This is a genomic window from Pseudomonas sp. NPDC089396, from assembly GCF_044749545.1.
Lineage (GTDB): Bacteria > Pseudomonadota > Gammaproteobacteria > Pseudomonadales > Pseudomonadaceae > Aquipseudomonas.
Window position 1 is genome coordinate 283,180 of sequence record NZ_JBIVIC010000005.1, and the last position, 56,706, is coordinate 339,885.

52 protein-coding genes and 1 riboswitch (2 of these 53 cut by a window edge) are annotated in these 56,706 nt (G+C 63.7%); of the genes, 38 read left to right on the forward strand and 14 right to left on the reverse strand.

The window, feature by feature from the left end; translation table 11 throughout:
- From ACIPZB_RS11570 to ACIPZB_RS11600, 7 genes are all read left to right on the forward strand, one after another.
- A protein-coding gene (locus tag ACIPZB_RS11570) for a carbamoyltransferase (RefSeq protein ID WP_008095081.1) crosses the window boundary here: on the forward strand, positions 1 to 148 show its 3' end. 1,610 nt of this gene lie to the left of the window's left edge; 148 of the gene's 1,758 nt are visible here — the last part of the coding sequence; the start codon falls outside the window, past its left edge; its stop codon occupies positions 146 to 148.
- Positions 132 to 1,262, forward strand: a complete 1,131-nt coding sequence (locus tag ACIPZB_RS11575) for a glycosyltransferase (protein WP_400640294.1) — start codon at positions 132 to 134, stop codon at positions 1,260 to 1,262. The genes ACIPZB_RS11570 and ACIPZB_RS11575 overlap by 17 nt, the downstream gene beginning before the upstream one ends.
- Positions 1,262 to 2,158 carry an antimicrobial resistance protein Mig-14 gene (locus ACIPZB_RS11580; RefSeq protein WP_400640295.1) on the forward strand — a complete coding sequence of 299 codons (897 nt, stop codon included), beginning with the start codon at positions 1,262 to 1,264 and terminating at the stop codon, positions 2,156 to 2,158. Before ACIPZB_RS11575 ends, ACIPZB_RS11580 begins: the two co-directional genes overlap by 1 nt.
- On the forward strand, positions 2,155 to 3,558 hold the full coding sequence (locus tag ACIPZB_RS11585) for a PIG-L deacetylase family protein (RefSeq protein ID WP_400640296.1): 1,404 nt from the start codon (positions 2,155 to 2,157) through the stop codon (positions 3,556 to 3,558). Before ACIPZB_RS11580 ends, ACIPZB_RS11585 begins: the two co-directional genes overlap by 4 nt.
- Before the next feature lie 47 nt (positions 3,559 to 3,605).
- Complete coding sequence (locus ACIPZB_RS11590) at positions 3,606 to 4,562, forward strand: glycosyltransferase (protein WP_400640297.1); 957 nt, start codon at positions 3,606 to 3,608, stop codon at positions 4,560 to 4,562.
- Positions 4,563 to 4,629: 67 nt separating this feature from the next.
- Positions 4,630 to 5,403, forward strand: coding sequence for a glycosyltransferase family 2 protein (locus ACIPZB_RS11595; RefSeq protein ID WP_400640298.1), 774 nt, complete (start codon positions 4,630 to 4,632; stop codon positions 5,401 to 5,403).
- 45 nt (positions 5,404 to 5,448) lie between these two features.
- The gene (locus ACIPZB_RS11600; RefSeq protein ID WP_400640299.1) at positions 5,449 to 6,540 is read left to right on the forward strand and encodes a glycosyltransferase; all 1,092 of its coding nucleotides are present in this window, start codon (positions 5,449 to 5,451) and stop codon (positions 6,538 to 6,540) included.
- Positions 6,541 to 6,543: 3 nt separating this feature from the next.
- On the opposite strand, the gene ACIPZB_RS11605 is transcribed toward ACIPZB_RS11600, so the two are convergent.
- Positions 6,544 to 7,149 (reverse strand): toluene tolerance protein, encoded by a 606-nt coding sequence (locus ACIPZB_RS11605; protein ID WP_400640300.1) that lies wholly within the window; start codon positions 7,147 to 7,149, stop codon positions 6,544 to 6,546.
- Positions 7,150 to 7,247: 98 nt separating this feature from the next.
- Between ACIPZB_RS11605 and ACIPZB_RS11610 the strand changes: the two genes are divergently transcribed.
- The 3 genes from ACIPZB_RS11610 to hldE all read left to right on the forward strand — a co-directional run bounded on the left by ACIPZB_RS11610 (position 7,248) and on the right by hldE (position 11,798).
- A complete protein-coding gene (locus ACIPZB_RS11610; protein ID WP_400640301.1) occupies positions 7,248 to 8,423 on the forward strand; it encodes an O-antigen ligase family protein in 1,176 nt (391 codons plus the stop codon).
- Positions 8,424 to 8,438: 15 nt separating this feature from the next.
- Positions 8,439 to 10,247 (forward strand): lipid A export permease/ATP-binding protein MsbA, encoded by a 1,809-nt coding sequence (msbA, locus tag ACIPZB_RS11615; protein ID WP_400640302.1) that lies wholly within the window; start codon positions 8,439 to 8,441, stop codon positions 10,245 to 10,247.
- 129 nt (positions 10,248 to 10,376) lie between these two features.
- On the forward strand, positions 10,377 to 11,798 hold the full coding sequence (hldE, locus tag ACIPZB_RS11620) for a bifunctional D-glycero-beta-D-manno-heptose-7-phosphate kinase/D-glycero-beta-D-manno-heptose 1-phosphate adenylyltransferase HldE (RefSeq protein ID WP_008095061.1): 1,422 nt from the start codon (positions 10,377 to 10,379) through the stop codon (positions 11,796 to 11,798).
- Between the two features lie 120 nt (positions 11,799 to 11,918).
- On the opposite strand, the gene ACIPZB_RS11625 is transcribed toward hldE, so the two are convergent.
- The 4 genes from ACIPZB_RS11625 to ACIPZB_RS11640 form a co-directional block, all read right to left on the reverse strand.
- The gene (locus ACIPZB_RS11625) at positions 11,919 to 12,887 is read right to left on the reverse strand and encodes a metal ABC transporter ATPase (protein ID WP_400640303.1); all 969 of its coding nucleotides are present in this window, start codon (positions 12,885 to 12,887) and stop codon (positions 11,919 to 11,921) included.
- Positions 12,888 to 12,939: 52 nt separating this feature from the next.
- The gene (locus ACIPZB_RS11630) at positions 12,940 to 13,752 is read right to left on the reverse strand and encodes an aldo/keto reductase (protein WP_008095059.1); all 813 of its coding nucleotides are present in this window, start codon (positions 13,750 to 13,752) and stop codon (positions 12,940 to 12,942) included.
- A complete protein-coding gene (locus tag ACIPZB_RS11635) occupies positions 13,749 to 14,924 on the reverse strand; it encodes an NAD(P)/FAD-dependent oxidoreductase (RefSeq protein WP_400640304.1) in 1,176 nt (391 codons plus the stop codon). Before ACIPZB_RS11635 ends, ACIPZB_RS11630 begins: the two co-directional genes overlap by 4 nt.
- A 145-nt stretch (positions 14,925 to 15,069) precedes the next feature.
- Positions 15,070 to 15,402, reverse strand: a complete 333-nt coding sequence (locus tag ACIPZB_RS11640) for a multidrug efflux SMR transporter (protein ID WP_008095055.1) — start codon at positions 15,400 to 15,402, stop codon at positions 15,070 to 15,072.
- 86 nt (positions 15,403 to 15,488) lie between these two features.
- Between ACIPZB_RS11640 and ACIPZB_RS11645 the strand changes: the two genes are divergently transcribed.
- Together ACIPZB_RS11645 and waaA are read left to right on the forward strand one after the other, a co-directional pair.
- Positions 15,489 to 16,379, forward strand: coding sequence for a LysR family transcriptional regulator (locus ACIPZB_RS11645; protein ID WP_400640305.1), 891 nt, complete (start codon positions 15,489 to 15,491; stop codon positions 16,377 to 16,379).
- 11 nt (positions 16,380 to 16,390) lie between these two features.
- Positions 16,391 to 17,662: a lipid IV(A) 3-deoxy-D-manno-octulosonic acid transferase gene (gene waaA, locus ACIPZB_RS11650; RefSeq protein WP_400640306.1), complete on the forward strand. Its 1,272-nt coding sequence runs from the start codon at positions 16,391 to 16,393 to the stop codon at positions 17,660 to 17,662.
- Between the two features lie 150 nt (positions 17,663 to 17,812).
- Here the strand turns inward: waaA and ACIPZB_RS11655 are convergent, their stop codons facing one another.
- A complete protein-coding gene (locus ACIPZB_RS11655) occupies positions 17,813 to 19,249 on the reverse strand; it encodes a TolC family outer membrane protein (protein ID WP_400640307.1) in 1,437 nt (478 codons plus the stop codon).
- Between the two features lie 162 nt (positions 19,250 to 19,411).
- Positions 19,412 to 19,518: riboswitch (TPP riboswitch) on the forward strand.
- 156 nt (positions 19,519 to 19,674) lie between these two features.
- Here ACIPZB_RS11655 and thiC point away from each other — a divergent pair.
- Positions 19,675 to 21,561: a phosphomethylpyrimidine synthase ThiC gene (thiC, locus tag ACIPZB_RS11660; protein ID WP_400640308.1), complete on the forward strand. Its 1,887-nt coding sequence runs from the start codon at positions 19,675 to 19,677 to the stop codon at positions 21,559 to 21,561.
- A gap of 140 nt (positions 21,562 to 21,701) precedes the next feature.
- Entirely contained in the window at positions 21,702 to 22,985 is a 1,284-nt protein-coding gene (gene cytX, locus ACIPZB_RS11665; RefSeq protein ID WP_400640309.1) for a putative hydroxymethylpyrimidine transporter CytX, read from the forward strand.
- Here cytX and ACIPZB_RS11670 read toward each other — a convergent pair.
- Positions 22,954 to 23,700 (reverse strand): RsiV family protein, encoded by a 747-nt coding sequence (locus ACIPZB_RS11670; RefSeq protein ID WP_400640310.1) that lies wholly within the window; start codon positions 23,698 to 23,700, stop codon positions 22,954 to 22,956. The genes cytX and ACIPZB_RS11670 overlap by 32 nt on opposite strands.
- A gap of 185 nt (positions 23,701 to 23,885) precedes the next feature.
- On the opposite strand from ACIPZB_RS11670, the gene ACIPZB_RS11675 reads away from it, so the two are divergent.
- From ACIPZB_RS11675 to ACIPZB_RS11715, 9 genes are all read left to right on the forward strand, one after another.
- Positions 23,886 to 24,503: an NUDIX domain-containing protein gene (locus ACIPZB_RS11675; protein ID WP_400640311.1), complete on the forward strand. Its 618-nt coding sequence runs from the start codon at positions 23,886 to 23,888 to the stop codon at positions 24,501 to 24,503.
- On the forward strand, positions 24,494 to 24,946 hold the full coding sequence (locus ACIPZB_RS11680; RefSeq protein ID WP_043273633.1) for a DUF1249 domain-containing protein: 453 nt from the start codon (positions 24,494 to 24,496) through the stop codon (positions 24,944 to 24,946). Before ACIPZB_RS11675 ends, ACIPZB_RS11680 begins: the two co-directional genes overlap by 10 nt.
- Before the next feature lie 85 nt (positions 24,947 to 25,031).
- Positions 25,032 to 25,835 carry a 3',5'-cyclic-AMP phosphodiesterase gene (gene cpdA / locus ACIPZB_RS11685; RefSeq protein WP_400640312.1) on the forward strand — a complete coding sequence of 268 codons (804 nt, stop codon included), beginning with the start codon at positions 25,032 to 25,034 and terminating at the stop codon, positions 25,833 to 25,835.
- A 195-nt stretch (positions 25,836 to 26,030) separates the two neighbouring features.
- Positions 26,031 to 26,639 carry a YqiA/YcfP family alpha/beta fold hydrolase gene (locus tag ACIPZB_RS11690; protein WP_400640313.1) on the forward strand — a complete coding sequence of 203 codons (609 nt, stop codon included), beginning with the start codon at positions 26,031 to 26,033 and terminating at the stop codon, positions 26,637 to 26,639.
- A gap of 35 nt (positions 26,640 to 26,674) precedes the next feature.
- Positions 26,675 to 28,579: a DNA topoisomerase IV subunit B gene (gene parE, locus ACIPZB_RS11695; RefSeq protein ID WP_008095035.1), complete on the forward strand. Its 1,905-nt coding sequence runs from the start codon at positions 26,675 to 26,677 to the stop codon at positions 28,577 to 28,579.
- A complete protein-coding gene (locus tag ACIPZB_RS11700; RefSeq protein ID WP_400640314.1) occupies positions 28,576 to 29,562 on the forward strand; it encodes an esterase-like activity of phytase family protein in 987 nt (328 codons plus the stop codon). The genes parE and ACIPZB_RS11700 overlap by 4 nt, the downstream gene beginning before the upstream one ends.
- Positions 29,559 to 30,077, forward strand: a complete 519-nt coding sequence (locus tag ACIPZB_RS11705; RefSeq protein ID WP_400640315.1) for a TIGR02281 family clan AA aspartic protease — start codon at positions 29,559 to 29,561, stop codon at positions 30,075 to 30,077. Before ACIPZB_RS11700 ends, ACIPZB_RS11705 begins: the two co-directional genes overlap by 4 nt.
- Before the next feature lie 10 nt (positions 30,078 to 30,087).
- Positions 30,088 to 32,346 carry a DNA topoisomerase IV subunit A gene (gene parC, locus ACIPZB_RS11710; RefSeq protein WP_008095032.1) on the forward strand — a complete coding sequence of 753 codons (2,259 nt, stop codon included), beginning with the start codon at positions 30,088 to 30,090 and terminating at the stop codon, positions 32,344 to 32,346.
- Positions 32,347 to 32,521: 175 nt separating this feature from the next.
- On the forward strand, positions 32,522 to 33,232 hold the full coding sequence (locus tag ACIPZB_RS11715) for a membrane integrity-associated transporter subunit PqiC (protein ID WP_400640316.1): 711 nt from the start codon (positions 32,522 to 32,524) through the stop codon (positions 33,230 to 33,232).
- A 204-nt stretch (positions 33,233 to 33,436) separates the two neighbouring features.
- Here the strand turns inward: ACIPZB_RS11715 and ACIPZB_RS11720 are convergent, their stop codons facing one another.
- Positions 33,437 to 34,900 (reverse strand): histidine kinase, encoded by a 1,464-nt coding sequence (locus ACIPZB_RS11720; protein ID WP_400640317.1) that lies wholly within the window; start codon positions 34,898 to 34,900, stop codon positions 33,437 to 33,439.
- Positions 34,901 to 35,035: 135 nt separating this feature from the next.
- Between ACIPZB_RS11720 and serB the strand changes: the two genes are divergently transcribed.
- Entirely contained in the window at positions 35,036 to 36,250 is a 1,215-nt protein-coding gene (gene serB / locus ACIPZB_RS11725) for a phosphoserine phosphatase SerB (protein WP_008095384.1), read from the forward strand.
- A 133-nt stretch (positions 36,251 to 36,383) separates the two neighbouring features.
- On the opposite strand, the gene asd is transcribed toward serB, so the two are convergent.
- The 3 genes from asd to ACIPZB_RS11740 are packed head-to-tail and all read right to left on the reverse strand — an operon-like array spanning position 36,384 to position 39,647.
- Entirely contained in the window at positions 36,384 to 37,247 is an 864-nt protein-coding gene (gene asd / locus ACIPZB_RS11730; protein WP_400640318.1) for an archaetidylserine decarboxylase, read from the reverse strand.
- Positions 37,248 to 37,256: 9 nt separating this feature from the next.
- Entirely contained in the window at positions 37,257 to 38,066 is an 810-nt protein-coding gene (locus ACIPZB_RS11735) for a rhodanese-like domain-containing protein (RefSeq protein WP_400640319.1), read from the reverse strand.
- A gap of 45 nt (positions 38,067 to 38,111) precedes the next feature.
- Positions 38,112 to 39,647 (reverse strand): HDOD domain-containing protein, encoded by a 1,536-nt coding sequence (locus ACIPZB_RS11740; RefSeq protein ID WP_400640320.1) that lies wholly within the window; start codon positions 39,645 to 39,647, stop codon positions 38,112 to 38,114.
- 130 nt (positions 39,648 to 39,777) lie between these two features.
- Here ACIPZB_RS11740 and motA point away from each other — a divergent pair, with 130 nt between their 5' ends.
- Complete coding sequence (gene motA, locus ACIPZB_RS11745; protein WP_008095392.1) at positions 39,778 to 40,629, forward strand: flagellar motor stator protein MotA; 852 nt, start codon at positions 39,778 to 39,780, stop codon at positions 40,627 to 40,629.
- Positions 40,630 to 40,632: 3 nt separating this feature from the next.
- Positions 40,633 to 41,646, forward strand: coding sequence for a flagellar motor protein MotB (gene motB / locus ACIPZB_RS11750; protein ID WP_400640321.1), 1,014 nt, complete (start codon positions 40,633 to 40,635; stop codon positions 41,644 to 41,646).
- Between the two features lie 120 nt (positions 41,647 to 41,766).
- Here motB and ACIPZB_RS11755 read toward each other — a convergent pair whose 3' ends face one another.
- Both ACIPZB_RS11755 and rsgA read right to left on the reverse strand, forming a co-directional pair.
- Positions 41,767 to 42,246, reverse strand: a complete 480-nt coding sequence (locus ACIPZB_RS11755) for a molecular chaperone Tir (protein ID WP_400640322.1) — start codon at positions 42,244 to 42,246, stop codon at positions 41,767 to 41,769.
- Positions 42,247 to 42,359: 113 nt separating this feature from the next.
- The gene (rsgA, locus tag ACIPZB_RS11760; RefSeq protein WP_400640323.1) at positions 42,360 to 43,391 is read right to left on the reverse strand and encodes a small ribosomal subunit biogenesis GTPase RsgA; all 1,032 of its coding nucleotides are present in this window, start codon (positions 43,389 to 43,391) and stop codon (positions 42,360 to 42,362) included.
- A 139-nt stretch (positions 43,392 to 43,530) separates the two neighbouring features.
- Between rsgA and orn the strand changes: the two genes are divergently transcribed.
- Complete coding sequence (gene orn, locus ACIPZB_RS11765; protein WP_008095399.1) at positions 43,531 to 44,073, forward strand: oligoribonuclease; 543 nt, start codon at positions 43,531 to 43,533, stop codon at positions 44,071 to 44,073.
- Positions 44,074 to 44,164: 91 nt separating this feature from the next.
- Entirely contained in the window at positions 44,165 to 44,776 is a 612-nt protein-coding gene (locus ACIPZB_RS11770) for a trimeric intracellular cation channel family protein (protein WP_400640324.1), read from the forward strand.
- Positions 44,777 to 44,894: 118 nt separating this feature from the next.
- On the opposite strand, the gene queG is transcribed toward ACIPZB_RS11770, so the two are convergent.
- The gene (gene queG / locus ACIPZB_RS11775) at positions 44,895 to 45,959 is read right to left on the reverse strand and encodes a tRNA epoxyqueuosine(34) reductase QueG (RefSeq protein ID WP_400640325.1); all 1,065 of its coding nucleotides are present in this window, start codon (positions 45,957 to 45,959) and stop codon (positions 44,895 to 44,897) included.
- 65 nt (positions 45,960 to 46,024) lie between these two features.
- Here queG and ACIPZB_RS11780 point away from each other — a divergent pair, with 65 nt between their 5' ends.
- The 10 genes from ACIPZB_RS11780 to ACIPZB_RS11825 all read left to right on the forward strand — a co-directional run.
- Positions 46,025 to 46,885 (forward strand): NAD(P)H-hydrate dehydratase, encoded by an 861-nt coding sequence (locus tag ACIPZB_RS11780; protein WP_400640326.1) that lies wholly within the window; start codon positions 46,025 to 46,027, stop codon positions 46,883 to 46,885.
- On the forward strand, positions 46,873 to 47,346 hold the full coding sequence (gene tsaE, locus ACIPZB_RS11785) for a tRNA (adenosine(37)-N6)-threonylcarbamoyltransferase complex ATPase subunit type 1 TsaE (RefSeq protein WP_400640327.1): 474 nt from the start codon (positions 46,873 to 46,875) through the stop codon (positions 47,344 to 47,346). Before ACIPZB_RS11780 ends, tsaE begins: the two co-directional genes overlap by 13 nt.
- Positions 47,347 to 47,357: 11 nt before the next feature.
- Entirely contained in the window at positions 47,358 to 48,791 is a 1,434-nt protein-coding gene (locus ACIPZB_RS11790; RefSeq protein WP_400640328.1) for an N-acetylmuramoyl-L-alanine amidase, read from the forward strand.
- Positions 48,788 to 50,686 (forward strand): DNA mismatch repair endonuclease MutL, encoded by a 1,899-nt coding sequence (gene mutL / locus ACIPZB_RS11795; RefSeq protein WP_400640329.1) that lies wholly within the window; start codon positions 48,788 to 48,790, stop codon positions 50,684 to 50,686. The genes ACIPZB_RS11790 and mutL overlap by 4 nt, the downstream gene beginning before the upstream one ends.
- Before the next feature lies 1 nt (position 50,687).
- The gene (miaA, locus tag ACIPZB_RS11800; protein ID WP_400640330.1) at positions 50,688 to 51,659 is read left to right on the forward strand and encodes a tRNA (adenosine(37)-N6)-dimethylallyltransferase MiaA; all 972 of its coding nucleotides are present in this window, start codon (positions 50,688 to 50,690) and stop codon (positions 51,657 to 51,659) included.
- Positions 51,660 to 51,753: 94 nt separating this feature from the next.
- Positions 51,754 to 52,014, forward strand: a complete 261-nt coding sequence (gene hfq / locus ACIPZB_RS11805) for an RNA chaperone Hfq (RefSeq protein WP_003258160.1) — start codon at positions 51,754 to 51,756, stop codon at positions 52,012 to 52,014.
- 12 nt (positions 52,015 to 52,026) lie between these two features.
- Positions 52,027 to 53,328 carry a ribosome rescue GTPase HflX gene (gene hflX, locus ACIPZB_RS11810; protein ID WP_008095415.1) on the forward strand — a complete coding sequence of 434 codons (1,302 nt, stop codon included), beginning with the start codon at positions 52,027 to 52,029 and terminating at the stop codon, positions 53,326 to 53,328.
- A gap of 96 nt (positions 53,329 to 53,424) precedes the next feature.
- Positions 53,425 to 54,600: an FtsH protease activity modulator HflK gene (gene hflK / locus ACIPZB_RS11815; RefSeq protein WP_400640331.1), complete on the forward strand. Its 1,176-nt coding sequence runs from the start codon at positions 53,425 to 53,427 to the stop codon at positions 54,598 to 54,600.
- Positions 54,600 to 55,469, forward strand: coding sequence for a protease modulator HflC (gene hflC / locus ACIPZB_RS11820; protein ID WP_008095419.1), 870 nt, complete (start codon positions 54,600 to 54,602; stop codon positions 55,467 to 55,469). The genes hflK and hflC overlap by 1 nt, the downstream gene beginning before the upstream one ends.
- Before the next feature lie 290 nt (positions 55,470 to 55,759).
- Positions 55,760 to 56,706, forward strand: partial view of an ATP phosphoribosyltransferase regulatory subunit gene (locus ACIPZB_RS11825; protein ID WP_008095421.1) — the 5' portion only. 241 nt of this gene lie beyond the right edge of the window; 947 of the gene's 1,188 nt are visible here — the first part of the coding sequence; its start codon is at positions 55,760 to 55,762; its stop codon lies off the right edge, out of view.

The window sequence follows — 56,706 nt, forward strand, 5'->3', positions numbered from 1 at the left end:
CACCTCGCTCAACCGTCGTGGCGAGCCGATGATCTGCTCGCCGACCGATGCCTTGAACATGTTCTTCGGCTCGGACCTGCAGTACCTGATCATGGAAGACATCCTGGTCGTGAAGGACGGCGCCGCCGCGTATGACCAGCCGCTCTGAACAGCGTGTCCTGCAGTTCTGCCATGGCTATGACGGGCCGTTCCTCGACTGTGCCCGTCAGTACGCCAGCCTGTTTCAGGGTAGTGGCTACAAGGTCACCACGGTCTTTCTCACCGGCGCCAGCGACCCGCAGGTCGCGGCCGGCTGCGCGTCGGACGAGGTGCTGTTCCTGGAGTTCAGCTCCAAGGCTGTGCGCGGCCTGAAACTGGGTGCCATCCGCGCGATGCGTCGGATCGCGGCCGAGCGCCATTTCAGTTTCTGCATCGCTCACCGGTTCAAGCCGATCTATGTGGCCTTGCTGGGCACCAACCTGCCGGTCATTGGTGTGCACCATGCCTTTGGTGACTACCAGCGCAAGGGGCGGCGGCTGTTCGCCAGCCTGTTCAGCAAACGATTGAGCCTGCTCGGCGTGTCCGATGCGGTGCGTGACGACATGCGCCGTTGCTTGCCGCAGTGGCCCGCCGAACGTATCCAGACCCTGTACAACCGCATCGACATCGAGGCGCTGCAAGCAGCGTTGGTGCCTCGTGCCGAAGCGCGTCAGGCCCTGGGGCTGGACGCACAGGCCTGGGTCGTCGGCAACGTCGGACGCCTGCATCCAGACAAGGACCAGGCCACCTTGCTGCGTGGCTTTGCCCAGGCCCTGCCAACGCTGCCTGCCGGCGCACGCCTGGCGATCCTTGGCAAAGGGCGTCTGGAAGACAAGCTCAAGGCGCAGGCCGCAGAGCTGGGCATCGCCGGGCAGGTCGACTTCCTTGGCCAGGTGCCCGATGCCCGACGCTACTTCCAGGCATTCGACGTGTTTGCCCTGAGCTCCGACCATGAGCCGTTCGGCATGGTCCTGCTCGAAGCCATGGTCGCTGGCGTGCCGCTGCTGGCCACTGCCTGCGGCGGTGCCCGCGAAGTGGTCGAGGGTGTCGGCATGCTGTTCCCGCTCGGTGATGCCGGGCAGCTGGCGCAGGGCCTTGAACACATGGGCGAGCTGGATGCGCAGCAGCGCAAGGCGTGTGCCACGCACATGCTGCAGCGCCTGCACCAGCGGTTTTCCGACCAGGCAGTACGCGAGGCCTTCTGGCAGCTGCCACAAGTTCGCGCGTTGGTGGCGCAGGCGTGATGCTCAATCCTATTCAGGCCTTCCGCGAACGCGGTTGGCAGGTCATCGATGCAGCCGCCTATGCCGAGGCCTGGGCGCGCTTTGGTGGCAGTGTTGCGACGCATCCTTTGGTGATCGAACAACTGGCCGATCTTGCGCAGATCCCCGTGCGCTACCTGGGCTGGCATCAGTCGGGTGAACTGAAGGCTGTCGTTCCTGCCTGGGGGCGTCATCTGGCGCTGTCCAAGGAAGTGCTCAAGCGCGCCGGCAAGAAAGGGCTGTTCGATCTGGGCAATGCCGAGATCATTCTGCCTGCCGCCGCCGATGCCGCTGCCCCCTTGCGCCATGCCGGGCGCTACCTGTCCGAACTGAACCAGGGGCGCTTCACCGGCCTCAAGGTGCAGAAAGAACAGTTGGCCATGGCCAGGGCGCACGAAGACTTGTCGAAAAAATTCCGCTACAACCAGCGCCGCGAATTGCGCCTGCTGGAAGAGGCGGGCGGCGTGGTGCGCCCGATCAGCGACTTCAATAGCAGCGAAATCGCAGCGATGTACTGCGACCTGTTCCAGCGCCGCTGGGGGTTTCCCGCTACCGGTGCGGAGCGTATGGCCGATGTGCTCGAGCGCCTGCGTGAACTGTTGATCGGCTCGGTGCTGCTGCTGGACGACAAACCCATCGCCATTCAGTTGGTGTATCGGGTCGAAGCACCAGAGTGGATCAGCGTTGAATACGTCAACGGCGGCGTCGACCCTGAAACCAAAGCCTTCAGTCCCGGCAGCGTGCTGAGCTTCCTCAATACCCAGGCTGCCTGGGAGGACGCCCGCGCGCGCAACAAGCCACTGCGGTTCTCGTTCGGTCGAGCCGATCGCGAGTACAAGGACCGTTGGTGCAACCCTGTGCCGGTGTTCCAGGCGTGAGTCGCAAGCAGCAGTTGCTCAAGCGCCACCGGCGCAACAAGCGCCTGGGCCTGCTTGCAGGTCTGGTCGCACTGGTCTGCCTCGGGGTATTTGCCTGGTGGTGGCTGCCGCTGTTGCTGCTGCCGTTGCTCTGGGCCGCGCACGAGGCCTGGTTCGCCGATCACCTGTTCTATGCGCCGAATGAAGACTACGCCTATCGCTTTGGCGAGCAGACCCGTGAGGGTGCAGTCAGCTGGCGTGACGGGCAGCTCAAGGCCGACGCCCTGCTGCAAGGGAATGAAACACTGATTCTCGAAGTGCGGGTGAAAAGCGGGTGGCTGGGGCGGTTCCTGGACCCTTGTGTGCAGCTGCTGGCCGACTCGCTCAGCGATCGCCAGACGTTCGAGCGTGGCGTCGACGGGGTGCGCTTTCTCAACCTGACCGGCCTGGCCGCGCCGCTGCAGGCAGGTACGTTGCGCGTGCGTGGGCGCCACTGCCGGTTGCTGGGTGAGCCGCGTCTGTGGATCACACCCAGCGTCGAGTTGCGGCGTCGCCGCGTGATGGTCATCGCCCCCCATGCCGATGATGCCGAACTGGCTGCCTACGGCTTGTACAGCCAGGCTGACGAGACTTGGGTGGTGACCCTGACCGCTGGCGAAATCGAGGCCGAGCACTATCAGCAGATGGGGCTGGGCAAGGCCGAGGCTGCACGCCTGAAAGGCCGCCTACGCGCCTGGGACAGCATTGCCGTACCACGTTGGGCCGGCGTGCCGGAGGCGCGTTGTCTGCAGTTGGGCTATTTCTGTCTGCAACTGCCGGCCATGCAGGCTGCGCCGGATCTACCTGCGGCCTCCCGCGAAGCCGACATGGCCGATATCCGCCCATTCCGTCAGTTCAATCCGTTCACGCTGCCGGGCGATAGCGATGGTGCGCCGACCTGGCACAACCTGCTGGCCGACCTCCGTGCGCTGCTGACATTGGCCAAGCCAGAGGTGCTGGTCATGCCGCACCCGCAACTCGACCCACACCCTGACCATATCTGTGCCCAGGCAGCCGTGCTCGAGGCCTTGCAGGGCCTGGAATGGCAGCCGCAAACGCTCCTGTGCTACGCCAACCACTTGCATGACAACGACCGCTGGCCGATGGGTGACAGCGGTGATGGCGTGGCCCTGCCGCCGCAGATGACGGCCGACCAGGCCTGGGCACCATGCGCGCTGGTGCTGGACCTGCCAACCCAGCGCGACAAGGCCATGGCCTTGGGCATGATGCACGACCTGCAGCCTCCGGCACCGTTCAAGCGCCGTTTGCGTCGCCTGCTGCAGCGCTGGCTGGCCGGGCGGCGGCCGTCGCCTTACGGGGAGAACGAGTTCTTCCGCAAGGCCGTGCGCCGCCATGAACTGTTCTGGCGCCGTGAGCTGTAACAATGCCCATGGTTGACCGCGATGGCGCAGAGCGCCCAAGGAAAGCAATGAAAGTCCTATTTCTGGTGCAGAAGGAACAGCGGGCGATCCTCGATCGCCTGTACGACGGCGTCGCGGCCAACTGCGAATGTGACTTGCGCTGGTTGACCAGCGAAGACCAACGCAATCTGCGCCGCTACTTCAAGCGCGAAGTGCAGGTCGAGCGCTATGACCGCATCGTCTTCTTCCTGCGCTTCAAGCAGGAAATCCGTCAGGTCGCGTTCATCCGCACGGTGCCGAACCTGGTCATCCTCGAGCACGACGCGTACCAGAACTACATCCCTTGCAAATACACCGGCAAGTTCAGCGCCCACTACCGCAAACTGCCGTGGGCGCGGGTTATCAGCTCCGGCTACATGGTCAGCGAGCGCTTGCGTCAGGAAGGTTTCGACGCAGTATTCGTGCCCAAGGGCTACGATGAACAACTGCTCACCGACCAAGGCCGCGAGCGTGATATCGAGTTGGCCTTCGTCGGCAGTACCAACAGTGTCGCCTATAGCGGGCGCAAGGCGCTGCTGGACGAACTGGGGCGGGTGGAGGACCTGGTGGTTACCCGCACCAAGTCGGGTGAGGACTACTGCAACACCCTCAACCGCATTCGATTTTTCGTCAGTGCCGATGTCGGCATGGGCGAGTACATGATCAAGAACTTCGAAGCCATGGCCTGCGGCTGTGTGCTGCTGGCGTTCGACCAGGGCGAAGAGGAAAATCGCGCCCTGGGCCTGCAGGACATGCACAACGTGGTGTTCTACGACAGCATTCCTGCATTGCAGGCGAAGCTGAAAACCTTGCGAGGCGATCCTGCGTTGGCACGACAAATTGCTGAAAACGGGCGCCACTTGGCAGTTTCTCGTTTCAGTTTTGCCGAAGTTGGCCGTAGCATCGTCGACCACATGCGCCCGGCACTGAGGCCGCATCCACCCCTGTCTGCATGGCAGCGGTTGCGGTTGAAGTTGGGTTTATAACCAACAGAACTTTCGTGCTCACGGACCGGGAACGGGAAGTCGATTGTCGCAACGCGGAGGGAGTCCGGTGCGCTTTTCTGAAGAAAGTGATGTCACGCTTGTCGTGACCAGCTGCGGTCGATTCGACCTGCTCAAGGATACCCTTGAGAGTTTCGATCGCTTTAACACCGCGCCGATACGTGAAGTGTTCATTACCGAAGACTCGGGTGACGATGCCGTGCACGGTGCCGTGCCTGAGCATTGGAAGCCGTATTGCACGGTATTCGTCAACCGCCCCAAGCTCGGGCAGTTGGCGTCCATCGACCTGGCCTACAGCCGGGTCAAGACGCCCTATATCTTTCATTGCGAAGATGACTGGCAATTCTACCGCCAGGCATTCGTGGAGGACTCCCGGGCGGTCCTGCAGGAGCGGCCCGAACTGCTGCAAGTCTGGCTGCGCAGCTACGCCCACGACTTGGCCATCCACAGTCCCTACATTCACTTGGGCGATCGCCAGGTGGTGGCGGGGGTGCCTTGCTACCCGCTGCTTTCGGAAAAAGCCGAGTGGCAGGCGTTTTCGCTCAATCCAGGCTTGCGTCGCCTCAGTGATTATCAGCGTTGTGCGCCTTTTGCCGCCTATGCTGGTGAAAAGGCGCTTTCCCGTCGCTATGCTGAGTTAAATCTTACAGCCGTGACGCTGGAAGGTGATGCAGTGTTGCACACGGGTTTTGGCAGCCACGTAACCTTGCCTGAAGAGGTTCAACGCAAGGCCAAACGGCGCCAAAGGGATCGGGTAAAGCTGGCATTGACGCTGCTTATGGGGGCCTTGGTAGGCATGGGAATATCACTTTTTGTTCACTGAATTCACTGTCCCACCTGGCTTGAGCGGGAGAGGGGCGCTATCCCCATGAACATCGTCAACATGATGTGGGCTGGCGGTTCGCCATATATGTCCATCCATCAGGTTCACCGGCAGGTACTGTCGCACGCTGGCGCAGATGCCCGCATTAGTAACTGGCTGCTACTGGGCAGTGGCTTGTGCTGTGGGCTTGGCTCCACGCGTGAATGGCACATGCCGCAGCGGGCGCTGAAAGGACGGCACCTGTGGCGCCTGTTGCGGCCATGGTTGCGCATGCGTCTGCGCAAGGCGCTGGCCGAGGCCGAGGTCGATGTGCTGCTGCTGGACGGTGTCGGCGTTGCCCGCCTGGTACTGCCATTGTTGCAGCAGATTCCTGACGTGCGGGCCAAGGTGCTGTTCCATGGCCGGACGCGTTTGAACGCCAGTGACATTCGCCTGTTGCGCGAATTGCCCGCCGAACGCCTGAGCATCGCAGCGGTTTCGCAGACGCTCGCTCAGGCGCTGGAGCAGGATCTCGGTCGGCCGGTTCAGACGCTGCGTATCGCCCTTGAGCCAGAAGCTTTCCGTCAATCCTTGATGAGCCGCGAACAGGCGCGACAGGCCCTGGCCTTGCCGCAAACCGACGGCCAGGTGCTTGGCGCCGTGGGCCGGTTGGTGGAGAGCAAAGGTTTCGAGATCTTGATCGACGCGTTCGCCAAAGGCGCTGCCCGGCATCCGCACATGCACCTGGCGATCATTGGTGACGGTCCGTTGCGCGCGGATCTGCAGGCGCGTGTCCATGCACTGGGACTGAGTGACCGCGTGTACTTGTGCGGCCACCGCGATGACCTGCGGCAGCTGTACTGTGCGTTCGACTGGTTGCTGGTGCCATCGCGTGCCGAGGGCCTGGGCCTGGTGGTTCAGGAGGCGGTGATGGCCGATGTGCCGGTCATCTGCAGTGACTTGCCGGTGTTTCACGAGCAGCTCGAAGGGGCTGGTTGCTACCTGCCGGTTGGCGACATGGACGCCTGGGCCGAAGCGATAGCGCGCTGCGATGCACTCGGCGCGGCAACCCTGGCCGCCCGGCAGCGTCAGGCGCTGGCGCCGGAAGCGGCCTGGCGGGCCTTCCAGAATGGCTCGGCGAGCCTGCTGCGCGGCTGAGGTTCAGCGCGCCAGCAGGGCCGCCTCGAAGTCGGCGAGGGGGAAGCGGTCACCCAGTTTCTCCCGCTCGATGTAACGCACCATGTGCTGCACATTACGCCGGATCATGCGTGCGGAAAGGGGCGGGCGCAGGAAACGCATGTCCGCCACGTCGATCAGGCCAAGGCGCTCATCAGGCGTTACCACCACATTGCCCAGGTGCAGCGAGCGGAAGTAGATGCCGCTGCGGTGCAGCTGGCGGATCAGTTCGATCAGGCGGGGCAGGTAGGTGGCCCAGCTGAAGTCGGCATCGCGAGACATCTGCAACAGCGTGCGCCCGGGAAGCGGGCGGTACAGCACCGCAGTTCGGCCTGGCAGGTCGAGTTTGTGCTGGCTGATCACCTGCAGCGTGGGAATGCCCATTTGCGCGAGGCGCACAGCATTGTCGACGAAACGCTGGGAGTAGGGGCGTAGCAGCGCAGATGAAATCAAACGTTTACGACGAAAAACCTTGAGGAAATTGCCATCCTCGAGCAGGTAGACTTTGGCACCATGGCTGTCTGCCTCTAGAACCTGGGCGCCACGTGTCAGCTGATCGAAGTCGACCTGGTTGAGCGGGGAGCATTGCATGAATTGAGCCTTGTCGTCTGGCGATCAAAATGACGGCAATAATGCCGAAAATAATGCGGTAGCACCATGACGGTGTCTTTGATTGACCGGGGGAATGAATGTTGTACGAAAAAAGCTGGGCACGGGCCTGGTTGGGTTTTGGTCTGGTCTGGTTCATTGCTGCGATTGCATTGGCGCCTAGCAACAAGCTCTATCAACAGGGTTTGGTCCTGTTCTTGTGGTTGCCGACGCTGGTCTTGGCCTGGTCTGCCCGCGGGGCGTTCATGGAGGCCTGGCGGCGCCAGCCAGCACTTTGGGGAGCATTGCTGGCGTTGATGCTGTGGGCAGGGCTCAGCTTGTCCTGGTCATCAGGCGAGGAGCCTGGGCGGGAGGTCAAGCGCCTGGTGTACATCCTGGTGTTCCTGATGGCGTTCCCCTTGCTGGCCCAGGCCGGCCTTGTGCGGATTCGCCACTTGCTGCAGCTGGGTGGCGGCTTGCTGGCCGTCGCCGCGCTGATCTCCATCATCCACTTCTATGTCGTATTGGGCACTCCGTTGATGGGGCGGCTGGAAGGCATTGGCGAAATTTCCCACCCGATTCTCGGTGCCTATGTGGCGGGGGCCGCGGTACTGATGCTGCTTTATCAGGTGCCTCACAAGCGCGGTGCGCAGCTTGCCTGGTTCCTGGCATTGGCGTGCCTGGGGGCGTTCGTCTTGCTCAGCCAGAGCCGTGGTGCGGCGCTGGCGCTGGTGCTCACCGCCGTGCTCGCGCCGCTGTGGTTCCGTGACCGCCACAGCCGGCTGATTGCAATGGCGGCGATGCTTGCCTCCGGCTTGGCCTTCTACATGCTCTACAACGTTATCACTGCTCGTGGCTCCTCGTTCCGCCCGGAAATTTTCCAGTCGGTGCTGCAGATGATTGGCGAGCACCCTTGGACAGGGCTGGGCTTGGGCGCAGAGTACAAGGTGAGTGCGGCGGGCCTGCTGTTCGATCATTCGCACAACATGTTCACCCATGTCGCGATGGAGCTCGGCCTGCCGGGCATGCTGCTATGGATCGCGGTGTGGTTGTTCACGTTGGGCGAAATCGTTCGCGCCCGGGATACCGTGCTCGGCAAGATCCTGCTCGCGTTGTGGGTTTACTCCACCATGGCCATGCAGTTCGATGCCGCCAGCCTGACCGGCACGCCGCGCGCCGAGTGGTTCGTCAGCTGGCTGACGGTCGGCCTGGCCATGTTGTTACCCTGGGGGCGTGCCGAAAATGGCGCCTGTGGTAAAATTTCCGGTTCAACCTGAACAGCGAGCTCGATGATGGCCGAAACACCGCTACCGGCGGAGCACACCTCCAGCCTGAAGATCTACTTCCGGCTGCTGAGCTACGTGAAACCCTATGTCGGCATTTTCCTGCTGAGCATCATCGGTTTCGTGATCTTTGCCTCGACCCAGCCCATGCTGGCCGGGATTCTCAAGTACTTCGTCGATGGCCTGAGCAACCCCGAAGCGGTGTTGTTCCCCACCGTGCCGTACTTGCGTGACCTGCAGCTGCTGCAGGCGGTACCGCTGCTGATCATCCTGATCGCCGCCTGGCAGGGGCTGGGCTCTTTCCTGGGTAACTACTTTCTGGCCAAGGTCTCCTTGTGCCTGGTGCACGATCTGCGCGTCGAGTTGTTCAACAAGCTGCTGGTCCTGCCCAACCGCTACTTCGACAACCACAACTCCGGGCACCTGATCTCGCGCATCACCTTCAACGTGACCATGGTCACTGGCGCCGCTACCGACGCCATCAAGGTGGTCATCCGCGAAGGCCTGACCGTGGTGTTCCTGTTTGCCTACCTGCTGTGGATGAACTGGCACCTGACCCTGGTGATGGTGGCCATCCTGCCGGTGATCGCGGTGATGGTCAGCGTCGCCAGCAAGAAATTTCGCAAGCAGAGCAAGAAGATCCAGGTGGCCATGGGTGATGTCACCCACGTTGCTTCCGAGACTATCCAGGGTTACCGCGTGGTCCGCAGCTTCGGCGGCGAGGCTTACGAGCAGCAGCGCTTCGGTCGCGCCAGCCAGAGCAACACCGACAAGCAACTGCGCATGACCAAGACCGGTTCGCTGTACACGCCGATGCTGCAGCTGGTGATCTACAGCGCCATGGCGGCGCTGATGTTCCTGGTGCTGTTCCTGCGCGGTGAGTCCACCGCCGGCGATCTGGTGGCCTACATCACTGCGGCGGGCCTGCTGCCCAAGCCGATCCGCCAGCTTTCGGAAGTCAGTTCGACCATCCAGAAAGGCCTGGCCGGTGCCGAGAGCATCTTCGAGCAGTTGGACGAAGAGCCCGAGATCGATACCGGCACGGTCGAGAAAGAGCGGGTGCAGGGGCGCCTCGAAGTGCGCAACCTGAGCTTCACCTACCCTGGCACCGAGCGCGAAGTGCTGCGCGATATCAACTTCGTTGCCGAACCTGGGCAGATGATTGCCCTGGTGGGGCGCTCGGGCAGCGGCAAGTCGACCCTGGCGGCGTTGATCCCACGCTTCTACCACCACAACGAAGGGCAGATTCTGCTCGATGGCGTGGAAATCGAGGACTACCGCCTGCGCAACCTGCGCAAGCACGTGTCGCAGGTGACCCAGCATGTCACCCTGTTCAACGACACCGTGGCCAACAACATTGCCTATGGTGACCTGGCCGGCGCGCCGCGCGCGGACATCGAAGCGGCGGCAGCCGATGCCTATGCCAAGGAGTTCGTCGACCAGCTGCCCAAAGGCTTCGATACCGAGGTTGGCGAGAACGGTGTGCTGCTTTCCGGCGGCCAGCGCCAGCGCCTGGCGATTGCCCGGGCCTTGCTGAAGAACGCACCGTTGCTGATCCTCGACGAGGCGACCTCGGCCCTGGACACCGAATCCGAGCGGCATATCCAGGCCGCCCTGGACCACGTAATGCAAGGCCGTACCACGCTGGTGATCGCTCACCGCCTGTCGACCATCGAGAAGGCCGATATGATTCTGGTCATGGACCAGGGTCGCCTGGTAGAGCGTGGCACCCATGCCGAGCTGCTGGCCGCCAATGGCCATTATGCCCGCCTGCATGCCATGGGCCTGGATGAGCCGGCCAAGGCCGATATCACCTGAGTCCTCTGTGATCGGGGCCTGCGGCCCCGATTGTCACCGGAATTTTCCAGGGTCCGATCTGGCCATAAAGCCGTCGTCTACCCTGTGCTAATATCCTGCCCCTGTTCATTATTTTCATATGGGTTGCCCATGAAGTTATCCATGCCGCGTTTCGATCAAGCCCCGGTATTGGTGGTCGGCGATGTCATGCTCGACCGCTACTGGCATGGTGGTACTTCGCGTATCTCGCCGGAAGCGCCAGTGCCGGTGGTCAAGGTCGATCAGATCGAAGATCGCCCAGGCGGCGCGGCCAACGTTGCCTTGAACATTGCCGCGCTGGGTGCACCGGCTTCGCTGATCGGCGTTACCGGTCAGGACGAGGCCGCCGACAGCCTGGCCAACAGCCTGCAGGCTGCCGGCGTGCGTTCGGTGTTCCAGCGCATCGCCCACCAGCCGACCATCGTCAAGTTGCGGGTCATGAGTCGCCACCAGCAACTGCTGCGCATCGATTTTGAAGAGCCGTTCGCCACTGACCCGCTGTCGCTTGGCACGGAAGTCGACAGCCTGCTCGAAGGCGTCAAGGTGCTGGTCTTGTCCGACTACGGCAAGGGCGCGCTGAAAAATCACCAGAGCCTGATCCAGGCCGCGCGTGCCAAGGGCATCCCGGTGCTGGCCGACCCCAAGGGCAAGGATTTTTCGATCTACCGTGGCGCCAGCCTGATTACCCCGAACCTCAGCGAGTTCGAAACCATCGTCGGCCGCTGCGCCGATGAAGCGGAGTTGGTCACCAAGGGCCTGCAACTGCTGCAGGACCTTGACCTGGGTGCGCTGCTGGTGACCCGTGGCGAGCATGGCATGACCCTGCTGCGCGTCGGCCAGCCGGCGCTACACCTACCGGCCCGTGCCCGCGAAGTGTTCGATGTGACCGGTGCCGGTGATACCGTCATCTCCACCTTGGCGGCTGCCATCGCGGCGGGTGAAGACCTGCCTCACGCGGTGGCCCTGGCCAACCTGGCTGCGGGTATCGTGGTCGGCAAGCTGGGTACTGCGGCCATCAGTGCGCCTGAACTGCGCCGTGCAATACAGCGCGAAGAAGGTTCCGAGCGTGGTGTGCTGGGGCTGGAGCAACTGCTGCTGGCCATCGACGACGCGCGTGCGCACAACGAGAAGATCGTGTTCACCAACGGTTGCTTCGACATCCTGCATGCCGGGCATGTGACCTACCTGGAGCAGGCCCGCGCCCAAGGTGATCGGTTGATCGTTGCGGTCAACGACGACGCTTCGGTCAGTCGCTTGAAAGGGCCGGGTCGGCCGATCAACAGTGTCGACCGGCGCATGGCTGTGCTGGCGGGGCTGGGGGCGGTGGACTGGGTAATCAGCTTCCCGGAAGGTACCCCGGAAAACCTGCTGAGCCAGGTCAAGCCGGACGTGCTGGTCAAGGGCGGTGACTATGGCATCGACCAGGTGGTCGGAGCCGATATCGTCCGCGCCTACGGCGGTACGGTGAAGGTGCTGGGGCTGGTCGAGAACAGCTCGACCACGGCGATTGTCGAGAAAATCCGCAAGAACTGAGGTAGCGGGGGCCGCTGCGCGGCCCAATCGCCGGCAAGCCGGCTCCCACAGGGGCCAGCAGCGCTGCAAAACCCTGTGGGAGCCGGCTTGCCGGCGATGGGCTGCAGAGCAGCCCCCGTTTCACTTGTGCAGTGAGGTACGCGCCCGCTCCAACAGCGCCCGCGCTTTGTCGCCAAAACGCTGCAGATGTGAAGCCGGCGTAGCCTTGCGCTCCACCAGGCCCTGCTGCTTCACCCAGTCCTTCCAGCGAATACGCTCATCCGTGACCACCCAACCGTTCTGCCGGGCAAAGCTCTCGGCCAGGTACAGCCCGCGGGTGCTCGCCGGCACCAATTCGTCCTTCTTCAGCGTATACAGCTCGGCCACTGGCTGGCCGTCCTGCAGTGGCATCAGGTACAGGTCTGGCCGCTTGCGGTTGAGGCGGGCCACCAACTGACCGCCTTCGAGGCGTTCGTCGACGTGGAACAGGCTCAGCTTCTTCGCCTCCCGGGGCACGTGCAGGCGCATGTCGTAGATCAACTGCAACGATGCGGTAGGCAGGTGCACATAGGCTCGCGGGCGCTCCAGCAGCGTCAGGTTGCCGCAATGCACGGGCCGGGCAGCGCCCGACTGTGGCGTCAGCACGAACGGCAATGCCTCGCGGTAATGCAGGGCTGCAGCGTAGGGGGCCGGCAGCCAGGTATCGTTGAAGCGCCCGCCCAGCCAGCCTTCGGGCGTTTCCAGCAAGCATTCCTCGGCCACTTCCTGCACGGCAGTATGCAGCGGCAGGTTGAGCTCCTGGGCGGGGACATAGCCAGAAATCAGCTTCAGCACCACATCGCCCCGGTCCTGGCGGCGTTGCCGTACCAGCACCCAGTAGTCACGCTGCTGCCAGTGCAAGGTCAAGCGCACCGAGACGCCCAGGTTGGCCAGTTCCACCACGAAACGCTGGTTGTCGGGCAGCTGGATGGCCCGGCGCCGCTGCTGGGTCTGGGCAAAGTTCAGCGGCATCCCGATGCTTTGGTAGACCAGGCCCTCGGCGGTGGCTTCGACATGCAGCGGCAGTGTCTTGAAGTTGCTCGGGTTCTTGCGAATCAGGGTACGCGGCACGAGGCTCCTCCTTGCGTCGGGTCAGTCTCCAGGCCCTAGGGGTGGCGACAACTCAATGCTGGCCCAGGATACGGGCGACGGTGGCCACGTTGTGGGCCAGGTGCAACGGATTGATGGTGCCGACGATAGCACTGCTCACGCCAGGGTGAGAAAACAGCAGCTCGAAGCTGGCCTGTACCGGATCGACGCCTGGCGCAAGGCAGACATGCCCACTGGCCAAGGCCTTCTTCACCAGAATGGCCTTGCCGTGTTCGGCAGCGTAGTCCAGCACCGGGCGTTCCGCCTGCTCATTGAGGTTGTAGGTGACCATGGCGCAGTCGCCCTGTTCCAGCGCCTTCAGGCCACCGGCCACGGTCTTGCCGGAGAGCCCATAAGCCAGGATCTTGCCTTCCTGCTTGAGCGCGGCGAGGGTCTGGTAGACCTCTTGCTGCTCCAGGATCGCCAAGTCGTTGCCATCGGAATGCACCAGTACCAGTTCGATGCGGTCGGTTTCCAGCCGTTGCAAGCTGCGCTCGACCGAGCGACGGGTATGGGCGGCACTGAAATCGAAGTGCGACTGGCCATCCTCGAACTCTTCACCGACCTTGCTGACGATCACCCATTCATCGCGCTGGCCCCGCAGCAGCGGGCCCAGGCGTTCTTCACTGCGGCCGTAGGCCGGCGCGGTGTCGATCAGGTTGATGCCCAGTTCGCGGGCCTGGGCCAGCAGCAGGCGGGCTTCGTCGTCACCGGGGATGGTAAAGCCGGTGGGGTATTTCACGCCTTGATCGCGGCCGAGCTTGACCGTGCCAAGGCCCAGGGGCGACACCCTGAGGCCGGTGCTGCCCAGGGGGCGGTGAAAGTCATGCAGGGTCGGCAGGCTCATGGCAGCAGTTGCTCCCAGGCCGGCACGGCCAGCGGTGGGCGTGGCAGGTCGGACAGGTCGGCCTGCGCCTGCGGGCGGATGCCCTCGCGCTCAAGGTGGGTGATGACCCGGTCGCTGAAGTCGGGGGCCAGCGCCAGCTTGGTCGGCCAGCCCACCAGCAAGCGCTGCTGATCGGCGAGGAAGGCGTTGTCCGGGCGTACCAGGCCGGATTGTGCGGGCTCGGCGCGGTCGACGCGCAACGTGGCCCAGCTAACCTGGCTCTGGTCGACCCATGGCAGCAACTGAGCGATTTCCTTTTGTGCCGCGGCAATCTGCGCCGCAGGCTCGCGGGCTACCCCGTCGGCTTCGGCAAGGTCGCCACCCAGGTACCACACCCATTGCCCGTCCGCGGCCGGATGAGTGGTGACCGTCACCCGTGGCTTCGGCCCGCCGCCCAGGCAGTGAGCATAGAGCGGTTTGAGGTTGGCGCCCTTGGCCATGACCATGTGCAAGGGGCGTGTTTGCATGGCGGGTTGACGCAAGCCCAAGGCATGCAGCAAGTCCTCGGTGCCAGCGCCTGCGCTCAGCACAACGCGCTGGGCGCGAATTTCGCGCTCGTCGACGCGCAGGCCAACCAGTTCGTCGCCTTCGCGCAGCGGCTCGATGCGCTGGCCGGCCAGCAGGCTGTCACCTGCCAGTTCGGCCAGGTTGGCCAGCAGGCTGGGCACGTCGATGACCAGTTCGGCCAGGCGATACACCTTGCCCTTGAAGGCTCGATCCTGCAGCGCAGGCGGCAGTTGCTCCCCTTTGACTTGTTCGACCCGGGTACGCACGGCCTTGCTGGCGAAGAAACTGGTGATATTGCCGGCCAGCGTGCCCGGCGACCACAGGTAGTGGGCGTCGGAAAGCAGGCGGGTGCGACTGAGGTCCAGCTCGCCGCTGCCGCCAATGGCTTCGCGCCAGCGGCGCGGCATGTCGGCGATGGCCTCTGACGCGCCGGTCAGGGCGCCGTGCAAGGCGTACTTGGTACCACCGTGGATGATGCCCTGGGACTTGATGGTCTGCTCGCCGCCGAGGCTGGCGCGTTCCACCAGCACGGTGGAGTATCCCAGGCGACGCAGCCGGGCATTGAGCCAGAGGCCTGCGACCCCGGCGCCGACGATCAACACGTCAGTGGAAATGGCGGATGGCATGGCGGTACCTCGAAGACTGGGACAGCAGGCAAGTATACAGGCTATATCTGCGACGGCCCTATCGCCGGCAAGCCGGCTCCCACCGGTACAGCGCTGAGCCCCTGTGGGAGCCGGCTTGCCGGCGATAGGCCCTCTCAGGCAAACATCAATGCCCGGCAGTTTTCGAGAACAGCTGAATCACCACCACGCCGCCCACGATCATCGCCATGCCCAGCATCGCCGGCACATCCAGCTTCTGCCCATAGATCACCAGGGCCGCCACGCTGATCAGTACTATCCCCAACCCCGACCAGATCGCATAGGCGATGCCCACCGGAATGCTGCGCACCACCAGGGTCAGCATCCAGAACGCGATCCCGTAGCCAACGACCATCAGCAGCAACGGCAGCGGCGTGCTTAGTCCCTTGACCGCTTTCATGGAAGCGGTGGCGATGACTTCGGCGCAGATGGCGATGGCGAGGTAGGTATAGGCGTTCATGGGGGGTTCTCCGGTTACTGGTCGAGCATTCTAGACGTCCCTCGGATGGGGTAAAGTCATTACCTATCAGCATGGGAGATAGGTTGATGGCAGAGCGTTGGGATCTCGAACAACTGCGCCTGTTCGCGCGGGTCGCCGAATTGCGCTCGTTCTCGGCGGTTGCCCGTGAGCAGCGTCGGGCGCAATCGGCGATCAGTAACGCGATTGCTTTGCTGGAAGCAGACCTTGGCGTCACCCTGTTCGAACGCAGCAGCGGTCGGCAGCCCAGGCTGACCGAAAATGGCACGGCCTTGCTGGAGGATGCCCGCGAGCTGTTGCGTCAGTGCGAACGCCTGGATGGTCGAGCGTTGGCGCTGATGCGGGGTCAGGAAGCCATGTTGCGGGTTGCCCAGGACGAGGCCATGCCCTATCAGCCCGTCATCGACAGCCTCGACGAACTGGCCAGCCGCTACCCCTTTCTGGAGGTGCAACTGGCCAGTGGTGCCCAGGGCGATGTGGCGCGCAAGCTGGCGGAGCGGCGCGCTGACCTGGGGTTGTTCTTTCATCACGAAAGCATTCCCGCATCGCTGGAGCGGCGTGCCCTGGGCAGTGTGGAGATGGTCACGGTGTGCGCGGTCGATCACCCGCTGGCGCGTGAAGCGCGGGTCACCCGCCAGCAACTGGCGCTTCACCGCCAATTGCTCATCACCCCCCAGCAAAGCGGCTACCCCGGCGGCGAGGCGATCAGCCCGCAGGTCTGGCGTGCCGACAGCTTCTACGCCATGGCCGAGCTGCTGATGCGTGGCCTGGGCTGGGCCTGGTTGCCGCGACATGTGGTGCAGTACCCGACCTACCAGGCGCAGATGGTCGAGCTGGACAGCGAGTGGCGGCCCCCGGCCTTGGTGGTGGAGCTCGCCTGGCGCCGGGATGAGCCGCTGGGGCCGGCCGCACAATGGTTGGCCGAGCGCTTTGCGGTGCACCTGCGCGCGATCGGTTAAACTTCGCCGCCATGAACAGAACCCTCTATACCCTGCTGTTTCACCTGGGCCTGCCGCTGGTCGCGCTGCGCCTGTACCTGCGTGCCCGCAAGGCGCCGGCCTATGGTCAGCGCATTGGCGAACGCTTTGCCCGCAACCTGCCGGCCATGCGTCAGGGCGGCATCTGGGTGCATGCGGTGTCGGTCGGTGAAAGCATCGCCGCCGCGCCGATGGTGCGCGCGCTGCTCAAGGCTTACCCGCAGTTGCCGATCACCCTCACCTGCATGACCCCGACCGGCTCCGAGCGCATTCGTGCAATGTTCGCCGATGAACCTCGCATCCAGCATTGCTACCTGCCCTACGACTTGCCGTGGGCGGCGGGGCGCTTTCTCGATCATGTGCGCCCGTGCCTGGGCGTGATCATGGAAACCGAGCTGTGGCCCAACCACATCCACCAGTGTGCCAAGCGGGGTATTCCCGTGGCCCTGGCCAATGCGCGGTTGTCCGAGCGCTCGGCGCGTGGTTATGCGCGCTTTGCCAAGCTGACCCGGCCAATGCTGGCCGAGATGAGCCTGATTGCGGTGCAGACCGAAACCGAGGCGCAGCGTTTCCGCGACCTGGGCGCGCGGCCCGCGTGTGTGCAGGTGACCGGTTCGATCAAGTTCGACCTGAAGATCGACGAGCAGTTGCTGCCGCGTGCCAAGGCCTTGCGCCAGCAATGGGGAGCCGATCAGCGCCCGGTATGGATCGCGGCCAGCACCCACGAAGGGGAAGATGCGTTGATCCTGCAGGCCCATCGGCAGTTGCTGCAGGTGCATGGCGATGCGCTGTTGATTCTGGTGCCGCGCCATCCCGAACGGTTCGATGCGGTGCATGCCTTGTGCAGCGAGCAGTTCGCCACGGTGCGTCGCTCGGCCGGCACGGCGGTCGATGGCCAGACCCGCGTGTTGCTCGGCGACACCATGGGTGAGTTGCTGTTCCTCTATGCGCTGGCCGACATCGCCTTCGTCGGCGGTAGCCTGGTCGCCACCGGTGGCCACAACCCGCTGGAACCGGCGGCCTTGGCGTTACCGGTGGTCATGGGGCCGCACGTGTTCAACTTCCTCGAGATCACGGCAATGCTGCGTGAGGCGGGCGCGTTGCAGCAGATCGACGATGCCGAGGGGCTGGCCGAGGCGGTGCGTCGACTGGTGGAGTTGCCCCAGGATGCGCAGCGCATGGGCGAGGCGGGCAGGGCGGTGATGCGGGCCAATCAGGGGGCCTTGCAGCGGTTGCTCGATGGGCTGGGGGCACTCATTCGCTAAGCGATGCGATCCCTGTAGGAGCGGCCTTGTGTCGCGAAAGGGCCGCGAAGCGGCCCCGGCAATTTGTGCATCGCTGCTGATATCTGGGGGCCGCTTTGCGGCCCTTTCGCGACACAAGGCCGCTCCTACAACAACGACCGTGCTCCTGAATCAAGGCTTGCGTTCGAAGTTCTTAGCGGCAGCGGCGGCCAGGTCCGGCGGCAGGAAATCCTTGTCCGGGTTGTAGTCCGCCTTCAGATAGCGCTTCAGGTCGATCAGGTCCTGCGGGCTCAAGGTCCCGGCCGCCTGCTTCAGGCTCAGGTTGTCGAGAATGTAGTCATAGCGGCTGTTGTTGTAGTCACGCACCGACGTATACAGCTGGCGCTGTGCATCGAGCACGTCGACGATGTTGCGGGTACCGACCTGGTAGCCGATCTCGGTGGCTTCCAGCGCACTCTGGTTGGAAATGATCGACTGTTTGCGCGCCTGAACTTGTTCGACATCGGTGTTCACCGCACGGTGCAGGTTGCGGGTGTTTTCCACCACCTGGCGGCGCAGGCTCTCGCGCTGCTGCTCACTCTGGCTCAGGCGTTGGTACGCCTCGCGCACCTGCGAGCTGGTCAGCCCGCCGCTGTAGATCGGAATGTTCAGCTGCAGCCCAATGGTGGTCTGTTCCACATCACCGCTGTAGCGCTGGCCGGGGAAGGGCGAGGGGTTGGAGAATCCGAGATTGTCGTTGTCGCCCTTGTCGTAGCGCGCCACCGCATCCAGGGTCGGTGCATGGCCGGCCTTGCGCTGGCGCAAGGTTTCTTCAGCGGCGTCGACCGCGTGGTTGGTGGCCAGCAGGTTGAGGTTCTGGCGTCCAGCCGTTTCTACCCAGGCCTTGGCGTCATTGGGAATCGGAACCTGGATCGGCAAGGTGTGGACCACGCCCTGGATCGCGCTGTACTCGCGGTTGGTCAGGGTCACCAGGGCCTCGAAGGCGTCCTGCACCTGGCGCTCGGCAATGATCCGGTTGGCCCGGGCGGTGTCGTAGCTGGCCTGGGACTGCAGCACGTCGGTCTTGTCGGAAAGGCCGACGTCGAAACGTTCATTGGACTGGTCCAGCTGGCGCTTGAACGCGGCTTCCTCGGCCTTGGTCGCGGCCAGGTTGTCCTGGGCGCGCAACACGGCGAAGTAGTTCTGTGCGGTCTGCAGGATCAGGTTCTGCTCGGTGGCCGACAGTTCCAGCGCGGCCTGTTCGTTGACGGCCTCGGCTGCCTGCAGCTGGAACCAGCGGTCGGCGCGGAAGATCGGCTGCGAGAGGGTTGCATTCCACGAATTGCCACTGCGGTTGGTGGTGGCCGACGGCTCGTCGAACTTGGTGCGCGTGTTCTGCATCTCGGCACCGGCCGACAGGTTCGGCAGCAGGCCGGCGCGGGCCTGGGGCACCACTTCGCGGCGGGCACCGTAATCGGCACGTGCGGCAGCAAGATCGGCGTTGTTGTCTACCGCTTCCTGGTAGACGCTGACCAGATCGGTCTTTACCGTCGGGGGCACTTGCGCTGCCCAGACCACACCGTTGGACGCACAAGACACGGCAATCGCCAGTGAGAGTTTGCGCAGCATAGAGGCAATCCTTGTACGAGATTGTAATTTCTGAACTGTTGAGTATCGAACGACGGGCCAGTGTAGTGCCGTGGGCCCCTGGCAACAATCGCCGAGTTTGCCTTTCATCATCGCCTTGTTTTACCCGCTTGGCTTTGCGGACCACTCCAGTCTAGACTGCGCATGTTCTTGTCGGGGTGCCTTGAGTCAAAGGCTGAGATCGGAGAGTTCCGGATCCCGTTGAACCTGATCAGGTTAGCGCCTGCGTAGGGAACAAGATTGCTCGCCTTCCCGGGGAGCCTCTTGTGCCAGATCCGGGAATGTCGCAGCTGCATGCAGCTCAAGGCACCCCACATCCGGCACTGCACACCCGTCAAGGGGTGCGTTCATGCCTTTCAGGTTCTCCCCGACATTCGCCCGCAAGGAAGACGTCTGGAGAGCCTGTGATGAGCAAACAAGAAAAATCGATCAACCTCAGCGAGTCGGCACAAGTCGACCAGCAGTCCGTGCAACCGTTCCCGCGCTCGCGCAAAGTTTATGTCGAAGGCTCGCGCCCTGACATCCGCGTGCCCATGCGCGAAATCAGCCTGCACGACACCCCCACCGACTTCGGTGGCGAAAGCAACGCGCCGGTGCTGGTCTATGACACCTCCGGCCCGTACACCGATCCTGAGGTCATCATCGACGTGCGCAAAGGCCTGGCCGATGTGCGTTCGGCCTGGATTGACGCCCGCGGCGACACCGAGCGCCTGGCCGGCCTGAGCTCCAACTTCGGCCAGCAGCGCCTGAACGACGCGGAACTGGCCAAGCTGCGCTTCGCCCACGTGAACAACCCGCGCCGGGCCAAGGCCGGGGCCAACGTCACGCAGATGCACTATGCGCGCCAGGGCATCATCACCGCCGAGATGGAATACGTCGCCATCCGCGAAAACATGAAGCTGCAGGAGGCCCGCGCCGCCGGCCTGCTCAGCCAACAGCACGCCGGCCACAGCTTCGGCGCGAGCATCCCGAAAGAGATCACTGCCGAGTTCGTGCGCGAAGAGATCGCCCGCGGCCGCGCGATCATCCCGGCCAACATCAACCACCCGGAACTGGAACCGATGATCATCGGCCGCAACTTCCTGGTGAAGATCAACGGCAACATCGGCAACAGCGCCCTGGGTTCCTCGATCGAGGAAGAAGTGGCCAAGCTGACCTGGGGTATCCGCTGGGGTTCGGACACGGTCATGGACCTGTCCACCGGCAAGCACATCCATGAAACCCGCGAGTGGATCATCCGCAACTCGCCGGTACCGATCGGCACCGTGCCGATCTACCAGGCCCTGGAAAAGGTCGGTGGCGTCGCCGAGGACCTGACCTGGGAGCTGTTCCGCGACACCCTGATCGAACAGGCCGAGCAGGGCGTGGACTACTTCACCATCCACGCTGGCGTGCTGCTGCGCTACGTGCCGATGACCGCCAAGCGGGTTACCGGCATCGTCAGCCGCGGCGGTTCGATCATGGCCAAGTGGTGCCTGGCGCATCACCAGGAGAACTTCCTGTACACGCATTTCGATGAGATCTGCGAAATCATGAAGGCCTACGATGTCAGCTTCTCGCTGGGTGACGGCCTGCGCCCGGGCTCGATCGCCGACGCCAACGACGCGGCCCAGTTCGGTGAACTGGAAACTCTCGGCGAGCTGACCAGGATCGCCTGGAAGCACGACGTGCAGTGCATGATCGAAGGCCCCGGCCATGTGCCGATGCAGCTGATCAAAGAGAACATGGACAAGCAGCTGGAGTGCTGTGACGAGGCGCCGTTCTACACCCTCGGCCCGCTGACCACCGACATCGCACCGGGCTATGACCACATCACTTCGGGTATCGGTGCGGCGATGATTGGCTGGTTCGGTTGCGCGATGCTGTGCTACGTCACGCCGAAAGAGCACCTGGGCCTGCCGAACAAGGACGACGTCAAGACCGGTATCATCACCTACAAGATCGCCGCGCATGCTGCCGACCTTGCGAAAGGCCACCCGGGCGCGCAGATTCGTGACAACGCGCTGTCCAAGGCACGTTTCGAATTCCGCTGGGAAGACCAGTTCAACCTGGGCCTGGACCCGGACACCGCGCGGGCCTACCACGACGAGACGCTGCCGAAGGAGTCGGCCAAGGTCGCGCACTTCTGCTCGATGTGCGGGCCGAAGTTCTGCTCGATGAAGATCACCCAGGAAGTCCGTGAATACGCCGCCAACCAACGCATCGAGGCGGTGGATGTCGCGGTCGAGGATGGCATGCGCGAGCAGGCCGAGCGGTTCCGCCAGGAAGGCAGCCAGCTGTACCACAAGGTGTAAAAACAATAATCGGGCGGTGCGCGATGCGCACCGCATCGCCGGCAAGCCGGCTCCCACAGGTACTGCGATTGCGCGATCCTTGTGGGAGCCGGCTTGCCGGCGATTGGACCCACCCTTTTTTCTGGCGAGCACGAATCAGCATGACCATCCCCAGCCATTTCTCCCCCGACTACCCGGTCCCCTCCAGCCAGCGCCCGTTTGGCGGCCGTGACCTGTTCTCGCTGTGGTTCTCCCTCGGCATCGGCCTGATGGTCCTGCAGGTGGGCGCCATGCTTGCCCCCGGCCTTGGCCTGGCAGGCGCCGTTCTGGCCATCGCCCTCGGCACCGGCGTGGGTGTGCTGCTGCTGGGCGCAGCAGGCGTCATCGGCAGCGACACCGGCCTGTCGGCCATGGCCACCCTGCGCCTGAGCCTGGGCCGCCACGGCGCACGCTTGCCGGCGCTGCTCAACCTCCTGCAACTGGTGGGCTGGGGCGCGTTCGAGATCATCGTCATGCGTGATGCGGCCAGCCTGCTCGGCGCACGTACCTTCGGCGAAGACAGTCTGTGGAACAGCCCGATGCTCTGGACCCTCTGCTTCGGCGGCCTGGCGACCCTGCTAGCGGTCAGCGGGCCGCTGGCCTTCGTGCGCAAGATCTTGCGCAAATGGGGCATCTGGGTACTGATGGGGGCTTGCCTGTGGCTGACCTGGAACCTGTTCGCCAAGGCCGACCTGGCCGAGCTGTGGACGCGCAGTGGTGACGGTTCGATGTCGCTGGCCGTGGGCTTTGACATCGTCATTGCCATGCCGCTGTCGTGGCTGCCGCTGATCGCCGACTACTCGCGTTTCGCCAGCAACGGCAAGCGCGTCTTCGGCGGGACCGTGCTGGGCTACTTCATTGGCAACACCTGGCTGATGAGCCTGGGTGTGGCCTACACCCTGGCATTCGCCCCGAGCGGCGAGGCCAATGCCCTGCTGCTGGCCCTGGCGGGTGCCGGCATGGGCCTTCCGTTGCTGTTGATTCTGCTGGATGAGTCGGAGAAAGCCTTTGCCGACATCCACTCGGCTGCGGTTTCCAGCGGCTTGCTGGTGCCTGTGAAAGTCGAACACCTGGCCTTGGCCATCGGCGTGCTGTGCACCCTGATCGCCCTGCTGGCGCCGTTGGCCCAGTACGAAAACTTCCTGCTGCTGATCGGTTCGGTGTTCGCGCCGCTGTTCGGCGTGGTGCTGATGGACCACTACGTGATCCGCCGCCGCCGCGCGCCAGCTCAGGTCGACGGGCTGCACTGGCAGGCGCTGCTGGCCTGGGTAGTGGGTGTCGCGGCCTACCATTTGATCGCCGCGCAAGCGCCAGCGCTGGGGGCCACCCTGCCAGCACTGATGCTGGCAGGTGGGCTGCATGCGCTACTGAGCCTCAGCCGCGGCCGGGAAACAGTTCAGGCTTGATGACGCCATTCAGGCGCGGGTAGGGCAGCTTGAGTTCCACGTGGCCCATGGAATAGGGCGCGATGGTATAGACCTCATACTTGACCACTACCGCGCCGTAGGTCAGGGCGATGTGCGGGGACTTCTGGAACGGCCAGGTCTTCACGAACTGGGCGTCCTTGTCCATGCCCACGCTGATCAGCCAGGCGCGGTGCGATTCCTCGACGGTCTTCCAGAAGGTGTCCTCCTGGCCCGGCACCAGCATGTCCTGGAGGGTCAGCTCCCTGTCCAGCTTGCGCGAGTAGTTGATGAAGCCACGCCCGGGCATGCCGTGGGCACCACCGCTGTCGAGGTAGCTGGACAGCTCGATGATCACCAGTCCGTCATGCTGTTCACGTACCTTGGCCTGCAGGTAGCTGCTGTTGCGCTTGTCGGCGCTGGCCAGGTATTGCTGCTCATAGGCCTGCAAGGTGCTTGGCGCAGTGCCACGCTGGTTGTCTTCGGTCAGTTGCAGCAGGCGTTTCTCGACGATGGCGTCGAGTTTCGGCAGGTCCGGGAAGTGGATGGTATCGATGTTGACCAACGGGCAGTCACTGGCGCTGCAGCCGGGTTTGACGTGCTCCCAGGCATCGCGCTTGACCTCTAGCGGAGCCCGGTAATTGGGCGTGAACAGGCTCTGGCAGGCACCTAGGGCCAAGGCCAGCACAGCCACGGAAGTCAGTTTGACAAGTGTCATGATGATCCTTGCAGAACGGGGAAAAGTCGGCCTTTGACCGTCTGCGCGGCCTTCAGTTCGCCACTAAGCTAACAGAGAGAAGACGCGCTGTCCCGACTGCACGAACGGTTGCCGGAAAGGGATGAAACCGGCAAGCGTGCAGAGTAGGATGGCGCGATGCGGTATTCGAGGTAATGAGGATTTCCATGTCAGACGCGTTGAATTCAGTGCCCAAGGGCTTCGAGATCATCGAGCGGGCCAATTGCTTCCAGGGCTTTTACAAGCTCGACAAGTTGCGGCTGCGCCATGAACTGTTCGCTGGGGGCATGGGGCGTGAAATCAGTCGTGAGCTGTTCGTGCGGCACGATGCCGTATGCGTGTTGCCCTACGATCCGCTGCGCGATGAAGTGGTGCTGATCGAGCAGTTTCGGGTCGGCGCGTTGGACAAGGTTGCCAACCCTTGGCTGATCGAGATGGTCGCCGGGCTGATCGACAAGGACGAACAGCCGGAAGAAGTGGCCCACCGCGAAGCCGAAGAGGAAGCCGGCCTGACCTTCAGCGCCCTGTGGCCGATGACCCGCTATTTCCCGTCGCCGGGTGGCAGCGATGAATTCGTGCACTTGTTCCTCGGGCGCTGCAGCAGCGAAGGCGCCGGTGGCCTGCATGGTCTGGAAGAAGAAGGCGAAGATATCCGGGTGCGCATCTGGTCGTTCGAGGATGCCTTGCAGGCCGTGCGCGACGGGCGCATCTGCAACGCGGCGACCATCATCGGCCTGCAATGGTTGGCACTGAACCGTGACGAAGTTCGAGGTATGTGGAAGTGAACCTGCTGCGTGAGCGTTATCGGGTCGACCTGGCCGGGCTGCAAGCAGCCTGCGAGGCCAACTATGCCCGGCTCATGCGCCTTCTACCCGACATGCGCACCAGCCAGAGCTCGCGGCGCATCGGCATGACCCAGGGCGATCAGATGCTCGGCGTGCTGGTGCTGGACGTCGTGCTGGCCTGCCCATACACCACCACCTTGCGCGTACGTCAGGAGCACAGCCTACCCTGGCTGCCGGTGCCGCACCTGGAGGTGCAGGTGTACCACGATGCGCGCATGGCCGAAGTGATCAGCGCCGAACATACCCGGCGCCTGCGCAGCATCTACCCGTATCCCAATGAAGCGATGCATCAGCCGGACGAGAAAGCCCAGCTCAATCTTTTCCTCGGCGAATGGCTGAGCCACTGCCTGGCGTGTGGCCATGAACTGGCAAGTGTGCGCTGAAATGTGACGCCGGTCGGTTTCGCCTGTTTGCTCGCCACGGCTGCAGCGCGATAATCCCTGCTGAATCCGCTCGAGGAGACGGCCGTTGCCGCACCCAGATCTTTCCCCGGCACCCGTGCATGTGGTGCAACTGACCGACGCCCATCTGTTCGCCGACCCGGCGGGCACCATGCTGGGCCTGAACACCCGTGACAGCCTGCGCCATGTGATCGAGCAGGTGCGGCGCGAGCAACCGCGTATCGATCTGCTGCTGTGTACAGGTGATTTGTCACAGGACGCCAGTGTCGCTTCCTATGAAGCTTTCCGTACCTTGACCGCTGGGCTGGGTGCTCCCGCGCGCTGGTTGCCGGGCAATCATGACGAAGCGCGGGTGATGGCCGAAGTGGCGCCGCAGCTGGTGCAGGCGGTCACCGACGTGGGTGCCTGGCGAGTGGTGATGCTCAATACGGCGGTGGCAGGGGCTACCCATGGGCTGCTTGAGCAGGACCAGTTGTCACTGCTCGACGAGGCGCTGGCATCGGCAGGCGAGCGCCATTGCCTGGTGTGCTGCCACCATCAGCCGGTAGACATTGGCTGTGCGTGGATTGCGCCCATCGGCTTGCGCAATGCCAATGAGCTGTTTCAGCGTTTGGCGGGTTATCCACAGGTCAAAGGGTTGCTTTGGGGCCATATCCATCAGCCATGGGATGAAGTGCGCGATGGCGTGCGCCTGCTGGCCACACCGTCCACCTGTATCCAGTTCGCCGCCGCCAGCGAGGACTTCAAGGTGAGCGAGGAGCAGCCCGGTTATCGCTGGCTGCGCCTGCATGGCGACGGGCGGTTGGAAACCGGTGTGGAGCGGGCCACGGACTTCGAGGTCAGGCTCGACTTCGACAGCCCGGGGTACTGATGTTTGTGGGGCTGCTTCGCAGCCCAATCGCCGGCAAGCCGGCTCCCACCCCCCTGTGGGAGCCGGCTTGCCGGCGATTGGCCGCTGAAATTGTTGCGAAAAACCAGCCGCGGCACCAAAACCCGGCGAACACGCTACACTGCGCATCCCTGCGCCCGTACCCTCGGGTGCGAAGCCTAGATTTCCGGGGGCAGCATGTCGGGTTCCATCCTCTATATCCATGGCTTCAACAGCTCTCCGCTGTCCACCAAGGCGCGTCAGCTCGAAGCGGTGATGCAGCAACTGGGGCTGTCCGGCCACCTGCGTGCACCAGCCTTGCACCATCACCCACGCCAGGCCATGGTGCAGCTCGAAGCCGCCATCGCCGAGCTGGGCGCGCCGCTGCTGGTCGGCAGCTCGCTCGGCGGCTACTATGCCACCCATCTGGCCGAGCGCCATGGCCTGAAGGCATTGCTGGTCAACCCGGCGGTAACCCCGCACAAGCGGTTCGACGGCTACCTGGGCAGCCAGCGCAATCATTACACGGGTGAAACCTGGGAGCTGACCCACGACCACGTGCAGGCGCTGGCCGAGCTGGAAGTGCCGGCACCCAAGGACCCCAGCCGCTATCAAGTGTGGTTGCAGACCGCCGATGAAACCCTGGACTATCGCCACGCCGAACGCTATTACCGGGCCTGCGCCCTGCGTATCCAGGCCGGCGGCGACCACAGCTACCAGGGCTTCGCCGCGCAGCTGCCGGCCCTGCTGGCGTTCGCCGGGATTGCCCGGCAGCAGTACGCGGCGCTCGATTTTTCTGTATTTTGATTTTTTCGCACTCACCAGACTGACGACGAGAACCCATGGCCAATCCCAGCGCTAGCGCCTATAACGCAGACGCCATCGAAGTCCTCTCGGGCCTTGACCCGGTCCGCAAGCGGCCGGGCATGTACACCGATACCAGCCGGCCGAACCACCTGGCCCAGGAAGTCATCGACAACAGCGTCGACGAAGCCCTGGCAGGCCACGCCCGTTCGGTCCAGGTCATCCTGCATGCCGACCATTCGCTGGAAGTCAGCGACGATGGCCGCGGCATGCCCGTGGATATTCACCCCGAAGAGGGCGTGTCGGGGGTCGAGCTGATCCTTACCAAACTGCACGCCGGCGGCAAGTTCTCCAACAAGAACTACCAGTTCTCCGGCGGCTTGCACGGTGTTGGCATCTCGGTGGTCAACGCCCTGTCGACCCAGGTGCGCGTACGCGTCAAGCGCGACGGCAACGAGTACCAGATGAGCTTCGCCGATGGCTTCAAGGCCAGCGAGCTGGAAGTGGTCGGTACGGTCGGCAAACGCAACACCGGTACCAGCGTGTACTTCAGCCCTGACCCGAAGTATTTCGACTCGCCGAAGTTCTCCATCAGCCGCCTCAAGCACGTGCTCAAGGCCAAGGCCGTTCTGTGCCCAGGCCTGCTGGTGAGCTTCGAGGACAAGGCCAGCGGCGAGAAGGTCGAGTGGCATTATGAGGACGGCCTGCGTTCCTACCTGGTCGACTCGGTCAGCGAGTTCCTGCGCCTGCCCGACGAGCCGTTCTGCGGCAGCCTGGCCGGCAACAAGGAGGCCGTCGACTGGGCACTGCTGTGGCTGCCCGAAGGCGGCGACAGTGTTCAGGAAAGCTACGTCAACCTGATTCCCACCGCCCAGGGCGGCACCCACGTCAACGGCCTGCGACAGGGCCTGCTGGATGCCATGCGCGAGTTCTGTGAGTTCCGCAACCTGCTGCCGCGCGGGGTCAAGCTGGCGCCCGAAGACGTCTGGGAGCGCATCACCTTCGTGCTCTCGATGAAAATGCAGGAGCCGCAGTTCTCCGGGCAGACCAAGGAACGCCTGTCGTCCCGCGAAGCTGCGGCTTTCGTCTCGGGTGTGGTCAAGGATGCCTTCAGCCTGTGGCTCAATGCCCACCCCGAGCTGGGCATGCAACTGGCGGAACTGGCCATCAGCAACGCCGGGCGGCGCCTCAAGGCGAGCAAGAAGGTCGAACGCAAGCGCATCACCCAGGGCCCGGCATTGCCAGGCAAGCTGGCCGACTGCGCCGGGCAGGATCCCATGCGTGCCGAGCTGTTCCTGGTCGAGGGCGACTCCGCCGGTGGTTCGGCCAAGCAGGCACGGGACAAGGAGTTCCAGGCAATCCTGCCGCTGCGCGGCAAGATCCTCAACACCTGGGAAGTCGACGGTGGTGAAGTCCTGGCCAGTCAGGAAGTGCATAACATCGCCGTGGCCATCGGGGTCGACCCCGGTGCCGCCGATCTGACGCAGCTGCGCTATGGCAAGATCTGCATCCTCGCCGACGCCGACTCCGACGGCCTGCACATCGCGACCCTGTTGTGTGCGCTGTTCGTGCAGCACTTCCGCCCGCTGGTCGAGGCCGGCCACGTCTACGTCGCCATGCCGCCGCTGTATCGCATCGACCTGGGCAAGGAAATCTACTACGCCCTCGACGAAGCCGAGCGTGACGGCATTCTCGACCGCCTGGTGGCCGAGAAGAAGCGCGGCAAGCCACAGGTCACCCGATTCAAGGGCCTGGGCGAGATGAACCCGCCGCAGCTGCGCGAAACCACCATGGACCCGAACACCCGGCGCCTGGTCCAGTTGACCCTGGACGACCTGGCGGGCACCACCGAGATCATGGACATGCTGCTGGCCAAGAAGCGCGCCGGTGATCGCAAGAACTGGCTGGAAACCAAAGGCAATCTGGCTGAGGTCCTGGTTTGATTCGTCTGTTGGTCGCGGTTCTGCTGAGCCTGATTGCCCTGCCTACCCTGGCAGGGAACTGGCCAGAACTGAAACTGGCATCCGAGCACCCCATCGACGGCATGCGCGGCGGCAACCTTTCCGGGTTGGCCTTTTGCCGAGGTGCGCTGTGGGGCGTTTCTGACCGCGACGACGACCGAATTTATCAACTCGATCAGCAGAACGCGGTGTGGCGCGCCCAGCCGCTGGCCTTCACCCCGCCGCTGGCGCCGGAGAGCGGCTTGCCCTGGGGCTTGAAAACACGCAACTGGGTCGCGTCGTACATACGCGGTGGCGAGCTGGATTACGAAGGCATCACCTGCGATCAGGCGGGCAACCTCTATGTGGTCAGCGAAGCCCATGCGGCGGTGCTGCAACTGCCGGTCCAAGGTGAGCCAGACTGGTTGAAAATCGACCCGGCGATGATTCGCCAGGCCCGGGCCAGCGGCATGCTGCTGCACTTCAACGCCTTGTTCGAAGGCCTGGCAATCAACCCGGCCGGCGACCGCCTGTGGCTGGCGGCCGAGCGTGAGCGCCGCGGCCTGGTGGCGATAGAGCGCCAGCACTCGGTGTGGACCTGCGGGCGCACGTGCGTAGTGCTCAGCGAGGCCGGGGTCGAGATGCAGCCGCCGCAAATGCCCAATGCCCGCGCGCTATCGCGTGATTTCGCTGACCTGGCCTGGTTCGAGGGCAAGCTGTTTACCCTCGAGCGCAATGCATACCGCCTCTGCCGGCGTGACGCCGACAGTGGCAACGTCGAGCGCTGCTGGTCGTTCGCAGCCGATACCCTGAAGCCGGAACGCCTCTACGATCAGCCCTTCGGCCTCGCCGAAGCACTGGTGGTCGATGCCAAGGGCGCCTGGGTAGGTATCGACAACAACAACGGTGATCGTGCCGATGGCGAAAGCCGGCCGGTGGTCTGGCGTTTCGACGCCCCGCAAGGTGGCTGGAGCGCCAAGCCATGAGCCAGGCACCCGGCAAGCGCGTGGGCAGGGTACTGATGATCGTCGCCTGGGCGGCGGCGCTGTTCCTCGCCACGCGCTTCTTCGGGCAGTGGGAGGAACGCGAGCGCAACCCCAATATCCAGGTACAGTCCGAGCATGGCGAAGGCTTCATCGAGGTGCGCCTGCTGAGTAACGGCCAGGGCCACTTCGTCGCCGATGGCGCGATCAATGGCCAGGGGGTGCACTTCATGCTCGACACCGGCGCGACCGACGTGGCGATCCCCGAGTCGTTGGCCCGTGGCCTGGACCTGCAGCGCGGCACTTCGGTGACGCTCAGCACCGCCAATGGCCGCACCGAAGGCTACCGCACCCGCCTGGACAGTCTGCAGCTGGGTGATATCCGCCTGCACAACGTGCGCGCGCTGGTGGTGCCCGGGCTGGATGGGCAAACCGTGCTGCTCGGCATGAGCGCTTTGAAACAACTTGAATTTACCCAGCGCGGCGGCACCATGCTGTTGCGCCAGAACTTGAAATGACGAGGCCCGCATGAGCGACCCACTGGAACTCAGCCTCGACGGCGTCGAACGCCGTTCGCTGGCTGACTTCACCGAACAGGCCTACCTCAACTACTCCATGTACGTGATCATGGACCGGGCCCTGCCGCACATCGGCGATGGCCTGAAGCCTGTGCAACGACGCATCGTCTATGCCATGAGCGAGTTGGGGCTCGATGCCGACGCCAAGCACAAGAAGTCGGCGCGTACCGTCGGCGACGTGCTCGGCAAGTTCCACCCCCACGGCGACTCGGCCTGCTACGAGGCCATGGTGCTGATGGCGCAGCCGTTCAGCTACCGCTACACGCTGGTCGATGGCCAGGGTAACTGGGGTGCGCCGGACGATCCGAAGTCGTTCGCCGCCATGCGTTATACCGAAGCGCGCTTGTCGCGTTACTCCGAGGTGCTGCTCAGCGAACTGGGCCAGGGCACTGCGGACTGGGTGCCGAACTTCGACGGCACACTGGAGGAACCGGCAGTGCTGCCGGCGCGCCTGCCGAACATCCTGCTCAATGGCACCACCGGCATCGCCGTGGGCATGGCCACCGACGTACCGCCGCACAACCTGCGCGAAGTGGCCAGCGCCTGCGTGCGCCTGCTCGACGAGCCCAAGGCGACCATCGAGCAGTTGTGCGAGCACATTCAAGGCCCCGACTACCCGACCGAAGCCGAAATCATCACGCCCCGTGCCGAGATCCTGAAGATCTACGAAAGTGGCCGTGGTTCGATTCGCATGCGCGCCGTGTACCGGGTCGAGGACGGTGACATCGTCGTCACCGCGCTGCCGCATCAGGTTTCCGGGGCCAAGGTACTGGAACAGATCGCCGCGCAGATGCAGGCCAAGAAGCTGCCGATGGTCGCCGACCTGCGTGACGAGTCGGACCATGAGAACCCTTGTCGTATCGTCATCATCCCGCGCTCCAACCGGGTGGATGCCGCCGAGCTGATGCAGCACCTGTTCGCCACCACTGACCTGGAAAGCAGCTACCGGGTCAACGTCAACATCATCGGCCTCGACGGCCGGCCGCAGTTGAAGAACCTGCGCGTCTTGCTGCTGGAGTGGCTGGAGTACCGCATCGGTACCGTTCGTCGCCGCCTGCAGCACCGCCTGGACAAGGTCGAGAGGCGCCTGCACCTGTTGGAAGGCTTGCTCACCGCGTTCCTCAACCTGGATGAAGTGATTCATATCATCCGCACCGAGGAACACCCCAAGCAGGCACTGATTGCCCGATTCGAGCTGTCCGAGATCCAGGCCGAGTACATCCTCGAGACTCGCCTGCGGCAGCTGGCGCGCCTGGAAGAGATGAAGATCCGTGGTGAGCAGGACGAACTGCTGAAGGAACAGGCCAAGCTGCAAACGCTGCTCGGCAGCGATGCCAAGCTGCGCAAGCTGGTGCGCAGCGAACTGATCAAGGACGCCGAGACCTATGGCGACGACCGCCGCTCGCCCATCGTCGAGCGCGCCGAAGCCAAGGCCCTGTCCGAAAACGAATTGATGCCAACCGAGCCGGTCACCGTGGTGCTGTCGGAGAAGGGCTGGGTGCGTTGCGCCAAGGGCCATGATATCGATGCCACCGGGCTTTCCTACAAGGCCGGCGACGGCTTCAAGGCTGCGGCCGCCGGCCGCTCCAACCAGTTTGCCGTGCTCATCGACTCCACGGGGCGCAGTTATTCGGTGGCTGCGCATACCTTGCCTTCGGCACGTGGCCAGGGCGAGCCGCTGACCGGCCGCCTGACGCCGCCACCGGGTGCCACTTTCGAATGCGTGCTGTTGCCCGAGGACGATGCCCTGTACGTGGTGGCCTCCGACGCCGGCTACGGCTTCGTGGTCAAGGGTGAAGACCTGCAGGCCAAGAACAAGGCCGGCAAAGGCCTGCTCAGCCTGCCCAACGGTGCCAAGGTGATCAGCCCGCGCCTAGTGGCCAATCGCGAACAGGACTGGCTGGCGGCAGTGACCACCGAGGGCCGCTTGCTGGTGTTCAAAGTGGCCGATCTGCCGCAACTGGGCAAAGGCAAGGGCAACAAGATCATCGGTGTGCCTGGCGATCGGGTGGCCAGTCGGGAAGAATATGTCACCGACCTGGCGGTGATTGCCGAGGGTGCGACGCTTGTGTTGCAGGCGGGCAAACGTACACTGTCCCTGAAACCGGACGACCTTGAGCATTACAAGGGCGAGCGGGGGCGGCGCGGTAGCAAGCTGCCACGCGGGTTCCAGCGGGTTGATGGGTTGCAGGTGGAGGGGCCCGCCTGACCCGATGAATGGTCTGGGACGGCATTTTCAGCGCCGTTCCAGGCGGAAATGCTGGAGTCGGACCAGCATTTCGCGGATGATAGTGCCCCTGCGGTGCCGGCGTGGCCGTGTGCCCAAATGAATGAATATCAGTATCACTGCGGTTTGCTTGGTGGCGACCGCCTGGATGGGATGAATGAAATTTCTGCGCCTTCCATTTGCGCTGTTGTTGACGGGCTTGCTGGGCCTGAGCGGATGCAGCATGCATCAGCCGGTTGCCCTGTATCAGCTCGACAGCGGTGATCCTGGCCAGCCCTCGCAAAGTGCGGGCATGGCCGTGGTACTCGGCCCGGTGTCGATCGCCGATTACCTGCAGCGCGAAACCTTCTTGCAGCGCCAGGCCGATGGCAGCCTGAGTTCGGCGACCGACGGTCGTTGGGCCGGTAGCCTGTCGGCGGACATCGATCAACTGCTGGTACGCCAGCTGGCTTGGCGCCTGGACAGCCAGCGCGTGGTCCTGGCCCCTGCCAGCACTGGCTTCTCGCCAGACGTGCAGGTGCTGCTGTCGATTACGCGTCTGGACTCGGGCAAGAACCAGCCGGCTATTCTCGACGCCCAATGGCGTCTGCTGGACCGTCGTGGCCATGTGCGTGACAACCGTATCGTCCACCTCGAGCAGCAGCATGAGGGCACCGAGTCGTCCCAGGTGCAGGCTCAGGGGCAATTGTTGCAGAAGCTGGCCGAACAGTTGAGCACTGCAGTCAAGCCACTGGCCAACCAGCCGGCGATCGCCGAGGACACGCGGAAGAAGGCTGCGGCCCCGGTGCAGGTCAAGAAAGAGCCGGAGAAGTCGAAGATCCCGATGGCTTCGCCGATTCGTACCGATATGGAAGTCTATCGGTTCTGATGGTTTTGCCAGATACAAGAAAGCCCGCACATGTGCGGGTTTTTTTTGTGTCTGGCACACCGCTATCTCTTGTAGGAGCGGCCTTGTGTCGCGAAAGGGCCGCAACGCGGCCCCAGCAACTTATGCAGCACCGCGAATAACCTGGGGCCGCTGCGCGCCCCTTTCGCGACACAAGGCCGCTCCTACAAGAAGCGGCGCTTGATCTTACGCCCTGCGCTCGTGCATCCGCGCCAACTGCCGCTCCAGCATCGACGGGTAAGGTTCCATCAACCGCTCCACGCAGCAGGCACCCTCCGGGCTGGCAATTGGCCGAATCCGAGCGCGCTGGCGAACCAGTGCGTCATCGCTGATCGGCCGCTCAACCAACAGCAGGTTGCGGCTGTGCTGGGACAGCGCCAAGGCGTCCTGGGCCTTTTCGGTCGTCAGCAGGTCCGCCTGCTCCAGCCCCTGCAGATCGTCGCCCTGGGTCAGGCCAAGCTGCAGTTGCAGGGTAATGCCGCTGTCGGCCACCTCGATTTGCAGGGCGTGGCCCAAGGCGCGCAGCAACTCGCCACAGCAAATGGCGTTGGTCAGGTAGTCCTCGCCACTGTCACCGCTGTGGAACAGCACCAGGGTGCTGCCGTCATTGAACGTGAAGGTTTCGCCGTCATACAGCGAAGCCGCCTGTTCCAGGCAGTCGCGGTAGCGCTCCAGCAGTTCGGTCAGGCGTGTGCGCGGCAGGCGGCGCAGTTGTTCCTGGGAGCCCAGCTGAACGGCCAGTACCGCCGTGTTCTGCGGTTCGTTGGATTTGACCACGGCTGCCACAGGGTGCGCGCTGTCTTCATCCATCAGTCCGGCGAAGGCCTCATCGTCGTCCTCTTCGGCCTGGGACGTGATCTTGGCGCGTGGCGCGGCTTTCGGCGCGGGCGCGGCCTCGTGCACGTCGTCGAACTGGTCTTCTTCCTCTACTTCGTCTTCTTCTGGCTCCGGCGGGGGCGGCGGGGCCAGACGGGCGTGCAACTGGCGGGCGATATCGCCGATCTCATCCTGGCGATCGATCGCCGGGGTGTAAGGGTGCGGGTCGCGCAGCCATACGCGCAGTTGCAGCAAGGGCAGGGTGATATGGCGGCCTTGGCGCAGGCTCAGGCTCAGCGCCAGGGCCAGCAGGATCGCGGCCAGGATGCCCATGCTCTGCAGGCTGATCAGCATCGGCTGCTGGAACTGGCTCATGTCCAGGCTGATGCGCAGCTGCCCGGCGGTGACGTCCTGGAAGGTGATCTTGGTCTGGTACAGACCTTGCGCTTCACCCAGCAGGCTGTTGCGCGGGCGCTGACCGGCTTCGGCGAGGATGCGGTTGTCCACGCTGTAGATCGCCGCGTGGGCCACCAATGGGTTCTTCACCAGGTTGCCCAGCAACACGTTGAGACTGAGGATGTCGTTGGACACCAGCAGCTCGGTCGCCGAGGTGGCGGTCTGGGTGGTCAGGCTCTGGCCAAGGGCGTCCGCCTGTTCGTGCATGGCCTGCTTGAACTGCAGGCCCATCACACAGGCATAGATCACCAGCGCCAGCGCCACCAGGAATATGTTGGTGCTGGCGATGCGCAGTGCCAGGGGAACGCGACGTTGGCGCAGGGCACGGAAGATCATGAGGAAGAAGTTGTCTGGTTTGACGGGCGTGGGCCGGTTCACAGAGCGCGGCTCTTAGTGGCGGAAAAGTGTTGCGCAGTATAGCGACCCGTGTTTTGTCGGCAAAGTATCGTTGGCGCCCGATGGTCATGGAAAATCGGTAGAATGCGCATTTTTCATCGAAGTCGGAGCCAGGTTGTGCGCGAAATCGTCCTGATCAACATCACCGGTGAGGACCGTCCCGGTCTCACCGCCGCTATCACCGGCGTCCTGCTCCAGGGCGGTGTGAACATCCTCGACATCGGCCTGGCGGTCATGCACGGCACCTTGTCGTTCGGCATTCTGGTCGACATCCCGGACAATGAAGTGGCCACAGGTCTGCTGCAGAGTGTGCAATCCAAGGCCCACGAGCTGAACCTGCAGGCCCGATACACGCCGATTTCCGAGGCGGATTACCAGCACTGGGCCGATGGCCACGGCGAGGCGCGCCACATCGTCACCTTGCTCAGCCGCAAGATCACCCCCGAGCAGCTGCAGCGGGTCAGCGCGATCATCAGCCAATACGGCCTGACCATCGAGCGTATCGAGCGCCTGTCCGCCCGGGTAGCGCTGGATACCCAGAGCGAAAACGGCAAGGCAGCCGTCGAAATCTCCGTGCGCGGTGTGCCGAGCGATGCCCAGGCGCTGCGCGCCGACTTCTTTGCCTTGTCCGAAGCGCTGAGCATCGACATTGCCTTCCAGAAGGACGACCTGTTCCGTCGCAACCGCCGCCTGGCGGTGTTCGACATGGACTCGACGCTGATCGAGGCCGAGGTCATCGACGAGCTGGCCAAGGCCGCGGGTGTCGGCGAGCAGGTTGCGGCCATCACCGAGCGGGCGATGCGCGGCGAGCTGGACTTCCGGGCCAGCTTCAAAGAGCGCATGGCGTTGCTCAAAGGGCTGGATGTCAGCGTGCTGGACCAGATTGGCGCATCCCTGCGCCTGACCGAAGGCGCCGAAAACCTGTTCGCCGAACTCAAGCGCCTGGGTTACAAGACAGCGATTCTCTCCGGTGGCTTCACCTACTTTGCCAAGCAGGTGCAGGCGCGCCTGGGCATCGACTATGTGTTTGCCAACGAGCTGGAAGTGGTCGATGGGAAGGTGACTGGCGTTGCCGTGGAGCCGATCGTCGATGCCCAGCGCAAGGCCGAGTTGCTGCAGCAGCTGGCCAGCGAGGAGGGCTTGCAGCTGGAGCAGACGATTGCCGTGGGGGATGGTGCCAACGACCTGCCGATGCTGTCGCTGGCTGGCCTGGGTGTCGCCTTCCGCGCCAAGCCGCTGGTGCGTCAGTCGGCCAAGCAGGCGATTTCGACGCTGGGTCTGGATGGGGTGCTGTATCTGCTGGGGCTGCGTGACCGCGACGCCCGCGTTTGATCTGAAAGCTTGGGGCCGCTTTTGCGGCCCTTTCGCGACACAAGGCCGCTCCTACAGGAATCACGCGTCTTCTTGTAGGAGCGGCCTTGTGTCGCGAAAGGGCTGCAAAGCAGCCCCAAAATCCTAAAGGCGATCAAGCCTGCGCCGGCTCCGCCAGCAACTCACCCATGCGCACCGCCGAACCGGCACCCAGGGTTTCTGCCCACTTCACCTGCTCCGGCCCGAACAGCACGATGGCCGTGGAGCCCAATTTGAAGCGACCCAGCTCCGCACCTTTTTCCAGGTGGATCGGTGCACGGCTGCCTTCGTCATAACGGAAGGTCTTCAGTTCACGCTTCGGCGGCGTGACCAGCCCTGCCCAGACCGTCTCGATCGAGGCGACGATCATCGCACCGACCAGCACCACGGCCATTGGCCCGCGCTCGGTGTCGAACAGGCACACCACTCGCTCGTTGCGGGCAAACAGCTCAGGCACGTTCTCCGCCGTGGTCTGGTTTACCGAGAACAGCCGGCCCGGCACGTAGACCATCTCGCGCAGGGTACCGGCCAGCGGCATGTGCACGCGGTGGTAGTCTTTCGGTGACAAATAGATGGTGGCGAACTCACCGCCCATGAAAGGTGCAGCCAGAGCCGGGTCGCCACCCAGCAGCTCAAGGGCGCTGAAGCCATGACCCTTGGCCTGGAAGATGCGGCCATGCTCGATCGGGCCAAGCTGGCTCACGGCACCGTCGGCCGGGCAGAGGATCGCCCCCGGGGTTTCGTCCAGCGGGCGCGCGCCCGGCTTGAGCGCGCGGGTGAAGAAGGCGTTGAAGTGCTCGTAGGCGCTCAGGTCTTCGACCAGTGCCTCGCTCATGTTCACCTGGTAGCGCTTGGCGAACCAGGCGGTGAAGGCGTTCTTGAACCAGCGAGCGCGGCACTCGGCGACGCAGCCGGCCAACCGTGACAGCAGGTGGTGCGGCAGCAGGTACTGGCTAATGATGAACAAACGGGATTTCATGCAGGTTCCTTAAACTTCTACAGGCGTGTCCGGGTGGTTGCCCCATTCGCCCCACGAACCGGCGTAGGCCTTGATGCGGGGATAGCCCAGGGATTTGGCCACCAGGTAGGTGAAGCCGGAGCGGCGGTGTGACTGGCAGTGGGTGATCACTTCCTTGTCGGGCGTGATGCCAAGCTGATTCAGGACTTCAGCGATGTCCTTGCGGATGCGCAGGTGGTCGTTGAGGTCCATGCCAGCGGTCCATTCAAAGTTGATGGCACCGGGAATATGTCCGCCCTTGGCCGCCAGGACCTTCTCGCCGCTGAACTCCTGGGGAGCACGGGCATCCCAGATGGCCAGGTCGTTGGCGCCGAGGCGGCTTTGCAAGTATTCGCGGGTGGCGGTCGGCTCGCCATGCAGCTGCAAGTGCACTGGCGTATTGGCCGGCGCCGGTACTTCGGTCGCGAGCTTGTCTGCCGGCCAGGCTTGGATGCCACCGTTGAGGTAGTGATAGGCCCGGTGGCCAATCACATCGAGCATCCAGATGAAACGCCCGGCCCAGCCGCCGCCTTCATCGTCGTAGACCACGTAGACGGCATCATCACGGTGGCCGAGCTCGCTGAACAGTTTCTCCAGGTCGCCGAGGGCTGGCAGCAGGCCGGGCGCCGGGGGCAGGCCCAGCTGGGTGCGCTTGCCCTCGACGAAACGCGCGCCAGGGATGTGCCCGCTGACATAGCGGTTGGCGCTGCTCAGGTCGACCAGGATCAGCTGTGGTGAATCCAGGCGCGGCAGCAGGTCATCGGCCTCGATTACCAGGGGCAATCCGGAAAAGTCTGTCATCCACGGTCTCCAGTGTGGAAAGAGGGAGCGATTGTAGCGCAAGGGTCAGCCATTGCGGTTGGCAAACACCGCCAGGGCGCGTTCAATGCATTGGGCGGTTTTGCCGAAGGCCTGCACACTGACCTCGGCCAGGGGCTTGCCGCCTTGGTCTGCCACCGCCAGCATCAGCACCTGTTCATTGACCGCCAGCGAACGTAGCAGCACGTGTTCGCTGCGAAAGAGTGCGCGCAGCGCGGAGGGCAGCAACGCGGAGAACTGGCTGTGGTTTTCCGGCGTCAGGCGTAGTTGCCCGGCTTTGCTGACCAGCTTCTGCAGCAACTTGTTCTGTGCAATGGGCAGGGCAATGGCCGCTGCCTCTTTCGGCAGGCCGGCCGTTTGCTGCACGCGCAGCAGGTCGTTGGCCTTGTCCAGGCTGAGCAGCAGCACGCGCTGCATGCCGCATTCCTGCAGGGCCTGGCGTGCCTGGGTGGCCAGGTGCACGGCATTGGTGAACGGGCTGGGCTGTGCCAGCAGATCCTGGCACAGCGTGCGCCAGCGACTCAGTTGCTCGCTCGAAGGCGGCGGTGGCGCCAGCATGTCGGGGTGCGGGCGGCGCTGGTGCCAAGGCCAGATCAGCGCTTCGGCCGGGTGGAACAGGGCGTGCCTGGCGTGGCGTCGGGCACTGGCGGCAGCCTGCTGGTGGACCTGTTGTTGCACGTCTTCCAGTGACGTTTGCAGGTACAGCGCGGTCAGCAACTGCCAGCGCAGCAGATGCGGGTTGTCCCAGCCCACCTGGGCTGCCAGCGCCAGGTTGTTGGCCAGCAGCACGGTATTGGCGGGCTGGTTGAACCAGCGGCGCAGACCAGGCGCATCGTCGAGGCGGTGCTGCTGGCTGAGCAGGTCTTCGTCGCGGGCGATGCTCAGTACCTGGGCCAGTTGCTCACGCTCTTCCAGCAGCAAGCGGTAGCCTTGGGTCACCCATTGCGGCAGGCGCCATTGCTCGGCGACGGCTTGGCACAGGGCCATGATGCGCACGCCGAAGAGCTCTTCCTCGACCTCAGCGGCCTCTTCGCCCTTGTGGATAACCCGCAGTTCCCAGGTGTCCAGCAGCTTGGGGTAGGTCAGCGCCATGGGCCACAGCGGCGAAAGAAACAGCAGGCTGCCCCAATGGATTTCCTGCCACAGCCGTGCCAGGCGGCTGGCGAACAAGCCGCTGGCCTGTTGCGCGGCATGCTGGCTGATCAGCAGGAACTGGCGCAGCACGGGGGGGATGTCGGCGTCCGGCACTGCCGGCAGGCGATTGAGCAATTCCTTGCTGCGCGCAAGGCCCAGGCGATTGAGGGCAATTTCCAGGCTTTCGGCAGGTTCTGCCTGGCTGGCGTTGGCCGGGTGGTTGGCCTCACGCATCACTGACAGCACCAGGGCCGGGCTGTCCTGCATCAGTTCGGCGATGTCGCGCAAGGAGCGGCGGTTATCGTTGATGGCGCTCATGACCCGGTCGTAACTCTGCTTCGGCACCGGTACACGAACACCGTCGAGCAGCTTTATCCAGGCTTCTAGCGTACGCGGATTCTGAGTGGGCACCTTGGATTCCATTGGCATTTTGACATCAGTCCGAACTGGCTTTTCGCATTTTGTGGCTATAGTCTGGCGCAGTTCTGCCGATAAGTAGAAGAAGAGTTTTAAAGCTCCCGTCCCTCATCCTGACCACGACAGCAAGTGCTTTGAACCTATGGCTAAAATTATCGGCATCATCGTCGTATTCGCGAGTGTGCTCGGCGGATATGTGCTTTCCCACGGCAAGATCGCGGCACTGATCCAGCCGTTCGAAGTGCTGATCATCGGCGGTGCGGCCTTTGGCGCTTTCATGCAGGCCAACCCGGGTTACATGACCATGCATGTAATCAAGAAGTCGATGAAGATGTTCGGCACCCGCTTCACCCATACCTTCTACCTGGAAGTTCTGGGTCTTGTGTACGAGATCCTCAACAAGAGCCGTCGTGAAGGCATGATGGCCATCGAGAGCGACATCGAAGACGCCGCGGCCAGCCCGATCTTCGCCAAGTATCCTGCCGTACTGGGCGATGAGCGCATGACCGCGTTCATCTGCGACTACCTGCGCATCATGTCCACCGGCAACATGGCACCCCACGAGCTCGAAGGCCTGTTCGACATGGAGCTGCTGAGCATGAAGGAAGAGCTCGAGCACCCGTCGCACGCGGTCACTGGCATTGCCGACGGCATGCCTGGTTTCGGTATCGTCGCGGCGGTATTGGGTATCGTCGTGACCATGGCATCGCTCGGCGAGGGCGACCAGGCTTCGATCGGCCTGCACGTCGGCGCGGCACTGGTCGGTACCTTCTTCGGTATCCTGGCGGCCTATGGCTTCTTCGGGCCGTTGGCCAAGTGCCTGGAGCACGATGCCAAGGAAGAGATCAACCTTTATGAGTCGATCAAGGCGTCGCTGGTCGCTTCGGCCTCGGGCATGCCGCCTTCGCTGGCCGTGGAGTTCGGGCGCAAGGTGCTGTACCCAAGGCATCGCCCGAGTTTTGCCGAGCTGGAACAAGCAGTTCGCGGTCGCTGAGTCATGGAAAACAATCAGCCGATAATCATCAAGCGCGTCAAACGCTATGGCGGCGGGCACCATGGAGGTGCCTGGAAGATCGCTTTCGCCGACTTCGCCACGGCGATGATGGCCTTCTTCCTGGTGCTGTGGTTGCTGTCCACGGCCACGCCCGAGCAGAAGATCGCCATCGCCGGCTATTTCAAAGACCCGATCGGCTTCTCCGAAAGCGGTACGCCCTATGTCATCGACCTGGGCGGTTCGCCGCAAATGGCGCCGGAAAAGACCATCAATCCGGAGCAAAAGGCCGAGCCTACCCCTGATACCAGCATCCAGATGAACAAGGAGCAGGTCGAGACCATGGCCGAGCAGGTCGAGCGCGAGCGCCTCGAGCTGTTGCTGCAGGAGTTGCAGAACAAGGTCGAAGAGAACCCGCAGCTGCAGAAGTTCAAGGACCAGATCCTGTTCGAGATTACCCAGGACGGTCTACGCATCCAGATCATGGATGCCGAGAACCGGCCGATGTTCGACATTGGCAGCGCGCGTTTGCAGCCGTACTTCGAGGACATCCTGCTGGCCATGGCCGACACCATCAAGGCCGTGCCGAACAAGATCAGCATCAGCGGCCATACCGATGCCAAGCCCTATTCGGGCAGCGGTGAGTTCGGCAACTGGGAGCTGTCGGCCAACCGCGCCAATGCCGCACGCCGGGCGCTGGTGGCCGGGGGCTACCCGGATGAACAGGTGGCGCGGGTGGTGGGGTATGCCTCGTCTTCGCTGTTCGACCGCAAGGATCCGTTCAACCCGGTCAACCGCCGTATCGACATCATCGTCTTGACCAAGAAGGCCCAGCGCAACATCGAGGGCGAGCAGGGCACGCCAGAGACACCGCCGGCCCAGGCGCCAGCGCCCGCTGCGCCTGGCGCTTCGGCGGCACCTGGCGCAGGTGATACGCCGATGCAGCCACGGGAGCTGCGCCAGAAGCTGAACATCTTCGAGGACGGTACCTTGAAGATGGACGAGGCCAAGGACCAGTAGGTCGTGCGGGGCCGCTGTGCCCCTATCGCCGGCAAGCCGGCTCCCACAATGTCTGCGGCGCAGCAAAATCCTGTGGGAGCCGGCTTGCCGGCGATTGGGGCGCGCAGCGGCCCCGAGCTTTCAAAACCCCCGCCGTATCTTGGCCTTGAGATCGGCATGAAAGAAATCCGCATTGTCCCTGTCGGCCCAACTCCCGCCCAGCGCCGGTAAGGTCAAGGCCCGGGCGAATGTGCATTCGTCGTGATAGGCCCTGACAAACAGGTCGATATGCGATCGCTCGCGCATTACCGGCCATTTGCCAAGGTGAGGCGGCAAGGCGTCGCCATCCGGCTGGTAAAAACTCACCCTTCGGCTGGCCATGACCGCAGCCCCCAGCAGCCATGCCGTCCACCAGTCATCGGCGAAATGCTCAGGCAACAGGCCAATCCAGTGGGTTGCATCGCACACGTGCTGGCAGAAACTGCCATACAGGTCTTCGTTGGTTTGCCCGTCGCAGTCGAACAGGACCAAATGTGCGGGGATGCCTTCGAGCAGCAGGCGCTCGTTGAGAATGAAGGCGTCAAGCCGCTCTTCGTGGCGGTAGCTGATGAACACCGGCATCGCGATTGCCCTCCCTGATAGAAGACATGACCATCAGGGAAAGCTGCGAGCGGAGCAATAGATGACGGCAAAACCGGAGCGGTCCTACGCGTTACGGTAACAAATCCTACAGATCAGTAGCTTTCTTCCGGCAGGCTGGCAATGATCGAGCGGTAGCTGTTCATTCGCTGCGGCTTGATTCGACCTTCTTCCAGTGCCTTGAGCAGGGAGCAACCCGGCTCGCGGTCATGCTTGCAGTCGCGGAAACGGCAGGTGCCGAACAGGTCGCGGAATTCGATGAAACCGTCCTCCACGTCATCGCGGCTGACATGGCCGAGGCCGAATTCGCGGATGCCGGGTGAGTCGATCAGGTCGCCACCCTTGGGAAAATGGTACAGGCGCGCGGTGGTGGTGGTGTGCGTGCCCTGGCCGGACCACTCGGAAAGATCGCCCACGCGGGTGTCGGCTTCCGGCAGCAGGCTGTTGACCAGCGATGACTTGCCCACGCCCGACTGGCCGACGAACACACTGATGTGGCCATCGAGCATCTGTTGCAGGCGTTGCATGCCGTCACCGTGGTGCGCCGAGACTTCCAGCAGCGGGTAGCCCAGCTCGCGGTAGACTTCGAGCAGGGCGTGCAGGCCCGGGCCGTTCTCATCGTTGATCAGGTCGGCTTTGTTCAGCAGCAGCAGCGGGCGGATACCGGCATGCTCGGCCGCCACCAGGTAGCGGTCGATCAGGTTCGGATGCGGTTCAGGCGCCGGCGCGAACACGATCACGATCAGGTCGACGTTGGCCGCCACCGGCTTGAGTTGGCCGTGGTTGTTCGGCCGGCACAGCTCGGTGCTACGGGGCATCTGCGCGACGATCACGCCAATGCCCTGATTGCCTGCGCGCCAGACTACCCGGTCGCCGGTGACCAGCGCCGGCAGGTTGGCTCGCAGGTGGCAACGGAATACCTGGCCGGCGGCCTCTCCGTCCTGCGCCTCGACCTCGACCTGCACACCGAAGTGGGCGATCACCAGCCCCAGCTGCTCCGGCCCCAGGTCGCCACCTTCCAGCTCCTGCAGTGCATGCTGCTCGCGTTTGGCGGCGCGTGCGGCGCGTTCGTTCTGGATTTTTTCGATACGCCAGTTCTGGCGGCGATTGAGCTGGCGTTTGGCCATGAAGGTTCCGTGGTGGGACGAATGAAAACGGCACGCAGTTTAGCACGCCAGGCGCCCGACCATTGCGCTTAGCGTTGCGCCATGAATGCGCGGGCCGCGCCCGCTAGGCTAATATGACTGCCTATACGAGGAGCCCTGCATGCAGAACCCACAGAACCTGATCTGGATCGACCTGGAAATGACCGGTCTGGACCCGGATAGCGATGTCATCATCGAGATGGCCACCATCGTCACCGACAGCGAACTGAACACCCTGGCCGAAGGGCCGGTGATCGCCATCCACCACAGCGATGAAGTGCTGGCGCGCATGGATGAGTGGAATACCCGTACCCACGGTGGCTCGGGCCTGACCCAGCGCGTGCGCGAAAGCAAGGTCAGCATGGCCGAGGCCGAGGCACAGACCATCGCCTTCCTCGAGCAGTGGGTGCCGAAGGGCAAGTCGCCGATCTGCGGCAACAGCATCTGCCAGGACCGCCGCTTCCTCTATCGTCACATGCGTGATCTGGAAAACTACTTCCACTACCGTAACCTCGATGTCTCCACGTTGAAGGAGCTGGCCGCGCGCTGGGCGCCGGATGTGCGTGACAGCTTCAAGAAGGGCGGCACCCACCTGGCGCTGGACGATATCCGCGAGTCGATCGCCGAACTGCGCCACTACCGCGAGCACTTCATCAAGGTGTGAGCCGTAAGGGCGCAGATATTGTATCGGCGCCCTCTTTTGGTGCCTTGGGCAACTGGTTAGACTGCGCGCCTTTCCCGCACGGACCTGCGCCATGTTGCTGATGCTCTACCTTATTGCCATCACCGCCGAAGCCATGACTGGCGCCTTGTCCGCTGGCCGCCGCGGCATGGACTGGTTTGGCGTGGTGCTGATCGCCTGCGTCACCGCCCTGGGCGGCGGTTCGGTGCGCGACGTCTTGCTCGGGCACTACCCGTTGACCTGGGTGAAGCACCCGGAATACCTGGTGCTGACCAGCCTTGCCGCGCTGCTGACGATTTTCATCGCGCCGATGATGCGCCGCCTGCGTTCGCTGTTCCTGGTGCTGGATGCCCTGGGGCTGGTGGCCTTTACCCTGATTGGCTGCATGACTGCGCTGGAAATGGGGCAGGGCATGCTGGTGGCGTCGATCAGCGGGGTGATCACCGGAGTGTTTGGCGGGATCCTGCGGGATATTTTCTGCAACGACATTCCACTGGTGTTCCGCCGTGAGCTGTATGCCAGCGTGTCGTTCGCGGCAGCGTGGTTCTACCTGGGATGCGTGTACTTCAAGGTGCCGGGGGAGCAGGCCATGTTACTGACCCTGTTCGGCGGGTTCCTGGTGCGTTTGCTGGCCATCCGCTTCCATTGGGAAATGCCCAAGTTCCACTATAACGACCAGCAGTGAGGCTGGGGGCTGCGTTGCAGCCCAATCGCCGGCAAGCCGGCTCCCACAAAGGGTAGGGTAGGGTGAGGTGAGGTGGGGTGGGAGCCGGCTTGCCGGCGATTGGGGTGCGAAGCGCCCCCTAGCGGCGACCATGCTGCGCCAGCGCCCACTCCACATGCTCACGCACCAGCTCCGAAGGGTCTTCCCGGCGCGCCTTCAAGGCCTCCAGCACCGGAATCGTCGAGGGCGCATTGCCCAGCCCCACCGCCAGGTTGCGCAAGAAACGTTCATACCCCGCCCGCCGCAACGGCCCGCCTTCGGTCTTGCGCAGGAAGGTCCTCTCATCCCACAGAAACATTTCGGCCAGCTCGGCATTCTCCAGGCCGTGTCGGGGCTGGAAGTCATTTTCCTGGGTAGGCTGTGCGAAACGGTTCCACGGGCAGACGATCTGGCAGTCGTCGCAGCCGAACACACGGTTGCCCATCTTCGCCCGCAGTTCGACGGGAATGGCGCCTTTGAGCTCGATCGTCAGGTAGGAAATACAACGCCGCGCATCCAGCACATAGGGCCCGACGAAGGCTTGAGTGGGGCAAATGTCCAGGCACGCCTGGCAGCGCCCGCAATGCTCGCTGACATGGGCCTCGTCCACCGGCAGCGGCAGGTCGACGAACAGTTCGGCGAGGAAGAAGTAGCTGCCGGCCTTGCGGTTGAGCAACAGAGTGTTCTTGCCGATCCAGCCCAGCCCAGCCTGCTCGGCCAGCGCCTTCTCCAGCACCGGCGCGCTGTCGACGAAGGCTCGATAGCCAAACGGGCCGATGTCTTCCTGGATACGGTCGGCCAGATGTTGCACGCGTTTGCGTACCAGCTTGTGATAGTCCCGCCCCAGGGCATAGCGCGACACATAGGCCTTTTCCGGTTGCGCCAGGCGCTGCGCCATCTGCGTGTCGCCAGGCAGGTAGTCCATGCGCAGCGATACCACGCGCACGGTACCGGGGATCAGTTGCTCGGGATGGGCGCGCTTGCTGCCGTGCGCGCCGAGGTATTCCATCTCGCCCTGATAACCGGCGTCGAGCCAGCGCTGCAGGTGATGTTCGTGCTCGCCAAGGTCTACCCCGGCGATGCCGACGTGGGCAAAACCGAGTTCTCGGCCCCAATTCTTGATCGATTGGGCCAGTGCGGCGAGGTCAGGTGTGCAAGCGGACATGGATGGGCAAGGCAATACGGGCTCAGGTGCGTATAATTCTGCCAGACATTGGAGCCTTTGACCCCATGCCCCAGACCAAACACACCGGCCACCCCCCGCAACTGCTCGGCAGCAGGACGGTCGCGCGCCTGCCTGCAAGGCCTGCGCACGCCCAGAAAGGTGACTTCGGCCACGTGCTGGTGGTCGGTGGCGACCTCGGTACCGGTGGTGCGGTATTGCTGAGTGCCGAGGCGGCACTGCGCTGCGGCGCCGGCCTGGTCAGCGTGGCGACCCGCCCCGAACACGTTGCTGCCAGCCTTGCTCGTATGCCGGAAGCCATGTGCCTCGGCGTGAGCTCGGCCAACCAGCTGATGGGTGTGCTGGAGCGGGCCTCGGTTCTGGTGGTTGGTCCGGGCCTTGGCCAGGCCGCCTGGGGGCGTAGCCTGCTGTCGGCGGTGGCCAATGCCGAACGGCCACAGGTGTGGGACGCCGATGCGCTGAACCTGTTGGCGCATGCTCCGCTGGCCCTGCCCAGCGGCAGTATCCTGACCCCTCATCCTGGGGAGGCGGCGCGATTGCTGGGCATTTCCACCGAGGCGGTACAGACTGACCGCGCCGGCGCTGCGCGAAAGCTGGCGCGGCGCTATGCCAGCATCTGCGTGCTCAAGGGCGCCGGCACGCTGGTCGCCGACCCTGCGGGGCAGCTGGCGCTGTGCGAACGCGGTCATCCGGCGATGGCTGGGGCGGGGCTGGGCGATGTGCTGACCGGCGTCCTGGGGGCTTTGTTGGCCCAGGGTCTGGATGCCTGGAGCGCTGCCTGCCTGGGCGTATGGCTGCACGCCTGCGCCGGCGAGCGCCTGGGGAGCAAAGGTAGAGGCCTGGCGGCCAGCGATCTGGCGCCGGTCATTCGTGAGTTGTTGGAGGAGCATTCTGCGTGTCTGGCATAACCCTGTTTCTGGCCGATGAAGCGGCCACGGTGGCATTCGGCGCCAAACTGGCCGAGGTGACCGGCGGTCACGGCGTGATCTTCCTCGAAGGTGACCTGGGGGCTGGCAAGACCACCCTGTCGCGGGGCCTGATCCGTGGCCTGGGCCATACGGGTGCAGTGAAAAGCCCCACGTTTACCGTGGTCGAGCCTTATGAGATCGGTACGGTGCGTGCCTTCCACTTCGACCTGTATCGTCTGGTCGACCCGGAGGAGCTGGAGTACATGGGCATTCGCGACTACTTCGAGGGCGACCCGCTGTGCCTGTTCGAGTGGCCACAAAAGGGTGCGGGCGTTTTGCCAAAGCCTGACCTGACCATTACCATAAGCCCCCAAGCGAGCGGACGCTCGCTCAACCTTTCGCCGCAGGGGGCTCGCGGCGAGGCCTGGTGCGCTGCACTGGCCGAACACAATAAACAGTAAGTGGGGTAGGTATGCGCATACGCGCACTGGTCGCTGCCGTTGGGCTGCTGCTGACAGCAGTGACCGTTGACGCTCTGGCCGTCACACAAGTCAAGAGCATGCGCCTGTGGCGCGCGCCGGACAACACACGGCTTGTATTCGACCTGTCGGGTCCGGTGCAGCATAGCGTCTTCACCCTGAGCGCGCCCAATCGCCTCGTCATTGATATCAATGGCGCGACCCTGGCCGCGCCTTTGAGTGTCTCTACGTCGAACACGCCAATCACCAGCGTGCGCTCCGCCCAGCGCACACCGACTGACCTGCGCGTGGTGGTCGACCTGAAGAAGTCAGTCACGCCCAAGAGCTTCACCCTGGCGCCCAATGCCCAGTATGGCAATCGCCTGGTGGTCGACCTGTACGACCAGGAATCCGACGCCATCGCCGCCACGGCGCCTTCGGCACCCCCTACGCCGGCACCTACCCCGGCCACCACGCCTGCCGTGCCGGTTACCCCGGCGCAGCCCGCAATCAAGCTGCCGCCTGTGCCTGCCGGCAAGCGCGACATCGTGGTCGCCATCGACGCCGGCCACGGCGGCGAGGACCCGGGTGCCTCCGGTTCGCGCGGCCAGCACGAGAAAGACATCGTGCTGCAGATCGCCAAGGAGCTGCAGCGCCAGATCAACACCGAGAAGGGCTACCGCGCCGAGCTGACTCGAACCGGTGACTACTTCATCCCGCTGCGCAAGCGCACCGAGATCGCCCGCAAGAAGGGCGCCGACCTGTTCATCTCGATCCACGCCGACGCCGCGCCGTCACGGGCCGCGTTCGGGGCATCGGTGTTCGCCCTGTCCGACCGCGGCGCCACCTCCGAAACGGCACGTTGGTTGGCCGATACGGAAAACCGCTCCGACCTGATCGGCGGTGCCGGCAATGTCAGCCTCGACGACAAGGACCGCATGCTGGCGGGCGTGCTGCTCGACCTGTCGATGACCGCGACGCTCAGCTCCAGCCTCAATGTCGGGCAGAAGGTGCTTGGCAACATGGGCCGGGTCACTTCGTTGCACAAGCAGCGGGTGGAACAGGCAGGCTTCATGGTGCTGAAGTCCCCAGACATTCCGTCGATCCTCGTCGAAACCGGGTTCATTTCCAACAACAATGAAGCCGCCAAGCTGGCCACCTCCAGTCACCAGCAGGCCTTGGCCCGCTCGATTCATACCGGTGTGCGCCAGTACTTCCAGCAAAACCCGCCGCCAGGCACTTACGTGGCCTGGCTGCGTGACAGCGGCAAGATTGCCCAGGCCCCGCGCGACCATACCGTGCGCCCTGGTGAAACCTTGGCGATGATCGCCGTGCGCTACCAGGTCAGTGTTCCCAGCCTGCGCAGCAGTAACAGCCTCAAGACCGATGAGCTGAAGGTTGGCCAGCACCTGACTATCCCCGCCACCACCTTGGCCTCCCAGCAATGAGTGGCGGTTCGCGCATCCAGCTGCTCAGCCCGCGGCTGGCTAACCAGATTGCCGCAGGTGAGGTGGTCGAACGCCCGGCCTCGGTGGCCAAGGAGCTGCTGGAAAACAGCCTCGACTCCGGTGCCCGGCGCATCGACGTCGAAGTCGAGCAGGGGGGCGTCAAGCTGCTGCGGGTGCGTGACGACGGCAGTGGTATCTCCGCCGATGACTTGCCACTGGCCCTGGCTCGCCACGCCACCAGCAAGATTCGCGAACTGGAAGACCTGGAAGGGGTGTTGAGCCTCGGTTTTCGTGGTGAGGCCCTGGCTTCGATCAGTTCGGTGGCGCGCCTGACCCTGACCTCGCGTACCGCCAGCGCCGGCGAAGCCTGGCAGGTCGAGACCGAAGGGCGTGACATGACGCCACGGGTGCAACCGGCCGCGCACCCGGTCGGCACCTCGGTGGAAGTGCGCGACCTGTTCTTCAATACCCCGGCCCGGCGCAAGTTCCTCAAGGCCGAGAAGACCGAGTTCGACCACCTGCAGGAGGTCATCCGCCGTCTGGCCCTGGCGCGCTTCGATGTCGGCTTCCACTTGCGTCATAACGGCAAGAGCATTCTCAGCCTGCACGAAGCACATGACGAAACCGCCCGTGCGCGAAGGGTCGGCGCCATCTGTGGCCCTGGTTTCATGGAGCAGGCGCTGCCCATCGACGTCGAACGCAACGGCCTGCGCCTGTGGGGCTGGGTCGGCCTGCCGACGTTCTCGCGCAGCCAGGCTGACCTGCAGTACTTCTTCGTCAATGGCCGCGCGGTGCGCGACAAACTGGTCGCCCATGCCGTGCGCCAGGCCTATCGCGATGTGCTGTTCAATGGCCGCCACCCGACCTTCGTGCTGTTCCTCGAACTCGAGCCCAATGGCGTCGACGTCAACGTGCACCCGACCAAGCACGAAGTGCGTTTCCGTGAGGGGCGCTCGGTGCACGACTTCCTCTATGGCACCTTGCACCGGGCCTTGGCCGATGTTCGCCCGGAAGACCAGTTGGCAGCGCCCGCTGCGGCCGCCGAGATGGTCCGCCCGACAGGTCAGCAGGTCGGTGAGTTCGGCCCGCAAGGTGAGATGCGCCTGGCCTCGCCGGTGCTCGAGCAGCCCCAGGCACCCCAGTTTGCGATCTCCAATGGTGGCAGTGGCGCAGGCTACCAATACCAGTACACCCCGCGTCCGTCCCAGCCGCTGCCGGCGGCCGAGTCTCAAGCGGTCTATCGCGAGTTCTACAAGCCACTGGCCGACGGGGCGACGGCGCCTTCGACGCTGCCCGAGAGCCAAGGCGACATTCCGCCGCTGGGCTATGCCCTGGCCCAGCTCAAAGGCATCTACATCCTCGCCGAGAATGCCGTAGGCCTGGTGCTGGTGGACATGCACGCCGCCCACGAGCGGATCATGTACGAGCGGCTCAAGGTCGCCATGGCCAGCGAAGGCCTGAGTGGCCAGCCGCTGTTGGTGCCCGAGACGCTGGCACTGAGCCAGCGCGAAGCCGATTGCGCCGAAGAGCATGGGCAATGGTTCCAGCGCCTGGGCTTCGAGTTGCAGCGCCTGGGCCCGGAAACCCTGGCGATCCGCCAGATTCCGGCCTTGCTCAAGCAAGCCGAGGCCAATCGCCTGGTTCAGGACGTACTCGCCGACCTGATGGAGTACGGCACCAGCGACCGTATCCAGGCGCACCTCAACGAGCTGCTCGGCACCATGGCCTGCCACGGTGCCGTGCGCGCCAACCGGCGCCTGGCGATTCCCGAGATGAACGCCTTGCTGCGCGACATGGAAAACACCGAGCGCAGCGGCCAATGCAACCACGGCCGACCGACCTGGACCCAGATGGGCCTGGACGACCTGGACAAACTTTTCCTGCGCGGTCGATGAAATGAGCGGCAAGCCCCCTGCAATATTCCTCATGGGCCCGACAGCGGCCGGCAAGACCGACCTTGCCATCGAACTGACCAAAGTCTTGCCTTGCGAGCTGATCAGCGTCGACTCGGCGCTGGTCTATCGCGGCATGGACATTGGTTCGGCCAAGCCTTCCAAAGAGATCCTGGCCGCCCATCCGCACCGTTTGATCGACATTCGTGACCCGGCCGAAAGCTATTCGGCCGCGCAGTTCCGCGCCGATGCCCTGGAAGCGATGGCGGAGATCACCGCACGTGGCAAGATCCCGCTGCTGGTTGGCGGCACCATGCTCTACTACAAGGCGCTGATCGATGGCCTGGCGGACATGCCTGCGGCCGATGCTGCCGTGCGGGCGGAACTGGAGGCACAGGCTGAGGCGCTGGGCCTGGCCGAACTGCATCGGCAGCTGGCTGAAGTGGACCCTGTGTCGGCGGCGCGCATTCATCCCAACGACCCCCAGCGCCTGATCCGCGCGCTGGAGGTATACCGGGTGAGCGGGGAGAGCATGACGGCACATCGCCAGCGTCAATTCGCGGAAAGTAGCGCCGCAGACGCAGGCGCTGGCACGCATTTGCCCTATACTGTCGCGAGTTTGGCGATCGCTCCTACAGATCGTCACATTTTGCATCAGCGAATTGCGCTACGATTCTCGCAAATGCTGGAACAGGGCTTCATCGATGAGGTCCGATCGCTGCGGGCCAGAAGTGACTTGCACGCCGGGCTGCCGTCTATACGGGCAGTGGGATATCGGCAAGTCTGGGACTACCTTGACGGCAAGCTGACTGAGAATGAGATGCGCGAACGCGGTATCATTGCCACTCGACAGCTGGCCAAGCGGCAGTTCACCTGGTTGCGTGGTTGGGCCGACGTACATTGGCTCGACAGCCTGGCCTGCGACAATCTGTCCCGCACCTTGAAATACCTTGGGGCCGTCTCCATATTGAGCTGAGTCCCTGCTGATTGCCGTCTATTCTTGCGAAGGGGCGGCACAACTTATCGATTTCTTTGAATTTCTATTATTTATCCTTACAGGAGTGCGGCATATGTCAAAAGGGCATTCGCTACAAGACCCTTACTTGAACACCTTGAGAAAAGAAAAGGTCCCGGTTTCGATCTATCTGGTCAACGGCATCAAGCTGCAGGGCTCGATCGAATCCTTCGACCAGTTCGTGGTATTGCTGAAGAACACTGTCAGCCAGATGGTCTACAAGCACGCTATTTCGACCGTGGTTCCTGCCCGTCCGGTTCGCCTGCCTAGCCCGTCCGATTCCGAACACGGTGACAGCGAGCCAGGCAACGCCTGATAGGAGCCTGCATTGTTCTTTGAGCGCCACGGTGGTGGTGAGCGAGCACTGCTCGTTCACTTGGAAGGTCAGAACCCTGAGGCGCGCGAAGATCCGCAGGAGTTTCAGGAACTGGCATTGTCGGCCGGCGCCGACATCGTTTCGCTGGTCACGGTGGCACGGCATCAGCCTACCGCCAAATACCTGATTGGCAGCGGCAAGGTCGAGGAATTGCGCGACCTGGTCAACGCCGAACAGGTAGACCTGGTGATTTTCAATCACACCCTCACGCCCAGTCAGGAGCGCAACCTCGAACGTGTCTTCGAGTGTCGTGTGCTCGACCGTACCGGGCTGATCCTCGATATCTTCGCCCAGCGGGCGCGTACCCATGAAGGCAAGCTGCAGGTCGAACTGGCCCAGCTCGAGCACATGAGCACGCGGCTGGTTCGCGGCTGGACTCACCTTGAGCGGCAGAAAGGTGGTATCGGCCTGCGCGGCCCGGGTGAAACCCAGCTGGAAACCGACCGCCGCCTGTTGCGGGTGCGCCTGCGGCAGATCAAGGGGCGTCTGGAAAAGGTTCGCAGCCAGCGTGAGCAGGCTCGCCGTGGCCGTCGCCGCGCGGATATTCCTTCGGTATCGCTGGTGGGCTACACCAACGCCGGCAAGTCAACGCTGTTCAACGCCTTGACCGAGTCCGAGGTGTACGCCGCCGACCAACTGTTCGCCACCCTCGACCCGACCCTGCGCCGGCTCGAGCTCAACGACCTTGGGCCGATCGTGCTGGCCGACACCGTAGGCTTCATTCGTCACCTGCCGCACAAGCTGGTCGAGGCATTTCGGGCTACGCTCGAAGAGTCGAGCAACGCCGACCTGCTGCTGCATGTGATCGACGCCCATGAGCCAGAGCGCATGGAGCAGATCGAGCAGGTGCTGGCGGTACTTGGCGAGATCGGTGCCGAAGGCTTGCCGATCCTCGAGGTCTATAACAAACTCGACCTGCTAGAAGATGTCGAGCCGCAGATTCAGCGCGATGCCGATGGCAAGCCGGAGCGGGTCTGGGTATCGGCACGCGATGGGCGTGGCCTGGAGCTGGTTGGCCAGGCGATTGCCGAGTTGCTGGGGGATGATCTGTTTGTCGGTACCCTGTGTCTGGAGCAGCGTTTTGCCCGTTTGCGCGCGCAATTCTTTGCCCTGGGTGCCGTGCAGAGTGAAACGCATGATGAAGAAGGGCGCTACCTGCTGAGTGTTCGGTTGCCCATGGTCGAATTGAATCGCCTGGTCAGCCGTGAAGGCATGGAGCCGCAAGTGTTTGTCGAGCAACACACTTTGCAATAAATGCCCGGCGAGGTCGCCGGGCGGCAGTGGCAGGCATTCTGTAGCATTGGACGGCGCGCCGTGGGCGCGTCTTTGCTTTATCAGATGGAGAGCGCTATGGCTTGGAACGAGCCGGGTGGCAACTCGAACAATCAGGATCCCTGGGGCGGCCGACGCGGTGGCGGCGGTGGCGATAAAAAAGGTCCGCCTGATCTGGACGAGGCCTTCCGCAAACTGCAGGACAGCCTCAATGGCATGTTCGGCAGTGGCAAGAAACGTGGCGGCGGTGACCGCAATGTCGGCAAGGGTGGCGGCTTCGGCCTGCTGGGCATCGGCCTGGCGGTGCTGGCTGCAATCTGGCTGTACAGCGCCGTGTACGTGGTCGACGAGCAGGAGCAGGCCGTCGTGCTGCGCTTCGGCAAGTACTATGAGACGGTCGGTCCCGGCCTGAACATCTACTTCCCGCCCATCGATCGCAAGTACATGGAAAACGTCACGCGCGAGCGTGCCTACACCAAGCAGGGTCAGATGCTCACCGAAGACGAGAACATCGTCGAGGTGCCCCTGACCGTCCAGTACAAGATCAGCAACCTGCAGGACTTCGTGCTCAACGTCGACCAGCCCGAGGTGAGCCTGCAGCATGCCACCGACAGCGCCCTGCGCCACGTGGTGGGTTCCACATCGATGGACCAGGTACTGACCGAAGGCCGTGAGCAGATGGCCGTGGATATCCGCGAACGCCTGCAGCGCTTCCTCGACAACTACCGTACCGGCATCACCGTTACCCAGGTCAACGTACAGAGCGCGGCTGCCCCGCGTGAAGTACAGGAAGCCTTCGATGACGTGATCCGTGCCCGCGAAGACGAGCAGCGTGCCCGCAACCAGGCCGAGTCCTACGCCAACGGCGTGGTGCCGGAAGCCCGTGGTCAGGCCCAGCGCATCATCGAGGACGCCAACGGTTACCGCGACGAAGTCATCGCTCGCGCCAAGGGTGAGGCTGACCGCTTCATCAAGCTGGTCGCCGAGTACCACAAGGCACCTGACGTGACCCGTCAGCGTCTGTACCTGGAGACCATGCAAGAGGTCTACAGCAATTCGAGCAAGGTCATGGTGGCGACCAAGGACGGGCAGAACAACCTGCTCTACCTGCCGCTGGACAAGATGGTCGAAGGCAGCCGCAACACGTCCGCACCTGTCACCGGCGTTACCCCGTCGGCCAACGATGCAGCAGCGCGTGCGGCGCAGGACCTTCAACAGCAACAGCAGCAGATGCGTACTAGGGAGAGCCGCTGATGAGCAATAGATCGCTGATCGCCCTGATCGCCGCTGTGGTCCTGGCCATCGTGGCCTGGAACAGCTTCTACATCGTGTCCCAGACCGAGCGCGCGGTACTGCTGCGCTTCGGTAAGGTGGTCCAGGCGGATGTCCAGCCGGGGCTGCATGTGAAGATCCCGTATGTGAACCAGGTCCGCAAGTTCGACGCCCGCCTGATGACCCTCGACGCCCCGACCCAGCGGTTCCTGACCCTGGAGAAGAAAGCGGTGATGGTCGACGCCTACGCCAAGTGGCGCGTCAAGGATGCCGAGCGCTTCTACACTGCCACTTCCGGCATGAAGCAGATCGCCGACGAGCGTCTGTCGCGCCGTCTGGAAAGCGGCCTGCGCGACCAATTCGGTAAGCGTACCCTGCACGAAGTGGTGTCCGGTGAACGTGACGCGCTGATGGCTGACATCACCGCCTCGCTGAACCGCATGGCCAGTAAAGAGTTGGGAATCGAGGTGGTCGACGTGCGCGTCAAGGCCATCGACCTGCCGAAAGAAGTCAACCGCAGCGTGTTCGACCGCATGAGCACCGAGCGTGAGCGCGAAGCTCGCGAGCATCGTGCCAAGGGTAACGAGCTGGCCGAGGGTATCCGCGCGGATGCCGATCGTCAGCGCCGTGTACTGCTGGCCGAAGCCTATCGCGAAGCGGAGGAAACCCGTGGTGACGGCGACGCCCAGGCGGCCGCCATCTATGCCAAGGCCTACAGCCAGGACGCTGATTTCTATGCGTTCCACCGTAGCCTGCAGGCATACCGCGAGAGCTTCTCGAGCAAGAGCGACGTGCTGGTCCTGGATCCGAAGAACGAGTTCTTCCGCTACCTGGACAAGAGCAAGCCCTGATGCTCTGTTGAGGAAACACCCCGCCTGGCAGCTAAAACTCCAGGCAGGGTGCATCCTGAATGAAAAGGGGTGTATGATGCGGCAGCCGGGAAATTTCCCGGCTTTTTTGCGTCTGCAAGGTTGATTGGCAAACGGCCAGTTGACGGCTTGGTCAGGTCGCAAGGCAATTCGAGGGTATTGGGTACGGTGGTGGCGCTGGGATCAGTGCTGCCCGCTGCTGTGCGCCAATGCCTGCTTTACTGACGGCTCGCCTGCTGGCAAGCCGCCCGGACCAGAGGGGAAATGGCGTAATGGCAACGGTAGACCGCTGGCTGCTGCCAGATGGCATCGAGGAAGTACTGCCACCTGAGGCTGCGCGCATCGAGATCGCGCGCCGCCAGGTGTTGGACCTGTTCCAGAGTTGGGGCTACGAACTGGTCGTCACCCCGCATATCGAGTACCTGGAGTCGCTGCTCACCGGCGCCGGCCAGGACCTGGACCAGCGCACATTCAAGGTGGTCGACCCACAGTCCGGCCGCCTGATGGGCTTCCGCGCCGACTTCACCCCGCAGGTAGCGCGCATCGACGCGCACACCCTGCGCCGCGAAGGCCCGAGCCGCCTGTGCTACGCCGGCAGCGTGCTGCACGCCCAGCCGCGTGCCCTGTCCACCTCGCGCAGCCCGATCCAGCTGGGTGCCGAGCTGTACGGCGATGCCAGCCCCACCAGCGATGTGGAGGTCATCAGCCTGATGCTCGCCACGCTGCAACTGACCGACGTCGCGGATGTGCACATGGACCTCGGTCATGTCGGCATCTACCGCGGCCTGGCGCGCGCCGCCGGCCTGTCGGGCGCAGTCGAGCAGCAGTTGTTCGACGCCCTGCAGCGCAAGTCGGTGGATGAAGTGCAGGCGCTGACCGCCGACCTGCCGAAGGACCTGGGCAACATGCTGCGCGCCCTGGTCGAGCTGTGCGGTGGTCGCGAAGTGCTGGCCGAAGCCCGCGTGCGCCTGGGCCGTGCCCCGGCCAGCGTGCTGGCAGCGCTGGACGACCTGCTGGCGATTGCCGACCGTCTGGCGTCGCGTTACCCCGAGCTGCCGCTGTACTTCGACCTCGGCGAGTTGCGCGGCTACAACTACCACACCGGTGTGGTGTTCGCGGTGTTCGTCCCGGGCGAAGGTCAATCGATCGCCCAGGGCGGCCGCTATGACGACATCGGTGCCGATTTCGGCCGGGCGCGCCCGGCCACCGGCTTTTCCAC

Coding starts and splice junctions, on each gene's coding strand:
- mutL (WP_400640329.1), top strand. CDS start 48,788: ATGAGTGGCGGTTCGCGCATCCAGCTGCTCAGCCCGCGGCTGGCTAAC.
- ACIPZB_RS11690 (WP_400640313.1), top strand. CDS start 26,031: ATGTCGGGTTCCATCCTCTATATCCATGGCTTCAACAGCTCTCCGCTG.
- ACIPZB_RS11675 (WP_400640311.1), top strand. CDS start 23,886: ATGTCAGACGCGTTGAATTCAGTGCCCAAGGGCTTCGAGATCATCGAG.
- hflC (WP_008095419.1), top strand. CDS start 54,600: ATGAGCAATAGATCGCTGATCGCCCTGATCGCCGCTGTGGTCCTGGCC.
- ACIPZB_RS11610 (WP_400640301.1), top strand. CDS start 7,248: ATGTTGTACGAAAAAAGCTGGGCACGGGCCTGGTTGGGTTTTGGTCTG.
- ACIPZB_RS11590 (WP_400640297.1), top strand. CDS start 3,606: ATGAAAGTCCTATTTCTGGTGCAGAAGGAACAGCGGGCGATCCTCGAT.
- ACIPZB_RS11790 (WP_400640328.1), top strand. CDS start 47,358: ATGCGCATACGCGCACTGGTCGCTGCCGTTGGGCTGCTGCTGACAGCA.
- ACIPZB_RS11740 (WP_400640320.1), bottom strand. CDS start 39,647: ATGCCAATGGAATCCAAGGTGCCCACTCAGAATCCGCGTACGCTAGAA.
- hfq (WP_003258160.1), top strand. CDS start 51,754: ATGTCAAAAGGGCATTCGCTACAAGACCCTTACTTGAACACCTTGAGA.
- ACIPZB_RS11600 (WP_400640299.1), top strand. CDS start 5,449: ATGAACATCGTCAACATGATGTGGGCTGGCGGTTCGCCATATATGTCC.
- waaA (WP_400640306.1), top strand. CDS start 16,391: ATGAACAGAACCCTCTATACCCTGCTGTTTCACCTGGGCCTGCCGCTG.
- rsgA (WP_400640323.1), bottom strand. CDS start 43,391: ATGGCCAAACGCCAGCTCAATCGCCGCCAGAACTGGCGTATCGAAAAA.
- msbA (WP_400640302.1), top strand. CDS start 8,439: ATGGCCGAAACACCGCTACCGGCGGAGCACACCTCCAGCCTGAAGATC.
- motA (WP_008095392.1), top strand. CDS start 39,778: ATGGCTAAAATTATCGGCATCATCGTCGTATTCGCGAGTGTGCTCGGC.
- orn (WP_008095399.1), top strand. CDS start 43,531: ATGCAGAACCCACAGAACCTGATCTGGATCGACCTGGAAATGACCGGT.
- asd (WP_400640318.1), bottom strand. CDS start 37,247: ATGAAATCCCGTTTGTTCATCATTAGCCAGTACCTGCTGCCGCACCAC.
- ACIPZB_RS11640 (WP_008095055.1), bottom strand. CDS start 15,402: ATGAACGCCTATACCTACCTCGCCATCGCCATCTGCGCCGAAGTCATC.
- hflK (WP_400640331.1), top strand. CDS start 53,425: ATGGCTTGGAACGAGCCGGGTGGCAACTCGAACAATCAGGATCCCTGG.
- ACIPZB_RS11630 (WP_008095059.1), bottom strand. CDS start 13,752: ATGAGCCTGCCGACCCTGCATGACTTTCACCGCCCCCTGGGCAGCACC.
- ACIPZB_RS11635 (WP_400640304.1), bottom strand. CDS start 14,924: ATGCCATCCGCCATTTCCACTGACGTGTTGATCGTCGGCGCCGGGGTC.
- thiC (WP_400640308.1), top strand. CDS start 19,675: ATGAGCAAACAAGAAAAATCGATCAACCTCAGCGAGTCGGCACAAGTC.
- motB (WP_400640321.1), top strand. CDS start 40,633: ATGGAAAACAATCAGCCGATAATCATCAAGCGCGTCAAACGCTATGGC.
- cytX (WP_400640309.1), top strand. CDS start 21,702: ATGACCATCCCCAGCCATTTCTCCCCCGACTACCCGGTCCCCTCCAGC.
- ACIPZB_RS11780 (WP_400640326.1), top strand. CDS start 46,025: ATGCCCCAGACCAAACACACCGGCCACCCCCCGCAACTGCTCGGCAGC.
- ACIPZB_RS11770 (WP_400640324.1), top strand. CDS start 44,165: ATGTTGCTGATGCTCTACCTTATTGCCATCACCGCCGAAGCCATGACT.
- ACIPZB_RS11580 (WP_400640295.1), top strand. CDS start 1,262: ATGCTCAATCCTATTCAGGCCTTCCGCGAACGCGGTTGGCAGGTCATC.
- ACIPZB_RS11605 (WP_400640300.1), bottom strand. CDS start 7,149: ATGCAATGCTCCCCGCTCAACCAGGTCGACTTCGATCAGCTGACACGT.
- miaA (WP_400640330.1), top strand. CDS start 50,688: ATGAGCGGCAAGCCCCCTGCAATATTCCTCATGGGCCCGACAGCGGCC.
- ACIPZB_RS11670 (WP_400640310.1), bottom strand. CDS start 23,700: ATGACACTTGTCAAACTGACTTCCGTGGCTGTGCTGGCCTTGGCCCTA.
- ACIPZB_RS11575 (WP_400640294.1), top strand. CDS start 132: ATGACCAGCCGCTCTGAACAGCGTGTCCTGCAGTTCTGCCATGGCTAT.
- ACIPZB_RS11645 (WP_400640305.1), top strand. CDS start 15,489: ATGGCAGAGCGTTGGGATCTCGAACAACTGCGCCTGTTCGCGCGGGTC.
- hldE (WP_008095061.1), top strand. CDS start 10,377: ATGAAGTTATCCATGCCGCGTTTCGATCAAGCCCCGGTATTGGTGGTC.
- ACIPZB_RS11705 (WP_400640315.1), top strand. CDS start 29,559: ATGAGCCAGGCACCCGGCAAGCGCGTGGGCAGGGTACTGATGATCGTC.
- parE (WP_008095035.1), top strand. CDS start 26,675: ATGGCCAATCCCAGCGCTAGCGCCTATAACGCAGACGCCATCGAAGTC.
- ACIPZB_RS11655 (WP_400640307.1), bottom strand. CDS start 19,249: ATGCTGCGCAAACTCTCACTGGCGATTGCCGTGTCTTGTGCGTCCAAC.
- ACIPZB_RS11735 (WP_400640319.1), bottom strand. CDS start 38,066: ATGACAGACTTTTCCGGATTGCCCCTGGTAATCGAGGCCGATGACCTG.
- queG (WP_400640325.1), bottom strand. CDS start 45,959: ATGTCCGCTTGCACACCTGACCTCGCCGCACTGGCCCAATCGATCAAG.
- parC (WP_008095032.1), top strand. CDS start 30,088: ATGAGCGACCCACTGGAACTCAGCCTCGACGGCGTCGAACGCCGTTCG.
- ACIPZB_RS11755 (WP_400640322.1), bottom strand. CDS start 42,246: ATGCCGGTGTTCATCAGCTACCGCCACGAAGAGCGGCTTGACGCCTTC.
- ACIPZB_RS11715 (WP_400640316.1), top strand. CDS start 32,522: ATGAAATTTCTGCGCCTTCCATTTGCGCTGTTGTTGACGGGCTTGCTG.